Raw genomic sequence first — 56,008 nt, 5'->3', positions numbered from 1 at the left:
TGTCACAGGCGAAGTCGCCGGTGCCGTAGAAGCAGTGCTGCGGCCGCTGCGGCTGACCCGACTCAATCCGCTCGGCCTGAACAACACGGCGGCGGCGCTGTTCAGCCACGGCACCGAGGAACAGCGGCGGCGCTTCCTGCCGCCGATCGTGCGCAACGAGGAGAAGTGGTGCCAGCTGTTCAGCGAACCCGGCGCGGGATCCGATCTCGCCTCGCTCGCGACCCGCGCGGTGCGTGACGGTGACGATTGGGTGATCACCGGACAGAAGGTCTGGACCACCTGGGCAGACGAGGCCGACTTCGCGATCCTGCTCGCCCGCACCGACCCGGAGCAGCCCAAGCACAAGGGCATCACCTACTTCCTGCTCGACATGCACCAACCCGGCGTCCAGGTACGGCCCCTGCGCCAGATCACCGGTGAATCCGAATTCAACGAAGTCTTTCTCGACGGCGCCCGGGTTCCCGACGCACATCGTGTCGGCGACGTCGACGACGGCTGGCGGGTCAGCGCGGCGACGCTGTCCAGCGAACGGCAGATGGTCTCGGGCTCCGGATCCGGTGGCATGGGCCGTCTCGGTGGGTTCAGCGCCGAACGATTGATCACCCTGGCTCAGGAGACCGGCCGCTGGGACGACCCGGTGATCAGGGTCAAGGTGATGCGGCTGTGGGCCCAGGAACAGGTCCGCGGCTGGACCAATGTGCGTGTGCGCAAAGCGCTCTCGGCCGGACAATCCCCCGGCGCGGCGTCATCGATCGGCAAGGTGCATCAGGCGACCCTGAATCAGGAGATTCAAGATTTGATGGTGGACCTGCTGGGGACGTCCGCGGTCGCGTGGCCCGCCGGCGACGATCCGGACGAGTTGCCACCCGAGGTCCATGGCATGTTGCGCAGCCTGGCCAATGGGACCGAGGGCGGCACCACCGACATCAACAAGAACATCCTCGGCGAGCGGGTACTAGGCCTGCCCAGGGAACCGGATCCGTGGAAGGGTAAGCCCTGGAAAGAGATTCCGCGCTCGTGAGCACCTACGAACGCCTGATCGTAGAGAAGTCGGACGGCATCGGATGGCTCGTCTTGAACCGGCCGGACGCCGGCAACGCGTTCGACGCACTGATGCTCGACGAGCTGGAAGCCGCATGGGCCGACCTGGACACCGATCCCGAGGTGCGGGTGATCGTCAACACCGCCAACGGCCGGTCGTTCTGTACCGGGATGGACGTCGTGCAAGTCGCCCGCGACAAGCAAGCCATGCGACGGCATTCCCGGCGCACCAGGGATGCCACGCTGAGGATCTCGTCGTGGCACTGCCAGGTGTGGAAGCCAGTCATCGCGGCCGTGAACGGCGTGTGCGCGGGCGGGGGGCTGCATCTGGTGGCCGACGCCGACATCGTGATCGCCGCCGACACGGCGTCCTTCGTCGACCCGCATGTGTCGCTGGGTCAAGCGGTGGCTTATGAGGCGATCACCCTGTTACGCAAGTCGCCCATGGAAGCAATCACCCGAATGGCATTGAGCGGCAAAGGTGAACGCATCTCCGCCCAGCGCGCCTACGAGTTGGGGATGGTGTCCGAGGTGGTGCCGGTCGAGCGGTTGCGCCCCACGGCAGAGCGGCTCGCCGCGACCATCGCCACCAATTCACTGACGGCCATGCGGGCGACCAAGAGAGCGCTGTGGCGAGCGCTGGAAGTCGGTTTGACCCAGGCGCGCAGCGAAGCCGCCGACGAGATCTGGCGGCTACGCAACCATCCCGACCACGCAGAAGGTGTGCGGGCGTGGCGGGAAAGGCGCGTTGCGCAGTGGCAGCCGCTGTCGGATGTGGCGGAACTCCGATGACCTATCAGCGGCTGATCGTCGAGCGGCACGGTCCCGTCGGCTGGATCATCAACAACCGACCGGACCGTCTCAACGCATACGATGCCGTGATGCGCGCCGAATTCCCCAGAGCCTGGGCGGATTTGGATGCCGACCCGGCTGTCCGCGTCATCGTGCACACCGGCAACGGGCGGGCCTTTCAGGTGGGTGCCGACGTCGAGGACCTGGACGGTGAAGCCGTGCAGCAGTTCCAGGAAACGATGCGGACGCTCGACCTCAAACTCACCGGCTGGCACTGCAACGTCGCAAAGCCGATCATCACCGCCGTCAACGGTGTCTGCGCGGGCGGCGGACTGCACTGGGTGGCTGACGCCGACATCGCCATCGCCGCCTCTGACGCGTCGTTCGTCGACCCGCACGTGTCCATCGGTCAGGTCTCTGCGCTGGAAACCATCGCGTTGATGCGCAAAGTACCCGCCGAGGCCGTGTTACGGATGGCGTTGGTGGGCAGTCACGAACGGTTGAGCGCACAGCGCGCTTACCAGCTCGGCATGATCAGCGAAGTCGTCGATCCACCCGAAAAGCTGCGTGACGTGGCGCAGGCACTCGCGGAAAAGATCGCCAGGAATTCGCCGGCCGCGATGCGGGCCACCAAACGGGCATTGTGGGGTGCGCTCGAGTACGGTCTGACCGACGCGTGCCGGGCCGGTGCCGAGCACCTGACGTCGATGTGGGGTCATCCGGACCAGAACGAAGGACCCGCCGCATTCGCAGACAAGAGAACGCCCAACTGGCAACCACTGGAACCAGATTCATGAGCCTGGCCGTCCTGCTCGACGGATTGCCCGACGTAGCGGTGCATACGCTCGTCGGCGACGTGACTGCCGGCGAGTTGTCCGCGAGCGCCGAGGGGCTCGGCGCGCTGCTGACCGAGTCGGGGTTGACGACCGGACAGGTCGTCGCGGCGATGTTGCCCAACGACGCGGTCACCGTCGCCGCACTGTTCGGCACCTGGCGGGCGGGTGGGGTCTACACCCCACTCAACCCGCGGGCCGCCGACCCCGAACTGGCCGCCCAGTTCGAGATCCTGCGGCCAGTCGCGGTGATCACGACTCCCGATCTGCGGCAACGATTTTCCGGCTACGGGCTGACCGTCGTCACCGGCGCGCACCTGCAATGGTCGGCGGATCCCGCGGCGCGGCCCCTGACCAACCCCCGCCAGTACGACGACGATGTAGCGCTGCTGCAGTTCACCTCCGGGACCACCGGGCCGCCCAAGCCGGTGCCGTTGCGGCACGCGACCGTACTCGACCTGATCGACCGGTTGCTGGCGAAACTTCGCGGCCCGAAATCCGCTGCCGGCGCGCTGACCAGGACACCGATGCCGAATCTGGTGCCGTTGTCGTTGTCCCTGTGGGCCGGAATCTACCAGGTGCTGTTCGCGTTTCGCGCCGGCTCGGGAGTGGTTCTGATGGACCGCTTTTCGCCGGCTGACTTCGCGGCGCTGGTTCGCAGACACCAGCTGCGTTCCACGGTGTTGCCGCCGGCGGCGTTGACGATGGTGCTGCACGACGGAGCGGTGACCGATCTGTCGCCGCTGAAGATCGTCCGGTCGATCACCGCTCCCCTGTCGCCGACGCAGGCCCGCCGATTCCGGGACAAGTTCGGCGTGCTCGTGCTCAACTCCTACGGCCAGACCGAACTCGGCGGCGAAGTCGTCGGGTGGTCGGCCGCCGACGCGCGGGAATGGGGTGAAACCAAACTGGGCTCGGTGGGACGGCCGCTGCCGGGCATCGACGTGACCATCGCCGACGACGAGGTGCTGGTCCGCACGCCGACCACCGCGGCACGCGACGTCGATCCCGCCTTCCTGGACCGGTTGACCGACGACGGGTGGTTCCATACCGGCGACCTCGGCTGGTTCGACGACGACGGCTTCCTGTGGCTGGACGGCAGGGTGTCGGACATGATCAATCGCGGCGGGCTGAAGGTGTTTCCCGGCACGGTCGAGGATGCGTTGATCGGAGCGGACGGCGTGCGGGATGCGGCGGTCGTCGGAGTTCCCGACGAAAGGCTCGGCGAGGTGCCCTGGGCGTTCGTGGTCCGTGCCGATCCGTCGCTGACCGAACCCGACCTGGTGGCCTGGTGCCGTGGCCGATTGACACCGTATCGCGTCCCGGTGCGGATCGTGTTCGTGGATCAGCTGCCGCGCAACGACGTTGGCAAAGTCGTCAAACGTGAGCTCGTGGCACTCGCCGACGGGGCTCAGGCGCCTGTGCGGCACTGAGAATAGTCGATCTCATTGCCCCGCACATGGCTCCGGCGGGGTGCGAGAACCTGTGTTCTCGGATTCGGATATAGTGATCTCCGAACCTGCGGAGGAGGCGGCTATGGCGGACGGACGGGCATTCGAGGTCTGGGATGCCGACAACCATATGTACGAGACCATCGACGCCTACACCCGCTATCTGCCGGAGAAGTACTCTGAGGCACTGAAATTCGTCGACATCAACGGCCGCAAGAAGCTGCAGATCCTCGGCACCGTCACCGAGTGCATTCCGAACCCGACCTACGAAGTGATCCCCACCCCCGGCGCCTGGGCCGACTACTACCGCGGAATCAACCCGGACGGCAAAACCCTGCGCGAACTCGCCAACCCGATCCGCTGTCCCGATGAATTCCGGCGCCCCGACCTGCGCCTGGCATTGATGGACCGCCAAGGTGTCGACGGCGCGGTGATGTTCCCGACCACGGCGGGCATGCTCGAAGAACGCACCAAATCCGACACTGAACTCACGCACGCGGTGACGCACGCGTTCAACCGCTGGCTGCGCGACGACTGGACCTTCAACTACCAGAACCGCATCTTCGCGGTGCCGGCGATCTCGCTCAACGATCCCGCCAAGGGCGTCGAGGAACTCGAGTGGTGCCTGGACAACGGAGCGAAGACGGTATTGATCCGGCCGGCCCCCGTCCCGCGTTCAGATGGCACTTCTCGCTCCCCCGCATTGCCCGAATTCGACGACTTCTGGCGCCTCGTCGAGTCGTCGGGCATCTCGGTGCAGATGCACAATTCCGATGCGGGATATGACCGCTACCTGAACGACTGGGAAGGCGGCGATGAGTTCCAGGGCTTCCAGCTGACCAAGCTTCGCGGGTTCATCTACGAGGAGAGCCGGCACATCTTCGACACGCTCGCGGCATTCATCGCCCACGGCGTGTTCGAACGTTTCCCCGGTCTGCGCATCGGCGTGGTCGAGAACGGCGGGTCGTGGGCACAGCGACTGATGGAGGTCTTCGACCGGGTGTACCGCAAGAAGCCGCGGGAGTTCAGCGAGCACCCATGCGACGTCTTCCGCAGGCACGTGTGGGTCAACCCGTTTCACGAAGAGGACATGTCCCATCTCATCGACGTGCTCGGCGCCGAGCGCGTGATGTTCGGCTCGGACTACCCGCACCCCGAAGGCCTGGCCGAGCCCGCGGAGTTCGTCCGGGAGCTCTCGGATCTGCCGGAGGCGACCGCGGCCCGGGTTATGGGCGGCAACCTCAAGGAGTTGATCGGCGTCTGAGGGGGCTGGCGCGTTCGGCGTGAATCCTGGGCTTTGCGCGTGAATCCTGGGCCTTGCGCGTGAATCCTTGGCTTTGCGCGTGAATCCTTGGCTTTGCGCGTGAATCCTGGTAGGTATTTCGCCAATTTTTCCGCCGTGGCTTCACCCCGAAAGCCGTCACTTCACAACCAACGCCAGGGATTCACACCGAAGCCGTGCGAGTAGGACCTGGATACGGCCAAGCACCATTTCCCGGCGAGTCGACCGCCTCGCCAGGCCCAACGACCAGACCGGTCGGCGACGAGGACTAGCGACTCTCAGCCGGCAACAATGACGAGCCGAACAGAGGTGAACTTGCGCTTGCGGATCCGCCAGCCGTCACCGGTGCGCACCGCTTCGTCGTCGTAGTATCCGACCGCATTAACCCCAGAGCCGTCTGCGGCGAGTATCAACGCGTCGAGGTAGGTCCGCAGCGTCGCGGTGTCACCGTCGACGGCAACGACCTGGTTGCTCATCCGATGCATGGTGTTCGCGGCTCCCGCGTGGGCCAGGTCCATGAACTCGGTGACCTCAGCCGCTCCGGTCCACTGCCCGACCTCGCCGTAGTCCAGCTCGGCATCCACGGTGAAAACCGTTGAGAGCAGCTGGTATTGCCGACTGTCGATCGCAGTGGCGTAGCGAATCGTCAGATCGACAAGCTCGTCGCGGTCGGTCATTCCATGTCTCCGTTCGGGTGTACGACGACCCGGGGCGGTCCCTCGGATCTGCGCGCCTGATCCAAAGCGTCGGGCACGTCGTCTAATCCGATGATCCGGCCGATGCTGGGCAACGGATCGAGCCTGCCCTCGACCACGGCCTCGAGCACGCCGTACCAGTCCTGCGGCATAGGACCACCGCCGAACTGCAGGGTGAGCCCGTTGCGGGTGGCTTCGGTGATGTCGAGGGTGTCGCCGGTGTACCAGCCACCGGCGCAATAGATCCGGCTGTAGAACTCCGCCTCCTTGACCAGGTTCCCGATGAGTCCCGGAGCACCGACGCACTCGAACACGACCGCCGGACCGCCGAAATGGTGTTCGGCCCGCACCTCTCGGAACACGTCGAACACCGACCGTTCGCCCGGATCCACCAAGACGTGCGCACCGAAGCTCGCCGCGGCGAGTTCGCGTCGTTCCGCCTTGAAGTCGGAGACGATGATCGGTTCGATGCCACGGGCGGACAGCGCCGCGACCGCGGACAGTCCGATCGCTCCGGCGCCGATCACGATCGGCGTCTCGCCGGGCTGAATGTTGGCGGCACGCACATAGAACTCGCCGACCGCGAACGCATCCACGACCGCTATGGCATCGCTGGAAACCGATCCGTCGACCACCCTCGCCGTGGCCTCCGGCACGACCAGCAATTCGCCGAAACTGCCTGGCGCGTCAGGGTGTTGACCGATGATGCGCAGACCGCCGGTGCCGCCGTCGACCAACCGGATCGGCATCGACGTGACGCGGGAACCGATCGGAAACGCATCGCTGCAGCCGGGGCCGTGGCCGATCACCTCGCCGACGAATTCGTGCCCCATCACGATGTCGCGGTCGGGGTCGTAGAGCGAGCGGCCCGTCGGGTCATCGACTCCGAGTTCGGGGTGGTCCATGAAGTGGACGTCGGAAGCGCAGATCGCGGTGCTGAGGGTCTTCAGCAGCAGATCACCTTGACCGGGAACGGGATCGGCAGTCTCGCGGACTTCCAGCCGGCCGCCTCTCAACACCACTGCACGCAACGCGACTCACCTCCGCCGACGGTCCAACATTTCGGATATTCGAGATAGGGTTCTCAGAATCCTGGAGTGACCGTAGAAGGCGTCTCCGTGCCAGTCAAGATCGCGGACGAAGTCATGCGGCCTACGTGAACCGCGTCCGCAGTTCGTTCTTCAGCACCTTGCCGGTGAGATTGCGCGGCAGTGCCTGCACCAACTCCAGGCGTTCCGGTGATTTATGCCGGCTCAACCCCTGCGCCTGACAATGTTCGGCCAACTCGGCGAGCGTGACGTCGCTCCCGTCCTCGGCAACCACCACGGCGCAAACCCGTTCTCCGGTGCGGGGATCCGGTACACCGATGACCGCGACGTCGGCGACCGCGGGGTGTTCGGCCAGCACACCCTCGATCTCGAGCGCCGAGATGTTCTCCGCATTGCGGATGATCGCGTCCTTGATGCGGCCGGTGACGACGACGTTGCCGTCGGCGTTGATCCGCCCCCGATCACCGCTACGAAACCAGCCGTCGGCGTCGAAGGCGTCTGCGTCGAGCGAGCCGTCCACGTATCCGAGGAAGCACTGCGGTCCCTTGAGTCGAAGTTCGCCTTCCTCACCGGTGTCGACGTCGCGCTCGTTGTCATCGACGACGCGCACGGAGACTCCCGGCACGGGCCGACCGACGGTGTTATCAAGAATCGCGGGCTCTCCGTCCGGTGGGGGCGAGGTCACGACGGGAAACTCGGTCAATCCCCATGAGTTTGCAACGCCTGCTACCGAAAAGGTCTCGCGAATTTGTCGCCCCAACTCAGCGGTGATGGGCGCACCTCCCCCAACGCAACCGCGGAGATCGGGAAATAGCGGATCCGTGCCGTGCTCGCGCTGCGCGGCCATGAAGGCCACGAAGAAGGGGGTCGCCGAGCCGAGCATCGTCGGCCGATGCGCTGCGATCGCCTTTGGTGTGAGGACCGGATCGAATACGTCGAATAGAACCAGCCGCATGCCGGTGAGCAGACTTGCCGCCAGCATCGCCGCACCGCCAATGTGTGACACAGGAAAGGCAATCGGGTTGACATCACTATTCGACGCACCGAACATGCCGACCACCCCAGCGGACCCGGCGATCACCGAGCGGTCGCAGTGCCGCACGCCCTTGGGTGCTGCGGTGGTACCCGATGAGTAGTAGACCCAGCGCGGCAGGGTTGCTTCCGTCGGCGGCGCGGGCAATAACGCGGGGTCACCGGCCGGAAGCCGTAGGCCGTCGGCAATCGTAGCCGCGTGGTCAACCACCACCACGGTCATCGGCCTATCCTTAGCGAGGGCTCCGGCGAGCTTGACATGGTCAAAGCCGCGCCACACACCCGGCACAATGATCACGTTGGTTCCGAGTTGCGCTGTCACGAAGCCGACTTCGCTCTCGCGCCAGATGGGCAGGATAGGGTTCTGGACGGCGCCGAGACGCGCCAGAGCGACCATGACAACCATCGTCTCCAGCGTGGTCGGCAGCTGCCACGACACTACGGAGCCGTCGCGGACTCCGTCAGCAGCCAACGCCGCCGCCGTCTTCTCCGCTGCTTCGTGCAACTGGGAATTCGTGAGGCTGCGGCCAAAGTCATCAACGAGCACAATTCGGTCGGGGTGTGTCCGTGCTGCGGTTTCGACCAGGCCCCAATACGTTTCGGACATCAGCCGCTCGGCAACAACAGTCGACGTTTCGCGAGGATGTTACGCATTATCTCGGAGCTTCCACCGGAGATCGTATAAGCGCGCGACCACAACCAGCATTCTCGCAGACGCTGTTTGGCCCGCTGCACTTCCGTGTCGTTCGTGATGGATTCGCTTGTGGCGGCGGCGAGTTCGGCGCCGTAGGCAGAAATCCGATGGTAGGTCTCGGCGAAGCTGAGCTTGGCGATCGAGCCGTCGCCGGGCTGGTCGGCGCCGGCGATCAGCCGCTCGACATGGTCGTCGATGAACGACTTCGCCACCTCGACCTCGACGCCCAACTCGGCGACGGCCTGGCGGATGTCGTCGTGCTCCCACGCCGGCGTGCCGTCGACGTGCCCGTAGCGCGCCACCGTCACCAGGTCGTCGATCAGCAGTTCGAGCAGCACCACGTTGCCGCCGATACCGAAACGCTCGAAGTCCAGACCGGCCATGATGATCGACCAGCCCTGACCCGCTTCACCGACGAGACTGTCGGAACCGACCACCACGCCGCTCAGGAAGACCTCGTTCACCTCGATCGCGTCCCCGACGGTGCGGATGGGCCGGACCTGGACGCCGGGCGCGGTCAACGGGACGGCGAACACCGAAAGTCCGTGATGACGTGACGACGTCGGATCCGTCCGGATCAGCGCCAAACCCATGTCGGCCCAATGCCCGTCGGTGATCCACGTTTTCTGTCCGTCGATGACCCAGCTGCCGTCGTCCTGCCGCACACCGCGACTGCGGATTGCGGCGACGTCACTGCCCGCATCGGGTTCGCTGAAAAGCTGGCACCACACGTGCTCGCTGCTGCGGATCGGCGGCAACAGAGTCCGCTTCTGCTCCGGGGAGCCGAAGTGCAGCAGTACATGGGCAGCAAGATTGACCTGGTCGACCGGGCGCGGCGCCCGGGCGCGCAGGATCTCCTCGCTGACGATGCGGTCGTGTAGCGGATGATGGTCAGACCTGCCGCCGTACTCGACGGGCCAGTCCGCACCGACGAAGCCCGCCTCGAACAATCCGGCGAACCAGCTGCGCAATTGCGCTTCCTGCGCGGGGTTCTTCGGCGCCCGATGCCCTTCACGGGCTTCGATGGTAGGCGCGTGTTGCGTGATGTGTGCCCTGACCCGAGTTCTGAACGCCGCCAACTGTTCTGCGCTGGGCCTGGGCCCGAAATCGCTCACCAGCCAGCCTCCTCGGCGAACAGGGCCCGGCTCGTCCGTGCGGTGCCGATTAGCTGTCCGTTGTCGAACACCCGCCGCAATTCGTAGTGCAGCGGATACTCCCAGGTGAAGCCGATCCCGCCCGACAACTGCATGCATTCATCAACGGCGGCAGCTGCTTTCGCGGCGACGAAAGCATGAGCCGACGTCGTCAACACCGCCGCGCGGTCCTCGCCCGCCGCGAGCGCACGAGCCGCCCTCATCACGATGGCACGTGCTTTGACCACGAAGACGAACAGTTCCACCAACCGGTGCTGAACCGCCTGGAAGCTCGCGATCGGAGCCCCGAATGCGATGCGCTCCTTGAGGTAGGACGTCAGCCGCTCCAGCGTCATGGCGACAGCGCCGACCGAGTCGGCGGCGACGAGCACGCGGGCGACCGCCGACAGCCGGCGCGCCAACTCGGCCGGGCCGATCGGCACACTCGGCACGCCGACAACGTCGATGGACCAAACCGGGCGGGTGACGTCCAACAGATCACCGTCAGCTCGGCGACACTGTGGACCCGCGGCGTCGATGAGGTGAACACCGTTGTCTCGCAACGCCACAACAAGATCCACCACATCACCACGGATGACTCGCGTGCCGTCTCCCACGACGATCCCGGCCGTGACGGCACCGCGCAATAGGTCTGGCAGCCAACGCTGTCTGACTTCCTCGGGCGCCGCAGCGACCGCGGCTGCGGACACCACCGTCCCGAACCACGCCGAGCCATCCTGTGCCCGGCCGAGTTCCTCGGCGACGACGCACGACTCGACGGGGCGCCAGCCGGCACCTCCCAGGGTTTCGTCGACGAGCAGGCCGGTCCAGTCCAGCGCCGCCAGGGCGCCGATGGATTGGCTGTCTGCCCGCTCCGCCAGGAACTTGCGCGCCGACGACCGCAGCAACTCCAGGTCGACGTCGTCGTCCGGCACAGGTCCTAGCTCCGAGCGAGCAGCTGATCGGCGTTGTCGCGCATGATCCGTCGCTTGGCGCCGTCGTCGAGCGGGTCGAGCAGCTTGACGAAATCGGCCGGTTCGGCCAGTCCTTCGGCATGCGGATAGTCCGAACCCATCAGCAGGCATTCGTCGTAACCCAGCCGGTTGACTATGGTCGGGATGTCGTCCTCGGGATACGGGACCACGCCGACGTGGCGGCGGAAGATCTGCGACGGGCGCTCGGTCAGTTTGCCGCCGATCCAGGGACCGTTGCGGCCCATCCCGCGACTTTTGTCCATGTGGATGCAGAACTGCGGCACCCACTCCGCACCATGTTCGGCGACAAGGACATTCAGTCCGGGAAACCGCCCGAACAGGTTGTCGAAGATGAGTGCGGACAGGGTGTCCTCGATCGGCCGCTGCCCGTAGATGTTCATCCACTGCCAGGCAGACATGTGCCACGCGGCCGGGTCGGGACTGTGCCCCCAAGCCGGCGAGATGGCCGTGAAATACCAGTACGGCTGGATGTGGAAGACCAGGGTGCAACCGGCTTCCTGTAGCCGCGCGTAGATCGGGTCGAAGTACGGGTCGCCGGGTGAGCGCCCATAGGCAGGCCCCGTCGGTAATAGCACCAGGCGTGCGCCTTGCTCGATGATCGCCTCGGTTTCCCGGATCGACGACTCGAGGTCTCGCAGCGACAACAACGCGGTGGCATACAGCCGGTCCTGATAGTTGAATCCCCATGTCTCGTCGAACCAGCGGTTGAACGAGCGCAGATTGGCATAGAGCGCCTCGGTGTCGTCGACATAGTGCTCGGCGGCCAGGGCCATACCTGCCGGGAAGATGACCGCACGTTCCACGTTCTGTGCGGCCATCACGTTCAATCTCGGTTCCCGCTCCAGGTATTCGGGCTGCATCGGCTGGGGCTCATAGGTCTCGTCCGGGTTGCCCGAGCCCATCTGTTTGAGCATTTCCTTGAGCGAACCTGGCCGGTAGGCCAGGTCGAACCCCAGTCCGGCCTCGCTGTTGAAGGTGGCGATCCGGTGGCCGGCGAGGATGACCTCCTTGCCGTCGGCGGCGACGACCGGGGCGATGGCGCGGTCGTGAAAACGGTTGGGAAGGTAGCGAGTGAACGCGTCCCGCGTCTCGTAGCAGTGGGTGTCGCAATCGAATATCCCGTAGTCGAGCTTCGTCACCACGTGGCTCCTCCATGCGAGAATGGTTATTCTCCATTTCAGCAAAGATACTATCCTGATCCGGCTACACCTATTCGAGGGGCGGACCGGCAGTTGGAGGCAGCGCGTGCCGTCAAGTGACGTCGACGACCTCCGCAGCGTCGTACGCGACTTTCTGACGGAGAAATCGTCCAGCCACACCGTCCGCGAGCTGATGGCGACCGATACCGGTTTCGACGCGTCGTCCTGGCACCAGCTGGCCGCGGAGTTGGGCCTGACCGGTGTCGCCGTACCCGAGGAGTGGGGCGGGGCCGGCGCGGGGCTCGCCGAACTGGCGGTGGTGTTGGAGGAGATGGGTGCGGCGTTGCTGGTCTCCCCCTTCTTCGCCACGGTCGCGCTGGCCACCCCGGCGATTCTGGCCAGCGCCGACCGCACCGCCATCGAGAGGTACGTCCCGGCGTTGGTCGACGGTACGAGCACCGCGACGCTGATCCTCAACGGCCGACTCGGGGCGTGGGAACCAGACGCTGTGACGTTGCGCGCGCAGCGCGACGGCAGCGTCCACCGGATTCATGGCACGGCACCGCTCGTGCTCGACGGGCATACCGCAGATGTCGTTCTGGCAGCGGCAAATACCGAAGCGGGCGTCTCTCTGTTCGCGGTGGATGCCGGAGCGGAAGGTCTACATCGCACGCGGCTGGCCGGACTCGACCGTACCCGCAAGGTCGCCCGTGTGGACTTCGACGGCGTCGCGGCGGAGTTGATCGGGACCGACGGTGCTGCCGCGCCCGGACTGGCGCGCACCTCGGATGTCGCCATCGTCGCACTGGCCGCCGAACAGGTCGGCGCGGCGCAACGCTGCCTCGACATGGCCGTCGGCTACGCCAAGGACCGCATCCAGTTCGGACGGCCGATCGGCAGCTTCCAGGCTGTCAAGCATCGATGCGCGGACATGTTGGTGCTGGTCGAGGGGGCGCGTTCGGCGGCGTCACACGCGGCCGACGTGGCCCAGACCGATCAGCTGGCCACCGTGGCCGCGGTCGCGAAACTGGTCTGTTCGGAAGCTTTTCTCCGGGTTGCGCTGGACAACATGCGCATCCATGGTGGTATCGGATTCACCTGGGAGCACGACGCCCACCTCTACGTCCGCCGCGCCAAAGCCACCCAACTGATGTTCGGGACTCCCGACTATCACGCGCAGCGCCTGGCAGTACTTGTCTCCGCAGTGAAAGGACTCACGTGAGCGTCTCGTTCTCCCTAGAATTGCCCACCCAGCGAGTCGAGAAGGTAGCCGAGTTCGTCTCGGCCGACGCCATTGCCGACATCGCAAAGGCAGCCGAGACAAGCGGTTTCGCCGCAGTGCACGTCACCGATCATCCGGCACCCGACGCCAAGTGGCTCGACCACGGTGGTCACCACGCCCTGGACCCGTTCGTCGCACTGTCATTCGCCGCCGCCGCGACGACCGACGTCAAGTTGCTGACCAACGTCTATATCGCGGCCTACCGCAATCCCTTTCTGGGCGCCAAGTCGATTCAGAGCCTTGCTGTGCTGTCCAATGGACGGCTCATCCTGGGCACCGCTGCCGGCTATCTGAAGCCTGAATTCAGCGCGCTGGGAATCGATTTCGACAACCGCGGCGCGCTGCTCGATGAAGCGCTGGACGTATTGGGCAAGGTGATGACCGGTGAGGACATCGCCTATCACGGCACGTCGTTCGCATCCCGGGGGGTCCGGTTGCGCCCGTTGCCCGAGACCCTGCCGCCGGTGTGGATTGGCGGCAACAGCAAGCCGGCCATCCGCCGGGCGGTCTCGCGCGCCCAAGGGTGGGCGCCGTTCAACACGTTCGGCTACGCGACCGCGTCACGGACGGCGGAGATCGCTACGCTCGACGACTTGGAAGCCGCCATCGACTGGACCAAACGGTACGCGGTCGAGATCGGCCGGACCGAGCCGCTGGACATCTGCTTCTCGGCGGGAAATCTGTTGGACGACAACAGATCGGCAGACGAGCGCCACGCCACCATCGACCGGCTCGAGAAGGCCGGCGTCACGTGGCTCACCATCGCTCCACCCGGTGCGGACCGGGCCGAGGTGATCGAGCATGCCCGGGCCTTCGCCGAGGAGTTCATCGCGGCGCGATAACGTCTATTCTCATGCCGCAACCAAGCCTTCAGGAACTGCTCGATCCCCTCACCACCGCGCTGGTGACGCAGGAATGCCAGGGGGGTGTGATCGGTCCGCAGGCCGGCCTGCCGTTGCTTGCCGAGGAGGCTCGCCGCGAGGCGATCCCGAACATCGCCAAACTGCTCGACGCCGCACGGGCGGCGGGTGTTGCCGTCGTGCACTGTCTGGTTCAGCGCCGTCCCGACGGCCGCGGATCCAACACCAATGCCCGACTGTTCGCGGCAGGCAAGTCCTTCTCCGCCGAACTGACACCGGGCAGCGCGGGCGCCTCGGTGCTACCGGAACTGGGACCGGTGGACACCGATCTGGTCCTTACCCGCACGCATGGCGTCGGACCGATGTGCGGTACCGATCTTGATTCGGTGCTGCGCAACCTGGGCATCAAGACGATTGTCGGCGTGGGTGTTTCGGTCAACATCGCGATCCCGAACTTCGTCATGGACGCGGTGAACCGTAGCTACCAGTTCGTGTTGCCGCGCGACGCAGTGAGTGGCTATCCGCGTGAATACGCGGAGACGGTCATCGACAACAGTTTGGCGCTGCTGGCCACGGTGACCACGACGGAGGCGGTGGTCGACGCCTGGACCGGCAGGTGATAACGTCATTCTCAGTGAGCGTAAATGATCATATTCGCTGCTCAGGAGGAATCTGACATGCCTGCCCGCGCTTTGCCGTACCCGGTTTTCGATATCGACAACCACATGTACGAGACGACGGATGCGCTCACCAAATACCTCCCGAAACAGCACCGCGGCAAGGTCGGTTATGTCGAGGTCAACGGCCGGCCCAAACTCGTCGTCAAAGACCACATCAGCCACATGATCCCCAACCCGACGTTCGCGCGGGTAGCCAGGCCGGGCAGCGCCGAAGATTACTTTCTCGGCAACAATCCCGAAGGGCTGACGTTCCGTGAATTCGTCGGCGAGGCAATGGATGTCATACCCGCCTACCAGTCTCCCGGCCCCCGGCTCGAGCTGATGGACGACCTCGGCATAGACCGCTGCGTGATGTATCCCACCCTGGCGAGCCTGATCGAGGAACGGACCACCGACGACGTGGTCCTCACCCATGCCATCATCCACGCGCTCAACGAATGGATGCGCGAACACTGGACATTCGACTACCAGGACCGCATTTTCGCGACCCCGGTGATCTGCCTGCCCCTCGTGGAGGAGGCCATCAGGGAGTTCCACTGGGGTCTTGAACGGGGTATGAAGACCTTCCTGGTCCGCCCGGCTCCGGTGCCTAGCCGTTTCGGCGGGTCGCGTTCCATGGGCCTGCCCGAGTTCGACCCGTTCTGGGAAGAGGTGGTGAAGGTCGGGATGCCGGTCACCATGCACGCCTCAGACAGCGGTTACCAGAAGCACCTCATGGAGTGGGAGGGCGGTGACGAGTACCTGTCGTTCAAGCCCAGCGCGCTTCGCGAGGTGGTGATGGGTCACCGGGCGATCGAGGACACCTTGGCGGCGATGATCTGTCATGGCGCGCTGTCACGCTTCCCCGACCTGAAGATCCTGTGCGTGGAGAACGGCAGCGGCTGGGTCAGGAACCTCCTGGAGCAACTGAACACCGCCTACCGGATCATGCCGAAGGAGTTCGACGAGCATCCGGTCGAGGTGTTCAAGCGCAACATCTACATTCACCCGTTCCTGGAAGACGACCTCAAGGGAATCGTCGACATCATGGGCGAAGACCACGTCATGTTCGGCTCAGATTTTCCGCACCCGGAGGGCATCGGTGACCCGTTGAGTTTCGTCGACAGGCTCGAGGGATTTTCTGAGTCGGCGAGGGCAAAGATCATGGGCGGCAACGCGATGGAGCAGTTGGGAATCAAAGTTCCCGCCTGAATCGCCGGTTCAGTCCCGCCTGCGCACGGGTACGTTCGACCAGCCGCAGACATTGGACATCGCCACCCGGCGCAACCCGCGGCGGTCAACCTCGTACTCGGGGACGAGGTCCAGTAGAGCGTCCAGTGCAATGCGGCTTTCCATTCGCGCCAGCGCCGCCCCCAGACAGCTGTGCACGCCGTAGCCGAACGCGAGATTGAAGCCCATCTTGCGCTCCCGGTCGATATCCAGCCGGTCCGGATCGGGGAACATCCGCTCGTCGCGGGTCGCTGAACCGGTCACCAGCAGAACGGCGGCGCCTTCGGGGATCGTCGTGCCGTGCAACGTCACATCGCGTGTGGCGGTGCGGATCTGGTACTGGGACGGCGCCTCGTAGCGCAGCAACTCTTCGATCGCCGCGGGGATCTTGCTGCGGTCCGCACGCAACTTCTGCCACTGGTCGGGAAAGTCGGCAAACGCAACCATCGCGTTGCCGATGAGCTTGGTCACCGTCTCGGCGCCGGCTCCACCGAGCATGGTGGCGAATCCGGTGATGTCCACATCGGTGAGCTTCTCGATCTGGCCGTCGCGTTCGATCTCGGTCTCGATGAGGCGGCTGATCATGTCGTCCTGCGGTTCGGCGCGGCGCTGCTGAACGAGGTTGTAGTAGTAGACACCCGTCTTGACTGAGGCCTCGTAACCCGTTCTGGTGGTGGCGATGTCGCCGGGATGGCGTTCCAGCAACAGGTCGAGCCAGACCCGGATCTGGTCGCGGTCCTGTTTGGGCACCCCCAGCATGGTCGTGATGACCTCGTTCGGAAACAGTGCCGAGAAATCCGCCACCGCGTCGAAGGACGTGGGGTCGAGAGCTTCGATGCGTTCGTAGACCTTTTCGCGCACCATGTCTTCCAGCGCCGCGATGGCACGCGGGGTGAACACGTTGCTCACCAGCCTGCGCATCTTCTGATGCTCTGGCGGATCCATCGAGATGATCACCTTGGGCACCGGAATCGCGTTGTCATGGGCCTTCACCATGTCCAGCGTCGCGCCCTTGGCCGACGAGTAGGTTTCGTGATCCTTGGTGGCGGGAGCGACGTCGTGGTAGCGGCTCAGGGCCCAGAAGTCCCATTTGGCGTTGTGGTACACCGGCGCTTCGTCACGAAGACGTCGGTAGGTGTCGAACGCCCCGTTGAAGAAGTCCTCCGAGAACGGGTCAAAGTCCAGGGAATCACCGGAGACGGCCTGTGGTGACGGCACGCTCATAAGATCGCCCCGTCGCGTGGTTCCACTTTGATGACCTCCGCGCCCCACTCGGCCAGCACTGCCCCGGCCGACGGTACGAAAGTCCAGGCGGCAACCTCCAATACGCGGACTCCGCTGAGTACCTCGTCGACGGGAATGTTGCCCTCCGATGGTTGCGTGGCATCAAAAACATACGTCTGCATGTTCTGAGAATGGCAGTTCTACCCTGATCGTAACCAATGTGAGGACGCGTGCTTCACGGACTGGCCGACAGCCGCTCGCCGTGACCGCGTACTATCCGCTCGCGAGAACCGATGTTCTCGGATTTCGCGAAACCTACTATCCTGCGTATGTGCCGTTTCCGAATATCTCGCCCACCATTCCGGAGCTGGTGAGATCCGGTACGGCACGTTTCGGCGACAAGCCTTTCCTGATCGCCTGCGACCAGGAATTGACCTACACCGCGCTGGATCAGCGCTCCGCCGCCCTGGCGAGCGCGCTGATGGCCGAAGGGATCGGCAAGGGCGACCACGTCGGGATCCTGCTGCCCAACTGTGTCGACTGGGCACTTGCCTGGTTTGCCACCACGCGCATCGGCGCGGTCGCCGTCCCGCTGAACACCTTCCAGAAGTCATCCGAGTTGGCATGGGCCATTCGCCACGCCGATCTCAAAGCCATTCTGACGTGGCCGAGTTTCCGCAACAACGACTTCCTGGCGAGGCTGGAGGAAGCGCTGCCGGGACTGTCCGAACAACGCAACCCCGGTCGGATCGCGGTTCGCACTGCGCCTTTCCTGCGCACTGTCGCCGTGTTCGGGTCAATGGCGCGGGGCTGGACCACAATGCTCAAAACTGAAGGCACGCTGTCGGCTACCGAGGCCGACTTTCTGGTCGACGTGGAATCCTGCGTCACGCCCGCCGATGAGGTGTCGATCGTCTACACCTCCGGCAGCACCGGTGACCCGAAAGGTCCCGTCCACACACAGGGCGCTCTGGTTCGCCATACCTACAACCTCACTTTCACCTACGGCGTCACACACGACGACGTGCTGTTCACCGCCATGCCGTTCTTCTGGGTGGGTGGATTGATCACCGGCCTGCACGCGGTGATCCACCACGGCGCGACGCTGGTGACCCAGCCGGCGTTCGACGCGGCAGAAGCATTGGAACTCATCGAGCGCTACCAAGCGACGATCACCCTGGGTTGGCCGCAACAGGGTAAGTCTCTGGCCGAGCACCCCGAATTCCCCCGCCACAACCTGAAATCCGTGCAGCGCACCAGCATGCCCGCGATGGTGCCGCCGCAACGTCGTCCGGCGGGACCCAACGCGTTGGGTATGACCGAATTGTGCGGCAATCACATCGGAGTCGATCCCTACGTACCGCAGCCGCCCGACCGGTCGGGAACCGGCGGAGTTTCGATCGAGGGACTCACTCACCTCTTGGTCGATCCCGCCACCGGGCAACCGGTGCCCCGCGGCACGCCAGGCGAAATCTGGGTTCGCGGTTATTCGCTGATGCAGCGCTTGCACAAATGTGAACGTGAGGAGGTGTTCACAGCTGATGGCTACTATCGCACCGGCGACTGCGGCGTCGCGTACGACGACGGCTGGATCACTTTCACCGGCCGGTTGGGCGAGTTGATCAAGACCGGCGGCGGTACCAACGTCACCCCCGCCGAAGTCGAACTCGCGCTTGCCGATTGCGAAGGCGTGCTGGAGGCATACGTGGTGGGGGCCGAGGACCCCGGCCGCGGAACAGTCGTTGCCGCGGCAGTGGTACCGCGCGGGGCGTCGCTATTGGACGGTGAAGCCTTGCGCGAGCAATTGCGCAGCCGGTTGTCCGCCTACAAAGTGCCGAAATTCATCTGGGTCGCCGCCAAGCACGAGTTGCCGTTCACCGCGACCGGCAAGGTCAAGAAGTCCGCGTTGGCACAGCGACTCAGCGAGATGCTGCGAACGCTTGGGCATCACTCTGCGCGGCAACGCGACTAAAGCTACAAGGGTCCCGGCTTGCTCGCCGGAGAGTCCTGCGACGCGCAGAGCCGGCGGCGCGGCGAATGACACCAGTCCCGAGCCCGCTCGCGCCGGTACCCGCCGATCGGCGATTGCGGATTCTGGGTCAACGGCATTCGTCTCGACCACCAGCCGGAAAGATGCGTTGGCACGAAGCGCAAACAAGGTCGCTATGTTGGCAGGGACTCGATTGATCGGAGGATTCATGGACTTGGGTTTCCAGGGCGCGACGGCCGTCGTCGCGGGAGGCAGCAAGGGAATGGGACTGGCGATCGCCGAAACCCTGGGCGCCGAAGGCGCTTCGGTGGCGATCATGGCGCGCGGGCAATCCGCGCTCGAGTCCGCGGCCGGACGCATCAGCGCTGCCGGGGCGCCGCGGGTGCTGCCGATCAGGGTCGACATGGCCGATGCGCAATCTATCGAGTCCGGTTTCGCCTCGGTGCGCGATGCGTGGGGCAGTCTGAATGTGCTGGTGCACACCGTCGGTCCGAGCGCAGGTGCGTTCGATGACCTCGACGACGACGACTGGCACGCCGCCTTCGATCTGGGCACCATGTCGGCGGTACGTTCGGTTCGGGCTGCGCTGCCGGTGCTCCGATCCGCCGACTGGGCGCGCATCGTCACCCTGTCCGCGCACTCGATTCAACGTCAGAGCGCACGCCTGGTCGCCTATACGGCCGCGAAGTCGGCGCTGTCCAGCTTTACCAAGAATCTGTCGAAGAGCCTTGGAGCTGAGGGGATTCTGGTCAACTGTGTCTGTCCGGGAACGATCGTGACGGCCAGTTTCACCGAGATCCTCAAGGATGTGCTGGCCGCCGACGGTCTCGATTCTTCGAATCCGCACGACGTGATGACGTGGGTCGAGAACACGTACGGTCACCCGTGCGACATCGGCCGTGCCGGGCTGCCCGAGGAGATCGCGTCGGTCACCACTTACCTGGCATCCCGCCGCAACGGCTACGTGACAGGCGCGACCGTCAACGTCGACGGAGGTTCGGACTTCATCTAGCTCCGACAGCGCTTGTCACCGCCGTCACGTGAATCCCATGTGGCACACGGGACTACCCGTCAGGGCAAGGGGGATTCCCGCCTCCGGCAGCCCATACAGCGTGCCGGCGTTGACCCCCGCTTTTTCTGTGTCGTACACCCGAACGCCCACCAGTTCCAGGTCCGGGTGGGTCAGCACGTTCCGCAGCGACATCATGCCGGTGATGCCGGTCCATTGGATGACGCGGGTCATCCCCACACCACGTCGAGTCGGGGCGGTGAGCGGAACATGGTGCCGGTCACATATGGCCGAGCCGCACCGGGATCGAGTCTCAGGCCCGGCAATTCGTCGAACAGGGCGTTGAAGATCTTGATGCTTTCCAACCTCGCCAGGTGCATGCCCAGACACACGTGCGCACCGTGACCGAACCCGATGTGCGGCTTACGTTCTCGAAAGATGTCGAAAGATTCGGCGTTTTCCCAGCGGGTTTCGTCGTGGTTGGCGCAACCGAGATTCAGCATCATCGTTGCGCCCTTGGGGATGTTCACCCCGAAGAACTCGACGTCAAGCGTCACTTCGCGCATGAAGTTCAACAGCGGGGTCTCCCACCTGATGCCCTCTTCGATGGCCTGCGGCAACAGGTTTCGGTCGTCGCGAACCGCGTCAAGCTGATCGGGGTGAGTCAGTAACGCCATCGCCAGACTGGCCGTCGACCGCGACGTGGTTTCCGCACCCGCCGGCAACAGATTGCGCATGAACCCATAGATCTGCTCGTCGGACATCTTGACGCCGTCGATCCTGGCCTGCGACAGGATGGTCACCATATCGTCCTTCGGCGACTTGCGCCGGTCGGCCAACACGCCGGTGAAATACTCTTTCATCTCCGCGGAGGCCTTCATTGCGGTTGCCATGTCGCCGCGGAAGCCCAGTAGGTCGATCGCGAGTCGATGGAATTCGCCGATTTCGGACTCGGGCAACCCGAGTAGGGCCGCGATCACCCGCACCGGAATGGGCATGAACACCGTGTCCACCAGATCGGCCCGTCCGTCGTCACGGATCTTTGCGATGGTGCGATCGACCAACGGGCCCACAAGTTCGGCGTCCCAACGTTTCATGGATGAACGCGCGAACGCGAACTCGTGCAACCTGCGATAGATCGCGTGCTCAGGCTCCTGCATCTCCAGGATCGTCGGCCCCTGCAACGGCCGCACCACGTCTTCGTAGCACCGTGTGCTGAAGGTGATGTTGTCGGTGAAGACGCTTTTGACGGCGTCAAACGAGTATGCGGTGTACGTTTTGCGCCCGTTCCCCATGTCTTCGGGTACGCCCATCTCCGGCCACCCCGGGTGCACCGCACCTCTGGCACGCAGCTCACGCAACAGCGGATACGGGGTGGCGTCACCGTCGGCACCCATCCCGGCGTTGAACTTCGCCTGCGCTTCGCGGATGCGCTGATCGATGCCGTCGGTGACCGCCCGTTCCGTCATGCACCCTCCTGCCGCGCATCAACCTACAGCCCGTCGGTTGCAAACCTACATGATGTATGTTGAACCAACCAGCGGCGGGCGAAACCCCAAAAAGCAACCTGGAGCATTCGATTGGCCATTCGAGTCGTGCAATGGGCCACCGGCGCGGTAGGCCGCGCCGCGTTACAGGAGCTCATCGAGAATCCTGATTATCAACTGGTCGGGGTGCTGGTGTACGACCCTGCCAAGGCCGGCCTGGACGCCGGGGAATTGTGCGGGCTACCGCCTACCACCGGAGTGGCGGCCACCACGGACAAGAACGAAATCGTCGCGCTGAAAGCGGATGTCGTCGTGCACGCCGCCAGCAAAGCGCACACCGTCGAGACCAACGCCGAAGACATCTGCCGACTGTTGGCGGCCGGCAGCAACGTCATCACGACTACCTCCTACAACCACCTGCCCACCTACGGCGCCGACACCGAGGCCGCGTTCGTGGCGGCCTGCCGGACGGGCGGGTCGCGGTTCCACGCCGCGGGTGAGAACCCGGGATTCATGTTCGAGCGACTCGTCGCGACTGTGACCGGGCTGAGCAAGACCATCGACCGCATCGATCTCTACGAAGCCACCGACGTGTCGGCCGTCCCCAGCCGTCCGATGCTGGTCGACCTGATGGGCATGGGCCGCCCTCCCGAGGACGCCACCGTCGACTCCCCCATCATCAAGAAGCTCGACATGGCCTACCGGCAGGCGCTCAACGCCACCGCCGACGTCCTGGGAATCGCCCTGTCGCACATCGACGTGTCGGTCGACGCCACCACGCTGCCCCACGACATCGAGGTGCTCGCCGGCACGATCGAGGCCGGAACTGTTGTGGGACAGCGGTTCTCCTGGGTAGGCCACTGGTCGGGCCGACCGCTGCTGGCCATCCACGAAGAATGGGTGCTGACGCGCGAGCTACCGCAGTGGGGCATGGCACCGCTGGCGCCGGGCGAGAAGGCGCCGTTGATTCGCGCGGTCATCAAGGGCGTCCCCAGCTTCGAACTGCAACTCGACGTCGGCTGGGACGGACAGTTGCCCACCGGCCAGCACGCCATGCCAGGTCACCTGATGATCGCCATGGGAGCGGTGCGCGCCATTCCGTATGTGCTGGATCAACCGTCCGGAATTGTGACGGCCACGGTGTTCGGTGCGATCCAGCTAGCCGAACGTGACCCCGACCGCGCGTGAAATGTGCTCACTCGGCGCGGCATGAAAGACGTGTGCCGAACCGTCCGGCAGCACGCGCCGGGCCACCAGATAGTCCGACCCCAACCAACCTTGCCGGATGTAGCGGCCGAACCGCAGAAATGTCCCGGGCGCCCCACTCGCCGACGGTATGAGCTTCACCTGTTCGATTCCATGCTTGACGCCTTCGCCGGTCAGCGGGCGAGCCGCCGCCAGCCCGCGCACGATGACGGTCGCCGCGTCGTAGGACAGACCCGGCATGGAATGTCCCGGCCGCCGACCGTAGCGCTTCTCGAACCGGTCCAGGAAAGCCTGGCCGACCGCATTGCGCTCGTCGTAGCTGTCCAAACCGACCCAGCCCGAGAGGTGACGCATCCATTCGGCGTTGATGTGAGCCATTTCGAACGCGGTCGTGGTGTACCGGGCGGGATCCCAGCCCGCGGCCAGCAGTGCGTCGCTGAATCCCCACAACCCGTGCCCGAACCCGACGTGGACCACGGCATCGGGCTCGGCGGCACGCAGCGCAGCCACCGCCTCGGTCTTGTCAGCCTCTACCTGTGGGATGGCAACCGTGGTGACGACCTTCAAACCCGCCGCAGCATAGGCTTTTTCCGCAAACGACAGATACTCCTTGCCGATCAGCGACGCCTCGTAGGCGATGGCGATCCGCGAATGACCGTCACCGATCAGTACCGCGGCCAGCATCACCGGCTCCTCGGCCATCGACCCGTTGTTCAATGCGAAGCACCACTCGCCCAGCGCGTTTTCCGATCCCGACAAGGTCAGGATCGGCACCTTCGCCGTCGCATCGACGTGCGACCGCAGCGGCACCACATTGTCGGAGACCCAGGGTCCGAAAATGGCCAGGCACCCTTCGGCCACCAATTCGTCGAAGCCGCGTTCCACGGCGTGATAGGTGCCGTTGGGAAGTCCGACGACGTTGCGCTGAATCAGCTCGACCGGTCGGTCGATCAGTCTGGATTCCAGCGCTTCGTCCAGCGCCAGTCGCAGCGCGGCCACGGTGTTGTTGTCGGTGTCGCCGCTCGTCGGATAGTCGTTGAGCAACCCGACCTTCAATGGTGCGACCGACCCGTATGCGCGAACCCCACCGTCTGCCATACTCGGCAACATACATCACGAATGTTGCGTCGAACGGCGCCGCGGCGCATTCGGCCGGAGCTCAACATACAAGCTGAATGTTGTTACGATCATCGGCATGGCGCAGCGGGGCGGTTCCCACGACGATCGCCGTGCGCGCGGCGACCGGACCCGGCGCGACCTCGTCGCCGCCGGCCGGGAATTGTTTGTGGCGCAGGGATATTTCAAGACGAGCATCGGCGACCTGGTGACCAGGTCGGGCGTCGGCACGCGCGGCGCCTTCTACCACCATTTCAAGGACAAGGCCGAACTGTTCCGCGCCGTGTTCGAGGAAGTGGAGAACGACCTCACCTTGCGTTCCATCGCCGCTCCGCCGCCCGGTGCGGACCCCTGGGAACGGCTCACCCGCGGATTACACGGATTCCTGGACGCGGCACTGGAACCCGAAGTTCAGCGGGTGATGCTCGTCGACGGGCCGGTGGTGCTGGGCTGGCAGACCCTGCGCAGCATTCAGGAAAGCAACAGCATCGCTCTTATCAACGAAATGGTCCGCGCGGCGATCGCCGACGGGATCATCGACGATCAGCCGATCGAGGAGCTCACCCACATGATCGTCGCCGCGCTCGAAGAAGCCTCCAGACTCGTCGCGCATGCCGCACATCCCAACCGGGCTCGTCGCAGAGCCGCCCAGATCCTCGACCGTCTCCTGCTCAGTTTTGCGGTCCAACCCCGAAAAGTCCTGCGGCGGTGATTCATTGGCTCAAGTCTTGCAACCGACTCGGATGTGCGGAAATGTTTGCTTCCGAAAACCAGATACCGCCCCTCCGGGCGCTGATACGTTCGCTTCCACCCACTGCATAAGGAGACTCGTGCAGCCTCGACCCATGATCCACGGCCCGACCGGCACGAACAGGGCGAACCACCATGTCTAGCGGTCGGGATCGGCCGTTGCGGGTTGCGGTGGTCGGGGCTTCGGCAGGTCTGGGCCGGTGCATCGGCACCGGGCTTGCCCAGCGCGGCAACCAGGTGGCACTGCTGGCCCGTCGGTACGACAGGTTGGTCGACGCCGCGAAGGAAGCGGGCAACGGCGCGGTGGCCGTTGCGTGTGATGTCACCGTTGCCGAAATCTGCCGCGAGGCAATCACTGAGGTCGTCGACGCCCTGGGCGGTCTGGATGCCCTGGTGTACACGACGGGGATGGGCGTTCTGGCGCCGTTGCAAGAGGTGACGGCAGAACAATGGGCATTGTTGTTCGCCACCAACGTCACCGGAGCGTCCCTGGTCACCGCCGCCGCCGCGCCCCACTTGGCCGCGACGGGCGGTTCGGCCGTCTACCTTTCCTCGCTGAGCGCGTCCTACACCACGCCATGGCCGATGCTCGGGTCCTATGCCGTCACCAAGGGGGCGCTCGACAAGCTGGTCGAGGCGTGGCGCATCGAACACCCGGAGATCGGCTTCACCCGCCTGGCCGTGGGCGACAGCCTCGGCGGCGCCGGCGACTCGATGACCGAGTTCAACAAGAACTGGGATCCCGACGTCCTGGAGAAATCCATCCGATTTTGGATGGAAAACAAATACATGCTGGGCGGACTCATCGACGCCGAGCATCTGACCGACGTCGTGGACAACATAATCCGTTGCGGTAACAGCGGTTTCATTCCCTATCTGACACTCGCTCCGCGCGCTTCCAGCGCAGTCAAGGAACTCCGCAAATGGTGACGACCCGAGGGAGACGGCGATGAAGTCCAAAGCAGCGGTGCTGCGCGGAGTCGGATTCGACTGGGACGTAACAGAAATCGAACTCGACCCGCCGCATGCCGGTGAAGTCCTGGTCAAGATGTCCTACGCAGGCATCTGTCACTCCGACGAGCACTTTTACACCGGTGACAGTGTGCCCACCCCGGAGATGGAGGAGATGATGCGGGCAGCCGGCCGTCCGGTGCCCGAATGGTTCCCCCTGCTCGGTGGCCACGAGGGATCCGGCGTCGTCGAAGCGGTTGGGCCCGAGGTCGGGACCTTGAAACCCGGTGATCACGTTGCTGTCTCGTTTCTTCCCGCCTGCGGCAACTGCCGGTGGTGTACCACGGGCCGCACCTATTTGTGCGACGTCGGTGCCGACATCCACAGCAAGGCCATGACCACCGACGGCACTCACCGGCGCCACCTCGACGGCGAAGACCTGATGGCGATGATGCAGGTCGGAACCTTCTCCGAATACGTGGTGGCCTCCGAGCGATCACTGGTCAAGGTGCACGACTGGATCCCCCTGGATGCCGACTGCCTGGTTTCCTGCGGTGTCACAACGGGATTCGGGTCGGGCTCGGTGGCCGCGGGTACCGAAGCCGGCGACACCGTCGTGGTGATCGGCGTCGGCGGAGTCGGCATGAACGCGGTCCAAGGGGCGAAGGTCGCCGGCGCCAAGCACATTGTGGCGGTCGACCCGAACGAGTTCAAACGGCAGATGGCACCGGCCTTCGGGGCCACCCACACCGCCGTCGACACCGGCGCCGCACTGGAACTGGTCGGCGAGATCACCTGGGGCGTGATGGCCGACCGGGTCATTCTCACGCCGAACGTCGTCCCCGCGGACATGGTGCTGATCGCCATGATGTTGGTACGCAAAGGGGGCACCTGTGTACTGACCGGGGTGCCCAAGCTCACCGAGTTGATGGTGCCGATGGTCCTGACCGACATGATCTACTCCTGCAAGACGTTCAAGGGCGCTCTCTACGGCGAGATGAATCCGCGCGAAGCCATGCCCCGTCTGCTGTCGATGTACGAGGCGGGCCTGATCAAGCTGGACGAGCTCATCACCCAGAAGTACAAACTCGACGACATCAACGAAGCGATGAAGGACCTTCGGGCGGGCAAGAACATTCGCGGCGTGATCGCATTCGAGTGACTGGGGTGGGGCCTCATGACTTGCCGAAGGTGCGTTCCTCCCACCACACGGCCAGCCGCGGGTAGTGGCGCGGCAGCAGCCGCACCAACAGGTCGACACCCCGGGCGTCGTTGCCGATGAGCACTCGGCCCCGATTGGCTTCCACGGCTTTCACGATGCCCTCGGCCGCCTTCTCCGGTGACATCTTCAACAGTTTCTCGTTGTAGGCCTCGGCCCGCTTGAGCTGCTCGGGACTGAGCTCCTTGCCGGCCCGTTTGGCCTCGTCGAGTGCCGCGGTGGCGATGTTGGTGCGGATACCGCCGGGATGGACGACCATGACCTGAACCGGATGGCCGGCCGCCAGCATCTCCGCCCGCAGCGACTCGGTGAAGCCACGCACCGCGAATTTGCTTGTGCAGTAAGCACTCATCGAGGCCTGCGCCATCAGCCCGTTGAGACTGGACACATTGACGACGTGCCCGTCCCCCGACGCGATCAGGTGCGGCAGGAACGCTTTCGTCCCGTTGATCACGCCCCACAGGTTGATCCCGATGATCCGCTCGTAGGTCTCGTAGTCGCAGTCGACGACCGGCGCCGCACCGCCCGCGACACCCGCGTTGTTGTAGAGCTGGTGGACCACTCCATAGTGATCCACGATCGACGCGGCGTAATCGTGGACCGCCTCGCGATCGCTGACGTCGAGAACGTCTTCGTGCGTGTCAGCTCCGAGATCTCTGGTCTGCCCGGCGGTTTCGGCCAGACCTTCCTTGTTGACGTCGGAAAGCGCCAACCGGGCGCCGCGCCGTGCCAAGCCGACGGCCAGAGCCCGGCCGATACCCGAGCCGGCGCCGGTGACAACTGCAACCTTGCCTTTGACCGATCCCATCGGTGGCCGCTACCGGGCTTGACCGTTGAGGGCCAGACTTGGTTGGACATCAGCCTTCGACGACGTTTGATAGGCGTCGGTGTCGAAGCGCTTGAGTCGTTGCCGGAAGCGGAAGGTGAAGTCCGGCCACAAGGTCGTGTTGTTGCCCTGAGCGTCCAGGTACCAACTGGCGCATCCCCCGGTCATCCAGACCGATCCGGCGAGCTTGCGTTGCAGTTGTTCGTTGTAGCTGTCCTGGATGTCGGGTCGCACCTCGAGACGGGTGATCCCTTCGCGGGTCATGGTGTCGACGGCGTCGACGACATAGTTCAGCTGGGATTCGATCATGTAGACCATCGACGTGTGCCCGAGGCCCGTGTTGGGACCGACCAGCACGAACAGATTTGGGAAACCGGAGATCGCGCAGCCCTTGTAGGCACGCATTCCCTCCTCGGCGAAGACTTTGCTCAGGCTGCGCCCGTCGCTGCCGCAGATGGTGTCGAACATCGGTGAATCGGTGACATGGAACCCGGTCGCCACCACCAGTGCGTCGACTTCGCGTGCGGAGCCGTCCTTGGTGACGATCTTGTTCCCGTCGATCTCGCGGATGCCGTCGGTCACCAAATCGACATGGTCACGGTCCAGGGCCCGGTACCAGTCGTTGGCGATCAGCATTCGTTTGCAACCGATCCGGAAGTTCGGTGTCACCTTGCGCCGCAGCTCGGGATCTTTGATTTCCAGCCGGATCTTGGCGCGTGAGATCAGCTCGAAGGGCTTCATCATCTTCGGGTACTTGGCCAATCCGACGACCTGGGTTTCACGCGCCGTGTAGATGCCGGCACGGGCCAGCCGGAGCAAGCCGGGGATCTTGCGGAATGCCCATCGTTCCGGCCGCGTGAACGGCCGGTCGAATCGGGGCAGCAGCCACGGCGCGGTGCGCTGATAGACGTCGATGTGGGCGACCTTGTCGACGATGGCCGGGACCAACTGAATCGCCGAGGCGCCCGTGCCGATCACCGCGACACGTTTCCCGGTCAAGTCGGCGTCGTGGTTCCACTGCGCCGAGTGGAACAACGTGCCGGCGAAGTCGTCGATACCGGGGATGTCAGGCAGTGACGGCTCGGCCAGTGCGCCGAAGCCACCGATCAGCACATCGGCTGTCAGGTCGCCCTTCGTGGTCGACAGCTCCCACACGTTGTTCTGTTCGTTCCATGCCGCCCGTTTCACATGGCAGCCGAAGACGTGGCGATCCAGCACTCCGGACTTCTCCGCGACACCGCGAATGTAGTCCTGGATCTCCGGTTGAGTGGAGAAGGAACGCGTCCAATTCGGGTTCAGGGCAAACGAATACGAGTACAGGTGCGACGGCACGTCACAGGCCGCGCCCGGATAGGTGTTGTCGCGCCAGGTGCCGCCGACATCGTCACCGCGTTCGAGCACGACGAAGTCCTGGTGACCGGCCTCGCTGAGTTTGACTGCCGCCCCCAGACCGGAAAAACCGCTGCCCACGATCGCGATCCGGCTGTGGCGGGGCAACTCGGATCGCGCCGCCTGTGCGCTGGGACTCGCCGTCACTGTGAACCTCCCGAAGCCCGTACCCGACCCTTCGGTAGGTACCCAACGAGAGACCTCGTTAAAAGGAGTTCACAGCAAACCCGAAAATTCGCTGGTTAGCGCACCACGCCGCGCAGTGTGACCAGTCCGAGTTCCTTGTGGGTGAGGAACCCCGGCGGTGCGTCGCAGACCGCCGGGATCGCATTGACGGGTCCCATCGCCGTCCAGGTGTAGCCGGGGTTTCCGTGGTCACCGTGTTCGTCGGCGGCACCACGCAGAATCAACTCGGTGGACACGTCGCCCTCCACCACCAGGCGGTAGTGGTAGTAGCCGTCCCAGTCGGGACGGGGGTCGATGGCGTCGTGCTCGATGAACGCGTATCTCTCGTGCAGCGTGATGAAGGGCCGGCCGTCCACCCACGCCGTCCATTCGTGTTGCTGGGCGGCCACCGTGCCCTTCTTGATGACTCCCTTCAATCCGGGCATGTCCATTTCTTCGGTTCCCTCATAAGGAATGTCGCGGGTGGCCACTCCCACCTTGGTCTCCGTCGTGAACTTCTCGACAGTCTTGCCCACGCCGTCCACCACCATGGACAGCGACTGCGCGAACAGGGGCCAGGCGGCTCCGAACAGATTCCCCGCTTCGAACTCGGCGGGATCTTTTCCGAACCCCATTTCGTCGAGATATTTGAGCGTGTCCTTGTTGAAGTTCACCACTTCATAGATATGGATGCGGTCGATCCGGCTCGCGATCCGGCACAGCGTCAGCACCAGCAGGTCCGCGGCAAACCCGGGATGGATCCCGCCGCCGTGAAATGACGTGCCGCCCTCCCGGCAGGCCGCTTCTATCTTGTCGACGTCGGCGGCGTTCGTCTCGGTTCGGTACCACCAGGCGCCACCGGAGGCGACGACATTCTTGCCGCCACGAAGGAGGCGGCAGATTTCGTCGATGTCGGACCACAACGGCGCGTAGAACACACAGTCCGCATCCAGCGCTTCCAGAGCTGCCTTGTCGGTTGTCGCGAGCACACCGAACGGAGCGACTCCCACGAGTTCACCGGCGTCCTTGCCGACCTTCTCGGGGCGGCTACAGAGCACACCGACGACCTCGTAGACGGGGTTGTCGGCGAAATGGCGCAACGCCAGCGTTCCCACATTGCCGATGCCCCACTGGATGACCCGATACTTCTTGTCCGCGGTCTGCGTCATCGCTACTCCTTCCACATGAGACCGCGGAGTGCCTCCGCCGGTGGAATCTCGTCCGCGGCAATCAATCCCGCCGGGGCACGACAAACCCAGTCGATGACGTTCACCGCCCGGGCGGCGGTGGAGATGCAGCCGGCGTCTGTCGTATCGAGTACCGGATGCGAGACATGTGTGTTGATCTCTATCCGAGGTTCTCCCTCGGCGACGACGCGGTGTACCCCGGGTTGGCCGTCGGGCGGGTAGGGCCAGTCGGGTGCCGCGGCGCTGGTGAGTCTCGTGATGTGCTCGAGGGTGATCACCGGCTGCCCGTCGACGACGCCTTCGGCGGCGAACCGGACCGCGGCCATTCCGCCCGGCTCCACTTTCATCATGATGCAGTCGATGGGGTCCGGAGTGAACCAGCGTTCATCGCGTTGCCGCACCTCGTCGAGGGTGATTCCGAGATGGTCTGCCAGATTCCGGATCGCGCCGCCGAACATGGACACCACGACACCAGGCAGGAACAGCATGGGCGGATCGTCATCCGGCTTCAGGCCGAAACCCATTGAAGTGCCGGTGAATTCGTAGTCGTCGTAATTCGCGTAGTCGAAGATCTCCTGGACGATGATCGAGGAGACGCGGGTCGTGAGGCTGCACGCTGAGTACACCAGGGTGTCCCCGGAGAACCCTGGGTCGATGCCGTTCACATACAGCGACGCGTTGCCGGCGTCGCACGCCCGCTGCAGCGGCTCCCGCAGCCACTCATCGGCCTGCCGTGGATTCGCAAGCCAAACCAACGACGTGCCAACGACATTGATGCCTGCCGCCAGAAACTTGGTCAGCTGGTCGATGACTTCCATCGGCCGTGTCTCGCCGAGCGCCGTATAGACCACGCAGTCGGCCCCGAGGGCCACCAGGGCATCGACGTCGTCGGTGGCCGTGACGCCGGTTGGTTCGTTCAACCCGCACAATTCGGCGGCGTCTCTACCGACTTTCGCGGGACCCGAGGCGTGAACTCCGACCAGCTCGAGGTCCGGCCGTCCGATGATGGCCCGCAACGAATGTCGACCGACGTTCCCGGTGGAGAACTGGATCACTCTGCGCATCGGCAGCCTTCCTTTAGTAGTCAGGGATCGGCAAGGGCGAGTTGTTCGACTCGATTCCGCCGTCCACGTGGAAGATCGCATTGGTGGCGTAGCAGTCACGCGTGCTCAGGTACACGCACAGACGCCCCAGGTCCTCGACATTGCCCAGCCGGTGCAGCGGCGTGGCCTCCTGCATCTTCTCCAGCGACCCCGGCATCAAATCCAGGCTCGACTGCAGCCCGTCGGTGGCGAACGAACCGAGCGCGATGGCATTGACCCGGATCTTCGGGGCCAGTTCTTGGGCCATGGCGCGGGTCAAGGCTTCCAGGGCTCCCTTGGCGGTGCAGTACGCGGCCAGTGCGCGGATGCCGAAACGTGCTGAGCCCGAGGAGATATTGACGATGTTGCCGTGTCCGGCTTCGAGCATGTGCGGTGCGACGAGCTGGCTCATGATGAACGTAGACGTCACGCACCAGTCGAAAGCGAGCTGGAAGTCTTCGTCGGTGATATCGAGAAACCTTGCGTACGTTGCCCCGCCGACGTTGTTGATCAGGATGTCGATGTGACCGAATTTCTCCATGGCGGTCGAGACGACGCGTTCTCCGTCGGGACGACTCATCGCGTCGGCGACCAGCGCCAACCCCTTTCCGCCGGCCGCCTCGATGCCGTCGATGGTGGCCACGATGTCGGACTCCGTACGCGCGGTACCCACTACGGTCGCACCCGCCTCGGCCAGGACCCTGGCGATGCCCTGTCCGACACCCTTCCCGGCGCCGGTGACGATGGCGACCTGTCCGTCCAAGTTGAACTGCTCCAGTGCCATCCCTGCTCCTCGGCCCGCGGTGACGTCGACATCATCTAACGACTCAAACTGACTTAAGTCAACGATGAAATACAGCAGCGCGTCAGGCTGCTGGCTGGCTTGGACAACGCCGGCGCGCTACTGTTTGCAGTCGGGTTTGACGAGGAATCAGATCGGATAATGACGGCCAGCAACAAGATCTCGGCGCGCGAGACCAAGCGTCTGCAGACGCGGGAGCGGCTACTCGGTGCCGCGGTCGCGGAATTCAAGCGATCAGGTATGGCCGAAGCGGATGTCGCGGCGATCGTGACGGCGGCCGGTGTCGCGCACGGCACCTTCTTCTTCCACTTTCCCACCAAGGAACACGTGTTGCTCGAACTCGAGCACCGGGAGGAACAACGCATCGCGAACCAGTTCGCCCGGTTTCTGGACACCGAGCATGATCTGGAGGGCGCCCTTCGCGAAGCCGTCCGGCTGGTCTCCGGACTGGAACGTCGGCTTGGTGAAGAGTTGTTCAAAGACTTTCTGGCGTTGCACTTCTCGCAGACCCGTCCGCCGGCGGAGGATGGCAGGGACCACCCGGTGATCATGGCGGTGGCCCGGGAGATCGAGCAGGCACAGCAACGCGGCGGCGTAGCTGTCGATGTCATCCCGATGAACAGCGCGGTGTTCTTCCTGCTCGGCTTATACGCGTTGCTGATCACCACGAACACGTGGCCGACCCGCGACGCGATGCTGGACGACTACGTAGCCCGAACGATGCAGAGTATGACAACCTGCTGAACCCCGCTGTTGACCTCAGTCAGTTTGTGGACTAGAACAAGCGGGGTTGAGGGAGGCAAATTGAATCTGCCCACATTGAGCTTTCGCCGCTCCAACGGGGACAACGGAACCACCGCCGGTGGCCGCGACGGGGTGTCCTTCGACGAGCACATGGAGGAATCGCAGCTCGCGCAGCGCCAGGCGGACAAGTGGCTGATCTCGGGCTCCCTGTTGATCGGCACGGCCGCGCTCGGGATCTTCGGCCTCCCCCTGTTCCTGCGGGGAGTCTGGTTGCTCCGGCGGGCGCAGCGGGCGGGATTGTCCGTGCGGCCCATGCTTGTCACCCTGCTCGGTTACCTCGTGATCATCGATGCCGCCATCAACACCGTGGGCTGGGCGCTGGACATGGTGGGCAACCACACCCTGCTGGGCCGAGTGTTGTTGGTGGGCTGGGGCAATATGTTCGATGCCGGCTACTTCTGGCATTTCAACGAACTCTGGATAGGCGGTGCGGCCGGCCCAGGTGAAAAGGGGTGGGAAGTCGGTCTGATCCTGACCGTCTTCACCATGCGGATCGCCGCCGGGATCGGCTTCCTGCAGATGAAGCGGTGGGGGCACCAGTGGATGGTCGTCACCTGCTGGATGGGTGTGGTGATCTGGATCGGCTACGTGTTCAACATGACCATGTACGCCGACGTGCGCTTCGCCGGTGTCATACTCCCCGTCGTCGGTTGGTGGCTCTACGACATCTTCTACATCACGCCGTTTCTGGCGATCCCCTACCTGCACACGGTCAACCGAGAGATCTTCTCCGACTGACTCGTTGACTGATGTCATGAAATTCGACAACAGTGCAACGACAGCGTGCGCCCAAAACCTGGCTTATGCAGGCCGATTTCGTCCATCCGACCACCCCCGGCCGCTTCGCAATCTATTGACTTGGGTCAGTAAAAGGTCTACAAAGAGCACACGATGACGGCACAGATCAGAACGTCCGTACGCGAAGCACAGCGGCTGCAGACCCGCCAGCGCGTGCTGGGCGCCGCGCTCGCCGAGTTCCAGCGTTGCGGAATGGCCGCCGCCGAGATCAGTGCGATCATCAGTGCCGCCGGGGTCGCACACGGCACGTTCTTCTTTCACTTCCCCACCAAGGAACACGTCCTGTTGGAGCTCGAGAATCGCGAAGAGGTCCGCCTCGCCGGCGAATTGGCACGCTTTCTCGACGAAACCCACGACCTCGCCGCGGTCTTGTCGGAGGTGGCGCGATTGGTGGTCGGCCTCGAACAGCGGCTCGGCGGGCCCCTGTTCAAAGACTTCCTGGGCATTCACTTCTCGCCGACGCGTCCCAACCGCGACGAGGAGTGGACGGATCACCCGGTAATCGTGTTGCTGGTCAGGGAGATTCAGCGCGCACGGGACCGCGGTCAAGTACATGCGGAGGTAAACCCGTTCTGTAGTGCGGTCTTGTTCCTGCTCGGCATCTACGGCGCGCTGAGCACCACATCGTCCGGGACCGCTCGCGACACCATGCTGGCCGAGCTGATCGCGACCGCGATCCGCAGCTTGGAGCCCCGGAAGTAACCGATAAGGAGACACCACCCATGGACATGGTTTGGGAGCTGTTGCGGTACGTCGCCGCATGGGGCGGAACCGGTTTGATCATCTGGTTCTGGTACTGGATGTTTTCCAACATCGGGACGTTCTGACCACGTGGCCGAGACCACCGACTCGTCGGCGATGGCGATAGAGCGCAGCTGCGCGTTGACCGCGGTGGCGCTCAGTGAGCAGCGTCGTGGTGGCGCCCGCCTCATGACGGGAGCCAGGCGCGGCTTCGGCTTGAGCATGGCGCTGGACCTCGTCCACGTCCCCTACCCGGCGCTGGCCCGCGACTGGACGCGCCGGACGCTGACTTGCGGGGTAGCGCTGCAATGTTCGCCGTCCAAAGACCGCTTGGCGCACTACCGGCTGAACGACCTGTCGCCGCGCGAGCACCGTGCGCTGGCGCTTGTCGAGGCCGGTGTGGCCCTGGGTTGGGTCGCCGCTCGATGGCCCGGCCTGATGCCCGAGGTCGAACGGGTACTGCCCGATGTGCCCGTCGGCGATCCGGATCTGGATGCGCCGGCGATGTTCGACCTCGCGATCGACCTGGCGCGGTCCGGACAGCAGATCGTCGAGCACCCGCTGCTCGGCATGCTGCCGCGCACGCAGACGAGCGCACGCGGACTGGCCAGTGCGATCAAACGATTCGGCAGAATGCCGTGGACGACGACCCAGCAGCGACATCCCCGTCCCTATTCGGTGCCGGTGGGCGGCGACGGTGGTGTGCGCAACCCCAATCTGCCGCCGCCGAGTCGCCCCGAGGACAACGACCTGGACGTCAATCCCGAACGCAGGCAGGGCATTCCGTATCCGGAATGGAACGCGTGGACGAAGACCTTTCTCGCCGATCACGTCGCGGTGCTGGAACTTCCGCCCGCCGCTCGCACTGGCCATCCGGCACCGATAGCCGAGAACCTGCGGAAATGGTTCGAGGAACACACACATCGCGCGATGACGAACCGGCTCGAAGACGGATCCGACCTCGACGTCGACCAGTACGTCCGCCACTACATCGACATGATGACCAGTCAAGCCAGCGAGCCCCGGATCTTTCGGGAACTGCTACCCAGCAGCCGGGATGTCACCACCGCGCTGCTGCTCGACGGAAGCTCATCGCTCGGCGTGCACGGCGGCCGGATATTCCGCCTGGAACTGGAATGCGCCGACGCGCTGTCTCGCGCGATGACGCTGGCCCGCGAACGGCACGGCATCTTCGTGTTCACCGGAAACACCCGCCATCGCGTGGAAGTGCGCTGCCTCAAGGACTTTCGGGACGGCCGCTTCGTGGCGCCGGGCAGCGTCGGGCTGATGACCGGCGGCTACACCCGGCTCGGCGCACCGATCCGCCACCTGACATCCCGGCTGCTGGCTCAGCCCTCCGAACGCCGTCTGCTCATCGTGATCGGCGACGGGTTGATGTCCGACGAGGGCTACGAGGGCCGCTATGCCTGGGCCGACGTGGCGCACGCGGTCGAGGAAGCCAACGACGCCGGCGTCTCCGTCTATTACGTGGGCGTGGGACCCACCCGAGTCGACCCGCTGCCAGAAGTGTTCGGGTCCCGCCGATCGAGACGGATCAGGCGAGTCGAGGAACTGCCGCGCGTGCTCGCGCACGTCCACCGAGAGTTGGTCGCCGTATGAGAGACACCTACATTGCCAACGGCAACGAAGTGGAACTGTTCGAACAGGCTTACCGCGAACACATTCCGGTCATGCTCACCGGACCGACCGGATGCGGCAAGACACGCTTTGTCGAGCACATGGGGGTACTGCTCAGCCAACCCGTCGTCACCATCAGCTGTCATGACGACCTGACCAGTTCCGACCTCGTCGGCCGGTTCATGGTCACCGGCGGTGACGTGTCGTGGACCGATGGTCCACTGACCAGAGCCGTCAAAGCCGGCGCCATCTGCTACCTCGACGAGGTGGTGGAAGCCCGGCACGACTCGCTGGCGATCCTGCACTCGCTGACCGACCACCGTCGCGCGCTGTACCTGGATCGCGCAGACGAAGTCGTCCGGGCGCCGGACTCTTTCATGCTCGTCTGCTCCTACAATCCCGCCTACCGCAGCTCACTCAAAGAGCTCAAGCCGTCCTTCCGTCAGCGCTTCGCGACCCTGCCGATGAGATATCTGCCTGCGCACCACGAGGCGAAGGTGATCGTGGCGGAGGCCGGCGTGGATCTCACGACCGCGACACGACTTGTGCAGTGCGCCAACGCCATCCGCAACGCTGACGAAGTGTTCCACTTCGAACCGCCGTCGACCAGGGTGCTGGTCACCACGGCCAAGCTGATCGCCGCCGGCGCGTCCGAGATGAGCGCCGCCGAAGCTTGCATCCTCGCACCTCTCAGTACCGACGGGGCGATCAACGACGGCCTGCGTGAAGTCGCCGCGGCGACCCTGCTTGCAGGCGAAACCTCGAACTCCGGAAACCGCTAGGAAGGGCAACGGCATGGTGGATCAGCAAGAGCGCAAACGCAAGAAGGCACTCATCGTCTTCCAGATCTTCATCTACGGCTACCTGCTGGTGATGTTCGGCATCCAGCTGTACATGTCGTTCGCCCGAGGCTGGTGGGATCTGTGACCGCGGTCGTCTCGTCCGGCGACTCCGTCAGCCTCACCGAGCACGACGACGAATCGCGGATCGCGCAACGCCGCGCCGACAAGTGGATGATCGTCGGCGCCGGGTTAATGGGCTGCTGGGCGCCCGGCCTGATCGGGTTTCCCATCTTCATGCGCGGAGTCTGGCTGCAGCGTCAGGCTTTACGCGCGGGCCTGTCGGTGCGGCCGATGATCGTCACCCTGATCGGCTACCTGGTGCTGATCGACGGGATGCTGAACAGCCTTGGCTGGGCGCTGGATCTGGTCGCCAACCACACCCTGATCAACCGGGTGCTGATGATCGGCTGGGGCAACATGTTCGACGCCGGCTACTTCTGGCACTACAACGAACTGTGGGTCGGCGGCGCGGCGGGACCGGGCGAAAAGGCCTATGTGGCGGGGCTGATCCTCACCGTGTTCTCGATGCGGGTCGCCGCGGCGATCGGGTTCCTGCAGATGAAACGCTGGGGACATCAATGGATGATCGTCACCTGCTGGATGGGCACCGTCATCTGGTGCGCCTACGTGTTCAACATGACCATGTACGCCGACGTCCGCTACGCCGGCGTGGTGTTCCCAGTGATCGGCTGGTGGCTGTACGACATCTTCTACATCACCCCGTTCCTCGCGATCCCGTACCTGCACACCGTCAACCGCGAAATCTTCTCCGACTGAGCGCCCGAGGAGCACACTCATGACCACGAAAACACCTGCCACAGAAGACAAAGACGCGGTCGAAGACCTGCCGCCGGGCACCACGCCCTACTACGCGCGGATGCACAAATGGATCAAGCGCGCCGTTCTGGTGTGCCTGATCGCCCTGGTAGTCGAGGGCGCGTTCACGCTGCCATTCATGGCCGTCTACTACGGCTATCCGACGTTGAGTCTCACCGAGATCTGCAGTGAGTTGCTCAAGGTCCGCTACTCCGACGACGCGCTGGAGTGCAAGTACCCCTACCCGCCGCTGGGGCCGCCCGAGGGCGCCGAAGGCAAGGACACCGCCCGCGACGTCTGGGGTATCCAGCCGACACCGAAATACCATCGGCTGGGCTTCCGCGAGTTGGTGCGCATCCACGACGAAAGACTGGCCCGTCAGGCCGCCCAGCAGCAGCAGGCCGGCGCGAAACCGTGACAGGCAAGCTGCGCGTCGTCCAGTGGACCACCGGCAACGTCGGCCGGAAGTCCGTCCACGCGATCGCAGCCAATTCACTGCTGGAACTGGTGGGTTGCTACGCCTGGTCTCCGGACAAGGTGGGCCGCGACGTCGGCGAACTGTGCGGCATCGAAACACTGGGGGTGCGGGCCACCGACGACGTCGACGCGCTGCTGGCGCTGCAGCCCGACTGCGTGGTTTACAACCCGATGTTCGCCGATGTCGACGAGGTGACACGCATTCTGCGGGCGGGGATCAACGTCGTCACCACATCCGAGTTCATCACCGGCCATCAATTGGGCCCGGACCGGGACCGCATCGTCGAAGCCTGTGCGACAGGCGAATCCACGATATTCGGCAGCGGCATCAATCCGGGATTCATCCAGTTGCTCGCGGTCGTCACGGCCGGTATCGCCGACCGGGTGGACCGGATCTGCGTCGTCGAATCCTTCGACACCACCATCTACAACTCCCCGGCCACCGAGATACCGATGGGCTTCGGCTGTCCGATAGACCAGCCGGATCTTCCCGCCGTCACCGAGAAGGGGTCCGGCATCTTCCGCGAGGCGGTGCAGTTGGTCGCCGACGCCCTCGGCGCCGAAATCGACGAATACCGTTGCGAAGTCGACTATGCCCAGACCACCGAGGATCTGCTGCTGCCCGGCGACTGGACGATCAAGAAGGGGTGCGTGGCGGGTATCGACCTGCGGTGGAAGGGAATTGCCGCGGGGCGCGAGATCGCCGAGATGCGCGCGGTGTGGACCAAGGGCCAAACCCTGGATCCGGCGTGGTCGACCACCTTCGGCTATACCGTGACCGTCGAAGGCCGCCCGACCATCAAGAGCACGTTGAGTTTCGAACCACCGCCGGACTTCCACGCCGAGTCTCTCGACGACTACATCATGCTCGGCCTGACCATCACCGCCATGCCGCCCATCACGGCGATACCCGCCGTCGTCGCCGCGCCGCCCGGCATCGCCACCTACACCGATCTGCCGCTGCTGCTGCCACGTGGAGTGCTGGCACGCAACTGAGAGGACGTGAGTTCGATGCCGGATAGAAAATATCGCGTCATTCAATGGATGACCGGGGATGTGGGGCAGGTCGCGCTTCGGCATTTCGCCGACAACCCGGTGTTCGACCTCGTCGCCGTCCTGGTGCACACTCCCGAGAAGGTCGGCAAGGACGCGGGCGACATCGTCGGCATCCCGGCGACCGGTGTCACCACCACCGACGACGTCGAGTCCGTCATCGCCACCGACGCTGACTGCGTGTTCTACACGCCGATCATCATGGACGTCGACACCGTCTGCCGACTGCTGCGGTCCGGCAAGAACGTCGTCACCACCAGCGGATTCTTCCATCCGTCGAAGTATTTCCAGGACGAGGCGGCGCGCATCGAAGCCGCTTGCCGCGACGGCGGGACGAGCTTCCACGGCGGCGGCATCCACCCCGGCTACGCCGGAGATCTGTTGCCGCTCACCCTGGCACGGGTCACCAGCCGGATCGACAAGATCGAGGTCTACGAAGTGGTGAATGTGCTCACCGACGCGCCGCTGGACCATATCGACTGGATGGGCTTCGGCAAGCCGAAAGACGAATTCCTCTCGACGCCAACGGTGCTGGGCATGGCCGTGCCCTTCTTCGGCCAGTCGATGTACATGATCGCCGACGGACTCGGCGTCGAGATCGACGACATCACCTCGGATTTGAGCGTCGCCACCGCAACCACGGACATACCGCACGAGCTGGGCGTGATCCCCCGCGGCACCGTCGCCGCGCAACACCACACCTGGACCGCCCACGTCGAGGGGCGGCCGTTAATCGTTTTCCACGCCATCTACCTGACCGGCGGCCCATCCGATATCGAACCCGCCTGGGATTGGGGAAAGACGCGGTACCGCATCGTGATCGACGGAGACCCGCCGAGCGCGCTGACGCTGGAAGGTGTCGACCCGCCCGGCGGGACGATGACGCATCCCGGCTACAACTGGACCGCGATGGGTGCTGTCAATGCCATTCCCGACGTCTGTGACGCCGCGCCGGGCTGGCTGACCCACTTCGATCTCGGCGTGATCCGGCCGCGCGGGCTGGTGCACAAATGACCGTCACGTCCCGTGCCCCAAGCGTTTTCGATGCCGGGCTGCCGACGCTCGAGTACGACGTCAACGAACCACCGCACGAGGTCTGCGAACGGATCCGGGCGGCGCAGCGACTGGCGCCGATCGCCATCGGACCCTTCGGTCCCGAAGTGATCTCGTACGAACTTGCCCGGGGCATCCTGCGCGACACCCGGTTCGTGATTCCGCCTGGTCTTCATCTGGCCGCCCAGGGCGTGACCTCAGGCCCGTTGTGGGACAGGGTCGTCGGGAGCATCATCTGCGCGGAGGGCGCCGAACACCATCGGCTGCGCAGCCTCGTCTCGAGAGCCTTTACGCCGCGGGCAATCACGCGTCTGCACGACACGATCGACGAAGTGCTCAACGATCTGATCGACGGCGTCGCTGACGCAGGACGCTGCGACATCGTCACCGATATCGCCCGGCACTACCCGATCCCGATCATCTGCGCGTTACTCGGTGCGCCACGCGCAGATTGGGCACAGTTCGAACGCTGGGCCGAAGCAATCTTCAAGATGGTGAACTTCTCGGTCAACCTGATCGACGAGATGCCTGCCGTGCTGCGCGGCTGGGCCGAACTGGATGCCTATGTCGACGACATGGTCGCCGAACGACGGAATCATCTGACCGAGGACCTGCTTTCCGACCTCATCCGCGCCGAGGATGACGGTGATCGCCTCAGTGCCGACGAATTGCGGATGACGGTGGCCGGGTTGCTTCTTGCCGGGACCGATACCACGCGCAACCAGTTCGCCGCCTCCCTGCAGGTGCTGTTGGATCACCCGCAGCAGTGGGCGATGCTGCGCGAGCATCCCGAGCTGGCCATGTCGGCGGTCGAGGAAAGCATTCGTCATTCGCCGGCCGTCTGCAACACCGTCCGCACCGTCCATGACGACGTTGAGTTCGGCGGTTACACCTTCCCCGCCGCAGCATTCATTTTCGTCAATTCCTTTGCGGCCAATCGTGATCCGCAGATCTATCCGGATCCCGACCGATTTGACATCAGCCGCGAGTCGGCACCGGCGGTGCTGACCTTCGGTGGCGGCGTGCACTACTGCCTCGGTGCGAATCTGGCCAGGATGGAACTGGCCGAGGGACTCAAGATCCTGGCGCGCCGGATGCCCGATGCTCGCCGTGTCGGGCCGGCGCCGTGGAAGCCGATGCTCGGCATGAGCGGACCGACAACGTTGCCAATCGAGTTCGGAATGCCCCGATGAGTTCGCGGTTGCATCATGTCGTCTTCGCGGTGGCACGCGAACGGCACGACACCATGGGGCAACTGTTCACCGAATTGGGATTCACCTTCAACGAGATCAGCCTGGACGAACTCGGGATCCGCGTTCTCCTGGACTGGGAGCGCGGCATCGAACTCATCAGCCCGAATCCGGGATCGGCGGCCGAAGTCGCCACGTCCGTAACCGAATTCCTGGCTGCGCACGGTGATGGCATCTTCACGGTCGTGCTGCAGGTACCGAACGCGTCCGGCGCAGAGGACATCGCCAAAGGCTATGGCTCGATCACCCGATTCAGACAGGGATTCGAAGGCGACGGCAACTATCTCGAAGAAATCGACTTGTCCGTGCTCGGCCTGCCGCTGACCTTCCTGTCGACCAACCTGCCGTGAGCACGAACGCCGCCACCGGACTGCAATCGATGCCGCAGTGAAGATCTGAAACAGTGCCGGGGCCGGTCGGTCGCGCTGCCAAGGCACCATACTGAAGCACTGATGGTGAAGATCGGCGTCCAGATGCACCCACAGAACGCGACCATGGCCGCATTACGTGCAGGCTGGGAAGGCGTCGACGACCTCGGCGTCGACAGCCTGTGGACCTGGGACCACTTCTTCGCGCCGCTCTACGGCGCCGCCGACGAACCCCACTTCGAAGGCTGGCAGATCCTGGCGGCGATGGCGGTGACGACGTCCAGAATCTCGCAGCTCGGCATGCTGGTGACCGGATGCGGTTACCGCAACCCGGACCTGCTGGCCGACATGGCCCGCACGCTGGACCACCTGTCCGGCGGACGCGCGGTGCTGGGCATCGGATCGGGCTGGATGGAAAGGGACGAGGTCGAATACGGCTACCCCGTCCGGACCCCCGCACAACGGCTCGATGTCCTCGCCGAGGCGTTGCCCCGCATTCGCCGCCGTATCGGCTTGCTCCGGCCCGGGCCGATCGGCCGGTTGCCCATCTTGCTCGGGGGCAACGGCGAACGGCGCACGCTGCGCCTGGTGGCGCAGCACGCGGACATGTGGAACGGCTACGGAGACGCCGAGACGATCCGCAGGAAAAACCGCGTCATCGACCGGTGGTGCGACGAGGTGGGACGTGATCCCGGCGAGATAGAACGCACCGTGTGGATCGAACGGGCCGATCCGGCCGTGATGGGCTCGCTCGTCGAGGCGGGGGCCGATCATCTGATTCTCGGCCTGCGGGCACCGTACGACTTGCGCGAGGTGGAACGCCTGGTGGCCGGCCGGCAGGCGTTTTAGCCTCCACTGGCCCGGGTATGCGGCCCGTAGCGGCGCACAGCCCCCCGCCCGCGTTCCCAGAACTTCACCTATGGATTCACCTGTGGAGGTGCATCGGCGTGGCCGAGATGATTGTTGAAACACCCGAGGAAGTCGTGGCGTTCCTCAAAGCCCAGCATGACCTGATCGAGGACATGTTCGACCAGGTTCTGCTCGCTTCGGATCCGGAAGCGCGCGAGAAGCCGTTCGTCGAGTTGCGTCAACTGCTTGCCGTTCACGAGACGGCAGAGGAGATGTTGGTGCACCCGCGGGTACGGCGCGAGTTCGACGCCGGTGACGACATCGTGGACAAGCTGCTGCAGGAAGAGCATGACGCCAAAGAACAGCTGTCGAGAATCGAGAGTTTGGACATCACCTCGCAGGAGTTCATCGACGAGTTGACCAAGCTGCGCGACGCCGTCCTTGCCCATGCCGAGCACGAAGAGATCGAGGAATTCGCGAAATTGCAGCGCAACCTCGACACCGAAGAACTCAAGCGGTTGGGCACCGCCGTCAAGCTCGCAGAAGCCATCGCGCCCACCCGGCCGCATGCCGGCGTCGAGTCGGCGAAGCTGAATTTCGTTGTCGGGCCGTTTGCTTCGATGCTCGACCGCGCCCGCGACATGATTCGTCAAGCGATCAGTTAGGAGCCTCGATGAGCACTCCCGAACCGCAGGACGCCACCGGACAGCCGGCTTCCGAGGAAGAAAAAGATGACAGCGCCGTATCACCGCCGGCGTATCCCGCCTACTCCACTCCGCCGCCAGAAGGTCTCGCCGGCAACGAAGACGGTTGACGGCGGCCCGTAGGCTGAACCAAGTGGCTGTTGCACCGGATACGACCATCGCCCTTCAGGACGGCTTTTTTCGGGAGCTTCCTGAACTGGCGGTCCCCTGGCATGCCCAGGTGCCGCCCGAAGCCCGATTGTTGGTGCTCAACGAGCCATTAGCCGCCGAGTTGGGGCTGGACGCAACGTGGTTGCGCAGCGCAGCGGGTATGCGCTTTCTGGCCGGAAACTCGGTTCCCAAGGGCGCCACCCCGGTCGCTCAGGCCTATGCCGGGCACCAGTTCGGCGGCTACGTGCCCCGCCTCGGCGACGGGCGCGCGCTGCTGCTCGGCGAACTCGTCGACAACGACGGGCGACTGCGCGACATCCACCTGAAGGGGTCGGGCCGCACGCCGTTCGCCCGCGGCGGTGACGGCCTGGCCGCGGTGGGCCCGATGTTGCGCGAATACATCATCAGCGAAGCCATGCACGCGCTGGGTATCCCGACCACCCGATCCCTGGCAGTGCTGGCCACCGGGCAGCCGGTCGCGCGCGAGACGATGCTGCCGGGGGCGCTGCTCGTCCGTGTCGCCAGCAGCCACCTGCGGGTCGGTAGCTTCCAATATGCCTCTGCCAGTGGGGATCTCGGTTTGTTACGACGGCTGGCCGACTATGCCATCTCCCGTCACCATCCGGCGGCGGCGCAGGCCGAGAACCCGTACCTGGCGTTGTTCGAAGCAGTGGTCGCAGTGCAGGCATCGCTGGTGGCGCGGTGGATGCTGGTCGGGTTCATCCACGGGGTGATGAACACCGACAACGTGACGATCTCGGGCGAGACGATCGACTACGGACCGTGCGCCTTCATGGAGGCCTACGACCCCGACACCGTATTCAGTTCGATCGATGCCTGGGGACGTTATGCCTACGGGAACCAGCCGACGATCGCCGCCTGGAATCTCGCCCGTTTCGCCGAGGCACTGCTGCCGTTGATCGCCGACGATGTCAACGAGGCAGTCCCGTTGGTGGAGGAGGCATTTGACGGCTTCCATCAACACCACAGCGCGTGGCTCTCGGGTATGAGCGCCAAGCTGGGCTTAGCCGCCGGCGTCGAAGCCGCCCGGCCACTGATCGATGAGTTGCTGCCCCTGTTGCAGGAAAGCCACGTCGACTTCACGTCGTTCTTCCGTCACCTGAGCGCAGCAGGCGACGACCACATGCCGGCACGCGACCTGTTCGTCGACCCCGCCCAGTTCGACGCGTGGGCGTCGCGATGGCGAGCGCTGGGACCGGATTTCGAGTTGATGAACCGGGTCAACCCGATCTACATCCCGCGTAACCACCTCGTCGAGGAGGCGCTGACCGCGGCGACATCAGGTGACCTCGATCCGCTGAACGGGCTCCTCGACGCCGTCAGCGCCCCTTACACGCCGCGGCCGGGGCTGGATCGCTACGCCTCACCGGCCCCGGTCGATTTCGGGGTCTACCGGACCTTCTGCGGTACCTGAGTCTATTTGCGTTCGGGCAACTTGTGATTGTCCCAACTGATCAACCGGTCGGGCTCGAAGACGACCCATCGTGCCGAACGCCCGACAGCGGTCTGCGGATACCGGATTCGCTCTTCGTTCTGCGGCTCGCCGTGTCCGCCAGCGTATTTCGAACCCATCTGCCAGCGGACCTCTTCCAGATGGGGGTCGGCGTCTTCGGCTTCGGCATCTTCCAATACCGTTGCCGTGCCCTGGAACATCGCGCCGACGAGCTCGGGGAAGCGCTCGTTGCGATCGACCAGAACGGTGCAGATCGGGCTGCGCCGCAGATTGGCGATCTTTTGGCCGCGGCCGAAGAAGTACACCCGACCGGCGGCCCAGGCGAACCACAGCGGCGTGACGTTGATCCGTTGCCCCGGCCCCACCGTGGCGATCCGCATGTTCCATGAAGTCGTCATCAGCTCGTCCAGTTCCTCGGCCGTCAGGCCGAGTGCAGCGGGGATCCGCGCCATCGAGGGCCTCCTTCGATCGGTGTTCTCTGCAAGCAGGATCTCAGCCTGCTCCGAGCATCGCGCAAGATGGTGGCCATGACCGCCGTGTACCGCGCGCCGATGCGATCTCGCTGCGACGACATCGACGTGAGCGCAACCATCGAACGCGCCCGTCGGCTCGGTGTCTGCGGGTTCGGCCGGCTGGTGCGCGGTGCAGGTGAGGAGGAACGGCTGGCCCGGCGGATCGCGAGGTTCGCCGAGGTGCCCGACGGCTCATTCGTATGGACCCGCGACACCGACGGGTTGTTCTGGCTGGGACGGCTCTGCGGCCCCTACTTCGTCGACTCCGACGACGCAGCCGCCGCGGTCGACCTGGTGCATGTGCGGCCCTGCGAGTGGTCGAGCCGCCCACTGACGGAACCGCAGGTGCCCGCCGCGGTGATCGAGACATACCGTCGCGGCGGACGCAACTTTCAGCAGACTCATCACCCGTCGGTTGATGTTGCGACACAACGCATTTGGGACAGTACTAGCCGCTGACCACTACTTGGTGATCAGGACCTCGCCTTCCAGTCCGTCGGGGTCGCGGAAGAACAGGCTGCGCACGGAACCGAAGTCGTTGACGTTGCCGTCGCTGGCGCCGCGCTCCATCAGCCGCCGGCGGATCGCTTCGAAGGCTTCCGGCGACGCCGCCTGCAGGCCGAAGTGGTCGAGCCGGCCACGACCCCACATCGGTGTCTGACGGTCAGCCTCCGAATTGCCTTCGATCGTCACCACATTGAGTTCGGTGTGCGGACCGATGCGGATCATGGTCATCGTCTCGTCGCCCTTTTCGCCGTGCGGCTTGGTGGGTCCGACCTCGGCTTCGAATACCTCGATGTAGAACTCGCGCAGTCGGCCGATATCGCGGGAGATCAGCGCGATGTGGTTGATCCCGTCCAGCAGCACGGGCGCTCCTCCGGTTACGACGGCCGGCGCCGCCGGGCGAATTTGAAAAGGTGCACCACGACCACCACCACTGCACCGACGGCAATCCCGAGTACCGCCGACGCTGCGGTGTTGGTCAGCCACGCGAGCACGCCGCCGACGGACTCGACGAGGTGATGGACCTTGTCCTCGAGATGGTGCACGAAACCGTACGGCGCCTCCCAGCCGAGATTGTGGCTACCCAGCAGGAGAATGTGGCCGCCTACCCACAGCATCGCGACGGTACCCACCGTGGAGAGCACGGAGAGCAACCTCGGCATACCGGCAACCAGACCCAGGCCGATCCGGCGTCCGACCCGCGACCGGGTTTGAGTGAGGCGCAGACCGATGTCGTCCATCTTGACGATCACGGCGACGACACCGTACACCGCGGCGGTGATCACCAGCGCAACGACGATCAGGATGACCAGGCGCGGTACGAACCCCTGTCTGGCCACCTCGTTCAGCGCGATCACCATGATTTCGGCGGACAGGATGAAGTCGGTCCGGATCGCCGAGGACACCATCTCGTCTTCGCTCTGCGGCGCTTGGGACTGCCCCTGGTGACCCTGGAGCGCACCCCAAACCTTTTCGGCGCCTTCGTAACACAGGTAGGTAGCGCCCAGCATCAGGATCGGGAACACCAGCCACGGCACGAACTGACTCAATAGCAACGCGCCGGGCAGGATGAACAACAGCTTGTTGCGCAGCGAACCGAGGGCGATGCGCTTGATGATCGGCAGTTCGCGCTCGGCGGCGATGCCGTGCACATATTGCGGTGTCACCGCGGTGTCGTCGATGACGACTCCGGCAGCTTTGGCGGTCGCACGGCCGGCGGCGGCACTGATGTCGTCGACCGAGGCGGCGGCCAGGCGCGCCAAAGCCGCGACATCGTCCAGCAGGCCGAACAGCCCCGCGCTCATCGCGTCTCCGCCATCCCGATTGAGGTTACCGTCTCAGCAAGCACGAATGGACTTCTCAGGCCGGTCGACTGCCGATCTCCAGACCCGCCAGCTCCGAAGTGCCCTCGAAGATGGTCCGACCCCAATCTCGGACCGTGCAGCGCAGCGTGCCGGCGAGGTATTCGTAGTCGGTGTCGATATTTCGGCGCTCGGCCGGCAACGGCACCGGCAGCACGTGCGGGCCATCTCCGACGCCCCGACCGTCGAGTTCGACATGATAGCGGGCGGTCCGCGCCTCGATCTGCCACCGCAGGTCGGTGCCGGAGTAGGACACCAATGCCGGTGGCGTGATGCGTAGCACTCGATCCCCAAGTCGCACAACGACTCCGGTGACGTCGCGCTTGAACGGGCCCAGCTCCAGCAGGCCTCCGGAGAACGCCACGCACACGTCGGCGTCGCCGAAGTCGTGCGCCTGACCCCACCACCAACGCAGCGGGAAGCCCGCTCCCCAATTGCGCTCGCAGTACAGATTGGCGTCGGTGAATGTCCATTGCTCGTCGCCACTGGTCACCGTGCCCGACGCCTTGCCGCCCAGCCGGTAGGGGTGCCAGTACTGGTTGAGGAAGGGGACGGACGAGAACACTCCGCCGCCGCCGAAAGGTTTGGGCCAACGGAATTCGTCGTCGAATTTCATGTCGACCTGGCTGTCGCCGATCACCATCCGGAGCCGATCGCGGCTCGCGTCGACCAGGTCGCCGCCGTCCTCTGCCTTCACCGAGAACTCGGTGCGGTCGGCGCGGACTCCGTCGATCGCGGCCGAGCGCACCACACCGCCGGGGTGCAGCGCTATCGCAGCGGTGGACCATTCACCCTCGGGATGCCGGTTTTCGCTACACAGCGCGACCACCACTCGACCCTCCGCCGGATCGGAGATCCGCCAGAACCAACCCTCCATCTCGGTGCCGTGCGAGGGCAGCGGATCCCCGAAGGGCACGTCAGCCCCGGTGCGGCGATAGGTCGAGACGAGTTGCCGGCCAGCGTTCAACACAGTTCCCACGACGTCCATTCAGTTTTGGTACCCACCGGTTATCGGGATGAACCTGTCCGGGGGGCCGGATTGATCACATTGCGGGTGGCGGTGTGGCGGTCACGCTGGCGTGACGCTCGGCGTGCTGGGCCACGCTGGCGTGACGCTCGGCGCGCTGGGCCACGCTGGCGTGACGCTCGGCGCGCTGGGCTGGCGTCGAGTGTGCGGCTGCGCACACACTCGCGAGGTGCTCGCTCGTCGGTGTGGTGGTCACGCTAGCGTGACGCTCGGCGTGCTGGGCCACGCTGGCGTGACGCTCGGCGTGCTGGGCCACGCTGGCGTGACGCTCGGCGCGCTGGGCTGGCGTCGAGTGTGCGGCTGCGCGCACACTCGCGAGGTGCTGGCTCGTCCGTGTGGTGGTCACGCTAGCGTGACGCTCGGCGTTCGCCGCCACGCTGGCGTGACGCTCGGCGTGCTCGAGCGAGTTGAGGCAGTTAACGCACACACCTTTTGCCACGGCCGTCCTGCAAAACCCGACCCCGCGGCATGAACAGGTATCCGAGGCTTTCGACTGTGAAGTCAGGGATTTCAGAGTGAACTCAGGGCTTTCAGAGTGAACTCAGGGTGCGATCTGGTCCATTTTCCCGCCCACGCTTCACGCGCAACGCCCACGCTTCACGCGCAACGCCCAGCATTCACGCGCAACGCCCAGCATTCACGCGCAACGCCAACGCCTAAGACCCAGTTCACGTCCGGGCGGATTCGCCGAGGTAGGCGACGATGGCATTGGTGAGTCCGCGGCGTGCCTCGTCGAGATCGGCGTAGCTGCCGAGCTGGCGTTCCGAGGCCAGGCCGCGCATCGCCCCCGGGATCAGCGTGGCGATCTCGCGCACCCGTTGCGGATCGACCCGCAAATCGGCGAACGCCTTCTGACAGGTGGCGTGCCAACTTCGGCCCCAGGAACGCAGTTCGGCCGCGGTGCGCGGATACAGCCGATCCAGCTCACTGGGTTCCCGCGGCAACGCCGCACGCAGGTTTTCGATGGCCCGGGAGTCGGGTGCGGTCAGCCCGTCGTAGAGGGTGTCGATGATCTCCGACACCCGCGCCTGCAGCGAAGCCCCCGTGTCGGGATTGGCGAACAGGCTGGCGCGGCGCTGCGCGGTGTGATGCAGCACCGCCGCCCAGAACCCGTCGGCGTCGCCGAACTGGTACTGCACGGTGCCCCAGGTCACCCCGATCTGCTTGGCGATGCGGTTGGCCGAGACAGCTCCCGGATCGCCCGACGCCAGGGCGGTCAGCGCCGCCTGCAGCATCGCTTCGCGGGTGGCCAGACCGCGCCTGTTGGATCTGCGACCCGCACTGTCCGCCACCGCCATTTGCGCATCTTAACGCCGAAATACGGGTTTCGTTGACTCCTTTATGAATCTTCCATAGAGTACTTCAGGACCGGATCGAGAGGACCCCGCGCATGGCGAAGCCGCCGCTGTCGATGAAGCCGACCGGATGGTTCCAGGTTGCGTGGACCGACGAGATCGGCGTCGGGGATGTCTACTCGATGAAGTACTTCGACCAGGAGATGGTCGCCTGGCGCGCCGAATCGGGTCAGCTGACCGTGATGAACGCTTATTGCGAGCATCTCGGGGCGCACCTCGGTTACGGCGGCACGGTGGTGGGCGAGGTGTTGCAGTGCCCGTTCCACGGCTGGCAGTGGAGCCAGGAGGGACGCAACGTCTGCATCCCCTATCAGGACCGACCCAACCGGGGCCGGCGGGTGCGCACCTATCCGGTGGTCGAGCGCAACGAGTCGGTGTACATCTGGCACGACATCGAAGGTCGCGCACCGTTTTTCGACGCACCCGACGTCTTCGCCAGCTTCGAGGACGACAGCAGTCCCGACGACTATTACCCGCAGCAACGACTATTCCGCCAGAATCTCGAGTTGCATCCGCAGTACGTACTGGAGAACGGGGTCGACTTCGCCCACTTCAAATACGTGCACAGCACCCCGATCGTGCCGATCTTCACCCGCCACGACTTCGACGACCCGGTGTCCTACGTCGACTTCACCATCACGTTCGAAGGTGACGACCAGCAGCGCATCGAGGACGTGAAGAGCGGAGTGGAGGCGATCAACGGCGGGCTGGGCATCGCGGTGACCAAGAGTTGGGGAATGGTTGACAATCGCACCATCTCCGCCGTCACTCCCGTCGATGAACGGACCTCCGACGTGCGGTTCATGGTCTACATCGGCCGCGTTCCGGGGCGGACGGGACTCGACGCCGAGCGTGCCGAGCGCAAGGCCCTCGGGTTCGGTGAAGAAGTGATTCGCCAATTCACCCAAGACGTGCATATCTGGTCACACCAGCGCTATTCCGATCCGCCCGCGCTGGCAACGGCGGAATACGAAGGGTTCACCGCAATCCGCAAGTGGGCCAAGAAGTTCTATCCCGACGGCAAGGGCGGCAGTGCCGCCGAGCTGGCCGCGTCGAAACCGAGGTCCGGAGAGGTAAGGCTATGACTGTCAAGGTGTTCCAGGTCGCGACCGGCAACGTCGGATCGGAGATGATCAAGCGCATCGCCACCCAGCCTGACCTCGAACTCATTGGCGTGCACTGCTATTCGCCGGAGAAGGTCGGCAAGGACGTCGGGGAACTGGTCGGCTTGCCCGCCAACGGAGTCAAAGCGACCGGCAGCGTCGACGAGATCATCGCCGCCAGACCCGATGTGCTGACCTTCCATGGGGTGTTTCCGGACGAGGACCTCTACGTCAAAGTCCTCGAGGCCGGGATCGACATCGTCACCACCGCCGACTGGATCACCGGTTGGCACCGCGACCGTAACCACCCGCACCACTCCGGCAAGCCGGTCACCCAACTGCTGACCGAAGCGTGCGAGAAGGGCGGGTCGACGTTCTACGGGACGGGCATGAACCCCGGCGTCAACCAGATCCTGGGCGTGGTGTGCTCGGCCGATGTCGCCGAGATCGAGAACGTCACCACCATCGAGTCCGTCGACGTGTCCTGCCATCACTCCAAGGACACCTGGATCGAGGTGGGATACGGCCTGCCCGTGGATGATCCGTCGATCCCGTCCAAGCTGGAGAAGTACACCCGCGTGTTCGCCGACAGCGTGCTGATGATGGCCGACTGCTTCGACATCACGCTCGACGAGGTGAAGTTCGATTACGAACTGGGCGCCTGCACCAAGGACGTCGACCTCGGTTGGTACACCCTGCCGAAGGGCTCGCTGGGCGGCAACTACATCAAGTACCAGGGGATGGTGGACGGCGTGCCGCGGGTGGAAACGCACCTGGAGTGGCAGATGACGCCGCACACCGACCCGAGCTGGGATATCAAGGGCTGCTACATCACTCAGATCAAGGGCGACCCGTGCATCTACAACAAGCACATGATCTTCCCGAAGCCCGGCGTGGATCTGTCCAACCCGGACAATTTCGCCTCCATCGGCATGACGGTTACCGGTCTGCCCGCGCTGAACTCGATCAAGTCGGTCGTGGCCGCTCCCCCGGGCCTGATCACCAGCGCCGACCTGCCGCTGCGCGCGTTCGCCGGACGCTTCAAGATCTAGCGTGGGCCCGCACCGCGGGCGCCACCCACTCGCGCAGATAGCGTCGTAGCGCGGCCCCGGTCCGCCTCGGCCGGCCGGGGTCGAGGATCAGCGACTGCAGGATCCGCAACATGAACTCGACCAGTTCGTCGAGCTTGCGATCGGCGAATCCGGCTGTCGCCCAGTCGATGTCGAATCGCTGCAGAATCGATCGACCGAACCCGATCGCGACGTCGGAAGTCACGCCCGTCGCGAACGCGCCGGGTTTGCCGGGCTGCATGACCAAGCTGAGATACCGGTCATGCGGCAGTTGTTCGAAGGTGTAGGCGATGCCCTCCACCACTGCGTCCGTCGGGTCGTTGACGTCGCGCAGGTCCTCGGCAAGCCGATCGAGGAAACTTTCGACCGCCGACATCGCGGTGGCCGTCAGCAGCGCCTCCTGGGTCGGGAAGTACCGGTACACCGTCTGGCGGGTGACGCCGAGCGCCTGGGAGACCGCCGAGACGTTGACCCCACCCGACTGCTCGATCGCGGTCCTGGCCGCTGCGACGATGCGGCGCACCGCATCCTCGTCGTCGACCGGCATGTCACCCGACCAGCCGTGCCTGCGCATCCGTCGATGATTCCACAGTTCGAGCTTGACAATACAAACAAATCACCCTGTATGGTCAAGTGCGCAGCCCCTTCCAGGAGATCCCGATGACAGCCACCTTGAACGTGCCGGTCGGCAGCCACGACGAAGCCCTGACCCTGCGTGCCCTGCGACACGCGCTCGACAAGACCACCGACATGGCCGAGCGTGAACTCCGCGTGCCGCTGCACTACTACCGCGACCCGAAGCTCACCGAACTCGAGGAGTCACAGATCCTGCGCCGGGTACCCCTGGCGATCGTGCCCTCGGCGCAACTGCCGCAACGCAACGACTTCGTGGTCCGCTCGGTGCTGGGCGATTCGCTGCTGGTGACCCGTGACCGCACCGGGACGAGTCACGTCTTCCTCAACTACTGCCGCCATCGCGGGGCCAAACCAGCCTGCGGTTCCGGAAACGCCTCACGGTTCGTGTGTCCGTATCACGCGTGGACCTACAAGAACACCGGCGAGCTGTTCATGGTGCCGGGCAGGACCGGATTCGACTCGATGAACTTCGCCGACTACGGTCTGGTCGAATTGCCCTCCGAGGAGCGCCACGGTTTCGTTTGGGCGGTACTCACAGCCGGCGAAAACATTGATGTCGCAGCCCATCTGGGATCGCTGGGCGGCGAACTGGAGTCGATGAACTACTCTTCGTTCGGGTACCACACCGAGCGTGAATTCGTCTCCGAGGTGTCCTGGAAAGGTGCGTTGGAGGCCTTCGCCGAGGGATATCACTTCCCGTTCGTGCACGGCGAGAGCCTGATCGGGCAGAACACCCTGGCCAACACCTCGGTCTACGACGAGTTCGGCAGGCACCACCGGATCGGTTTCCCGTTCACCTGGATCACCAACGTGCACAACGACGCTGCCGCCGCCCGCGACCCGCTGTCGAACATGGGCGTGATTTTCTGGGTGTATCCGAATCTGATCCTGGCCAACAGCCCGGTGGGCGTCGAGATCATCGACATCCTGCCGGCCGGCGACCCCACCCGGTGCACGGTGCGGCACAGCTGGATGGGACGCGTCCCGGCGACCAACGACGAGATGCGGACCAACTACGACGCGATCTACGAGGCCGTCCACGCCGCAGTCCGTGACGAGGACTTCGCGATGCTGCCCCAGTGTGGTGAAGGCGTGCGCCATGCCCAGCACGACCATATGATCATCGGCCGCAACGAGATTGGCGTACAGCACATGATCCGCGTCTTCGCCGACGAACTCGGGGTTGCGCTGCAGTAGTTGCGTCACGTCGGTCAACGCCGGGACCGCGATGCGGGTCCTGACTGCGCTCGCGGGCCGTGTGCGACCTGCCACCGGTCACGAGCTACGGTTGTTCGCGGCGACGCTCGGCACCGTGCAGCCCACGCACCAGCTCGGCGAGGTCGTCGTCGGTGGGCGCATAACCCGGAAAATAACAGCAGACGTCGGAAGCCATTGCACCAAAACGATTCTCGATCTCGGCAACACACTGTTCCGGGCTGCCGACGATGCCGATGGTACGCACCATCTCCTCGGTGATCAGCGCCCGCATGGCGGGGTAGTCACCCGTCTTGGACAAGGCATTCAGGCGTGGTTGCAGATCTTCCCAGCCCTCGACCTCGAGCACCGGGCGGTAGTTGGGCGTCGACCCGTAGAACGCGATCAGCGTCGACACCCCTTGGATTGCGGCGGCCAGTTGCGCTTCGTTGCTGCCGACGGCGACCATGGCCTGCGCGATCACCTGCAGGTCGGCTCGCGAGCGCCCGGATGCGCTGAGACCGTCGGCGAGTGCGGGCTCGGTCCGCTGCGCCAGGTGGCGCGCACTGTTGAACGGCATCACCAGCAGTCCGTCGGCCACTTCGGCGGCCTTGCGGGTCATCACCGGTCCGAGGGCGCCCATCAGCACCGGCGGGGGGCCGTACGGGTTGGGGCCGGGGTTGAAGTTGGGCGGCATCAACGTGTGGGTGTAGAACTCGCCCCGAAACTTCAACGGCGCCTGACCTTCCCAGGCCGCGAAGATCGCTTTGAGCGCGGCCACCTGCTCGGCCATCCGGCTTGCCGGTCTGCCCCATTGCGCACCGTAGCGCTTCTCGATGTGCACCCTGATCTGCGAGCCCAGTCCGAGCCGAAAGCGGCCGCGGCTGTAGACCTGCAGATCGTAGGCGGAGTGCGCGAGATGCATCGGGCTGCGCGGCCCGCCGATCGCCACGTTGGTCATCAGTTCCAGGTCGCTCTCGCCCGCTGCGACGACCAGCGGGAAGAACACGTCGTGGGGTCCCTCGAAGGTGAACAGGCCGTCGGCTCCCAGTTCGGCGATTTGCCGCACGCTGTCCCGCACCTTGTCCGGTGCGCCTTCGACTTGCAGATGTACTTTCACCTGATACCGCACTCCTTGCGATCGAGACCGTCGCAAGTATGGCTGCCCGCGGTGCCGTCAGCGCGTCGGGCAGGCGTTCGCCAGCTGAATCGAGGCCGGCCAGAACAGGGTCACCACCCCGAAGGCCACGATGTTGGCGTCGACCGGCAGCACCGTGGCCAGCCGTGTCTCGATTCGCTCGACCTGGCTCTCGTGCAGGAATGCCCACACCAGGCCGATGCACAGATAGGGAAGCGCCAGCCACACCGCGACTTCGATCAGCGCCGCGATGCTGACCCGGCGCTCCAGGAGTCGCCGCAGCCCGTTCAGACCGCGCTCGACTCGGTCGATACCGCCGTTGGGTTCCGTCATCGGTGTCCTCAGATCAACGGGCGCCCGCGCCGAACGCGGTGGCGTACGTCGGCGAGCAGCACGTGACTGCCACCCTGCCGGATGAACGGCGGCAGAAAGCGGTTGACGAAAGCCACCAGCAGGAACAGCATTTCGAAGCGGCGCTGCTTGGCCTCACTCCACGACACCCCGAGGGCCTCACGGAAGAC

Annotated in this window: 60 protein-coding genes and 1 pseudogene (2 of these 61 only partly in view); 35 read left to right on the top strand and 26 right to left on the bottom strand. The window is 64.7% G+C overall.

Annotated elements, in window-relative coordinates; translation table 11 throughout:
• From AC5Y47_RS15515 to AC5Y47_RS15495, 5 genes are all read left to right on the top strand, one after another.
• Positions 1-1,021, top strand: partial view of an acyl-CoA dehydrogenase family protein gene (locus AC5Y47_RS15515; protein WP_499944910.1) — the 3' portion only. 227 nt of this gene lie to the left of the window's left edge; the window shows 1,021 of its 1,248 coding nt (coding positions 228-1,248); the start codon falls outside the window, past its left edge; the stop codon is at positions 1,019-1,021.
• Positions 1,018-1,833 (top strand): enoyl-CoA hydratase/isomerase family protein, encoded by an 816-nt coding sequence (locus tag AC5Y47_RS15510; RefSeq protein ID WP_499944908.1) that lies wholly within the window; start codon positions 1,018-1,020, stop codon positions 1,831-1,833. Before AC5Y47_RS15515 ends, AC5Y47_RS15510 begins: the two co-directional genes overlap by 4 nt.
• The gene (locus AC5Y47_RS15505; RefSeq protein ID WP_499944905.1) at positions 1,830-2,630 is read left to right on the top strand and encodes an enoyl-CoA hydratase/isomerase family protein; all 801 of its coding nucleotides are present in this window, start codon (positions 1,830-1,832) and stop codon (positions 2,628-2,630) included. The genes AC5Y47_RS15510 and AC5Y47_RS15505 overlap by 4 nt, the downstream gene beginning before the upstream one ends.
• Entirely contained in the window at positions 2,627-4,099 is a 1,473-nt protein-coding gene (locus AC5Y47_RS15500) for a class I adenylate-forming enzyme family protein (RefSeq protein ID WP_499944903.1), read from the top strand. Before AC5Y47_RS15505 ends, AC5Y47_RS15500 begins: the two co-directional genes overlap by 4 nt.
• A gap of 103 nt (positions 4,100-4,202) precedes the next feature.
• On the top strand, positions 4,203-5,381 hold the full coding sequence (locus AC5Y47_RS15495) for an amidohydrolase family protein (protein ID WP_499944901.1): 1,179 nt from the start codon (positions 4,203-4,205) through the stop codon (positions 5,379-5,381).
• Positions 5,382-5,677: 296 nt separating this feature from the next.
• Here AC5Y47_RS15495 and AC5Y47_RS15490 read toward each other — a convergent pair whose 3' ends face one another.
• The 6 genes from AC5Y47_RS15490 to AC5Y47_RS15465 form a co-directional block, all read right to left on the bottom strand.
• The gene (locus tag AC5Y47_RS15490; protein WP_499944899.1) at positions 5,678-6,076 is read right to left on the bottom strand and encodes a nuclear transport factor 2 family protein; all 399 of its coding nucleotides are present in this window, start codon (positions 6,074-6,076) and stop codon (positions 5,678-5,680) included.
• Positions 6,073-7,116 carry a zinc-binding dehydrogenase gene (locus AC5Y47_RS15485; RefSeq protein WP_499944986.1) on the bottom strand — a complete coding sequence of 348 codons (1,044 nt, stop codon included), beginning with the start codon at positions 7,114-7,116 and terminating at the stop codon, positions 6,073-6,075. Before AC5Y47_RS15485 ends, AC5Y47_RS15490 begins: the two co-directional genes overlap by 4 nt.
• 130 nt (positions 7,117-7,246) lie before the next feature.
• Entirely contained in the window at positions 7,247-8,782 is a 1,536-nt protein-coding gene (locus AC5Y47_RS15480; protein WP_499944898.1) for a class I adenylate-forming enzyme family protein, read from the bottom strand.
• Positions 8,782-9,984 (bottom strand): acyl-CoA dehydrogenase family protein, encoded by a 1,203-nt coding sequence (locus tag AC5Y47_RS15475; protein WP_499944896.1) that lies wholly within the window; start codon positions 9,982-9,984, stop codon positions 8,782-8,784. Before AC5Y47_RS15475 ends, AC5Y47_RS15480 begins: the two co-directional genes overlap by 1 nt.
• On the bottom strand, positions 9,981-10,937 hold the full coding sequence (locus AC5Y47_RS15470) for an acyl-CoA dehydrogenase family protein (RefSeq protein ID WP_499944895.1): 957 nt from the start codon (positions 10,935-10,937) through the stop codon (positions 9,981-9,983). Before AC5Y47_RS15470 ends, AC5Y47_RS15475 begins: the two co-directional genes overlap by 4 nt.
• A gap of 5 nt (positions 10,938-10,942) precedes the next feature.
• A complete protein-coding gene (locus AC5Y47_RS15465) occupies positions 10,943-12,139 on the bottom strand; it encodes an amidohydrolase family protein (RefSeq protein WP_499944894.1) in 1,197 nt (398 codons plus the stop codon).
• Between the two features lie 103 nt (positions 12,140-12,242).
• Between AC5Y47_RS15465 and AC5Y47_RS15460 the strand changes: the two genes are divergently transcribed.
• Genes AC5Y47_RS15460 through AC5Y47_RS15445 form a run of 4 tightly spaced genes read left to right on the top strand, consistent with a single transcriptional unit; the run spans position 12,243 to position 16,149 of the window.
• Positions 12,243-13,358, top strand: a complete 1,116-nt coding sequence (locus AC5Y47_RS15460; RefSeq protein WP_499944892.1) for an acyl-CoA dehydrogenase family protein — start codon at positions 12,243-12,245, stop codon at positions 13,356-13,358.
• The gene (locus tag AC5Y47_RS15455; protein WP_499944891.1) at positions 13,355-14,260 is read left to right on the top strand and encodes a TIGR03619 family F420-dependent LLM class oxidoreductase; all 906 of its coding nucleotides are present in this window, start codon (positions 13,355-13,357) and stop codon (positions 14,258-14,260) included. Before AC5Y47_RS15460 ends, AC5Y47_RS15455 begins: the two co-directional genes overlap by 4 nt.
• 11 nt (positions 14,261-14,271) lie before the next feature.
• Positions 14,272-14,898: a cysteine hydrolase family protein gene (locus tag AC5Y47_RS15450; protein WP_499944890.1), complete on the top strand. Its 627-nt coding sequence runs from the start codon at positions 14,272-14,274 to the stop codon at positions 14,896-14,898.
• 57 nt (positions 14,899-14,955) lie between these two features.
• On the top strand, positions 14,956-16,149 hold the full coding sequence (locus AC5Y47_RS15445; RefSeq protein ID WP_499944888.1) for an amidohydrolase family protein: 1,194 nt from the start codon (positions 14,956-14,958) through the stop codon (positions 16,147-16,149).
• A 9-nt stretch (positions 16,150-16,158) separates the two neighbouring features.
• On the opposite strand, the gene AC5Y47_RS15440 is transcribed toward AC5Y47_RS15445, so the two are convergent.
• On the bottom strand, positions 16,159-17,385 hold the full coding sequence (locus tag AC5Y47_RS15440) for a cytochrome P450 (protein ID WP_499944886.1): 1,227 nt from the start codon (positions 17,383-17,385) through the stop codon (positions 16,159-16,161).
• A gap of 14 nt (positions 17,386-17,399) precedes the next feature.
• Positions 17,400-17,573: pseudogene (locus tag AC5Y47_RS15435) on the bottom strand (CoA transferase); the annotation flags it as partial.
• A 149-nt stretch (positions 17,574-17,722) separates the two neighbouring features.
• Between AC5Y47_RS15435 and AC5Y47_RS15430 the strand changes: the two are divergent.
• Entirely contained in the window at positions 17,723-19,363 is a 1,641-nt protein-coding gene (locus tag AC5Y47_RS15430) for a class I adenylate-forming enzyme family protein (RefSeq protein WP_499944885.1), read from the top strand.
• A gap of 226 nt (positions 19,364-19,589) precedes the next feature.
• Positions 19,590-20,393: an SDR family NAD(P)-dependent oxidoreductase gene (locus tag AC5Y47_RS15425; RefSeq protein ID WP_499944884.1), complete on the top strand. Its 804-nt coding sequence runs from the start codon at positions 19,590-19,592 to the stop codon at positions 20,391-20,393.
• A gap of 24 nt (positions 20,394-20,417) precedes the next feature.
• Here the strand turns inward: AC5Y47_RS15425 and AC5Y47_RS15420 are convergent, their stop codons facing one another.
• Both AC5Y47_RS15420 and AC5Y47_RS15415 read right to left on the bottom strand, forming a co-directional pair.
• Positions 20,418-20,624, bottom strand: coding sequence for a hypothetical protein (locus AC5Y47_RS15420; protein ID WP_499944883.1), 207 nt, complete (start codon positions 20,622-20,624; stop codon positions 20,418-20,420).
• A complete protein-coding gene (locus tag AC5Y47_RS15415; protein WP_499944881.1) occupies positions 20,621-21,859 on the bottom strand; it encodes a cytochrome P450 in 1,239 nt (412 codons plus the stop codon). The genes AC5Y47_RS15420 and AC5Y47_RS15415 overlap by 4 nt, the downstream gene beginning before the upstream one ends.
• A gap of 126 nt (positions 21,860-21,985) precedes the next feature.
• Between AC5Y47_RS15415 and AC5Y47_RS15410 the strand changes: the two genes are divergently transcribed.
• Complete coding sequence (locus AC5Y47_RS15410; RefSeq protein WP_499944984.1) at positions 21,986-23,065, top strand: NAD(P)H-dependent amine dehydrogenase family protein; 1,080 nt, start codon at positions 21,986-21,988, stop codon at positions 23,063-23,065.
• On the opposite strand, the gene AC5Y47_RS15405 is transcribed toward AC5Y47_RS15410, so the two are convergent.
• Entirely contained in the window at positions 23,036-24,181 is a 1,146-nt protein-coding gene (locus AC5Y47_RS15405; protein ID WP_499944880.1) for an ABC transporter substrate-binding protein, read from the bottom strand. The two genes, AC5Y47_RS15410 and AC5Y47_RS15405, sit on opposite strands and share 30 nt — an antisense overlap.
• Positions 24,182-24,278: 97 nt before the next feature.
• Between AC5Y47_RS15405 and AC5Y47_RS15400 the strand changes: the two genes are divergently transcribed.
• From AC5Y47_RS15400 to AC5Y47_RS15390, 3 genes are all read left to right on the top strand, one after another.
• Positions 24,279-24,911, top strand: a complete 633-nt coding sequence (locus AC5Y47_RS15400; RefSeq protein WP_499944879.1) for a TetR/AcrR family transcriptional regulator — start codon at positions 24,279-24,281, stop codon at positions 24,909-24,911.
• Positions 24,912-25,084: 173 nt separating this feature from the next.
• The gene (locus AC5Y47_RS15395) at positions 25,085-25,879 is read left to right on the top strand and encodes an SDR family oxidoreductase (RefSeq protein ID WP_499944877.1); all 795 of its coding nucleotides are present in this window, start codon (positions 25,085-25,087) and stop codon (positions 25,877-25,879) included.
• Between the two features lie 19 nt (positions 25,880-25,898).
• Entirely contained in the window at positions 25,899-27,062 is a 1,164-nt protein-coding gene (locus AC5Y47_RS15390; RefSeq protein ID WP_499944876.1) for an NDMA-dependent alcohol dehydrogenase, read from the top strand.
• 13 nt (positions 27,063-27,075) lie between these two features.
• Here AC5Y47_RS15390 and AC5Y47_RS15385 read toward each other — a convergent pair whose 3' ends face one another.
• The 5 genes from AC5Y47_RS15385 to AC5Y47_RS15365 form a co-directional block, all read right to left on the bottom strand.
• Positions 27,076-27,927, bottom strand: coding sequence for an SDR family NAD(P)-dependent oxidoreductase (locus tag AC5Y47_RS15385; RefSeq protein ID WP_499944875.1), 852 nt, complete (start codon positions 27,925-27,927; stop codon positions 27,076-27,078).
• 9 nt (positions 27,928-27,936) lie between these two features.
• Positions 27,937-29,481, bottom strand: coding sequence for a flavin-containing monooxygenase (locus tag AC5Y47_RS15380; protein ID WP_499944873.1), 1,545 nt, complete (start codon positions 29,479-29,481; stop codon positions 27,937-27,939).
• Between the two features lie 95 nt (positions 29,482-29,576).
• Positions 29,577-30,668, bottom strand: a complete 1,092-nt coding sequence (locus tag AC5Y47_RS15375; RefSeq protein ID WP_499944872.1) for an NAD(P)H-dependent amine dehydrogenase family protein — start codon at positions 30,666-30,668, stop codon at positions 29,577-29,579.
• A 2-nt stretch (positions 30,669-30,670) separates the two neighbouring features.
• Entirely contained in the window at positions 30,671-31,750 is a 1,080-nt protein-coding gene (locus AC5Y47_RS15370) for an NAD(P)H-dependent amine dehydrogenase family protein (RefSeq protein WP_499944870.1), read from the bottom strand.
• A 13-nt stretch (positions 31,751-31,763) separates the two neighbouring features.
• Positions 31,764-32,552, bottom strand: coding sequence for an SDR family NAD(P)-dependent oxidoreductase (locus tag AC5Y47_RS15365; RefSeq protein WP_499944868.1), 789 nt, complete (start codon positions 32,550-32,552; stop codon positions 31,764-31,766).
• A gap of 159 nt (positions 32,553-32,711) precedes the next feature.
• Between AC5Y47_RS15365 and AC5Y47_RS15360 the strand changes: the two genes are divergently transcribed.
• From AC5Y47_RS15360 to AC5Y47_RS15285, 16 genes are all read left to right on the top strand, one after another.
• Positions 32,712-33,314 (top strand): TetR/AcrR family transcriptional regulator, encoded by a 603-nt coding sequence (locus tag AC5Y47_RS15360; RefSeq protein ID WP_499944866.1) that lies wholly within the window; start codon positions 32,712-32,714, stop codon positions 33,312-33,314.
• Positions 33,315-33,374: 60 nt separating this feature from the next.
• A complete protein-coding gene (locus tag AC5Y47_RS15355) occupies positions 33,375-34,112 on the top strand; it encodes a hypothetical protein (protein ID WP_499944862.1) in 738 nt (245 codons plus the stop codon).
• Between the two features lie 153 nt (positions 34,113-34,265).
• On the top strand, positions 34,266-34,874 hold the full coding sequence (locus AC5Y47_RS15350; protein WP_499944860.1) for a TetR family transcriptional regulator: 609 nt from the start codon (positions 34,266-34,268) through the stop codon (positions 34,872-34,874).
• 156 nt (positions 34,875-35,030) lie between these two features.
• Positions 35,031-36,533 carry a nitric oxide reductase activation protein NorD gene (locus tag AC5Y47_RS15345; protein WP_499944982.1) on the top strand — a complete coding sequence of 501 codons (1,503 nt, stop codon included), beginning with the start codon at positions 35,031-35,033 and terminating at the stop codon, positions 36,531-36,533.
• Positions 36,530-37,333, top strand: a complete 804-nt coding sequence (locus AC5Y47_RS15340; RefSeq protein ID WP_499944858.1) for a CbbQ/NirQ/NorQ/GpvN family protein — start codon at positions 36,530-36,532, stop codon at positions 37,331-37,333. The genes AC5Y47_RS15345 and AC5Y47_RS15340 overlap by 4 nt, the downstream gene beginning before the upstream one ends.
• 13 nt (positions 37,334-37,346) lie before the next feature.
• On the top strand, positions 37,347-37,478 hold the full coding sequence (locus AC5Y47_RS15335) for a hypothetical protein (RefSeq protein WP_499944857.1): 132 nt from the start codon (positions 37,347-37,349) through the stop codon (positions 37,476-37,478).
• An 86-nt stretch (positions 37,479-37,564) separates the two neighbouring features.
• Entirely contained in the window at positions 37,565-38,170 is a 606-nt protein-coding gene (locus tag AC5Y47_RS15330; protein ID WP_390176192.1) for a hypothetical protein, read from the top strand.
• 19 nt (positions 38,171-38,189) lie between these two features.
• Positions 38,190-38,627, top strand: a complete 438-nt coding sequence (locus tag AC5Y47_RS15325; RefSeq protein ID WP_499944855.1) for a hypothetical protein — start codon at positions 38,190-38,192, stop codon at positions 38,625-38,627.
• Positions 38,624-39,682, top strand: coding sequence for an NAD(P)H-dependent amine dehydrogenase family protein (locus AC5Y47_RS15320; RefSeq protein ID WP_499944854.1), 1,059 nt, complete (start codon positions 38,624-38,626; stop codon positions 39,680-39,682). Before AC5Y47_RS15325 ends, AC5Y47_RS15320 begins: the two co-directional genes overlap by 4 nt.
• A gap of 15 nt (positions 39,683-39,697) precedes the next feature.
• The gene (locus tag AC5Y47_RS15315) at positions 39,698-40,753 is read left to right on the top strand and encodes an NAD(P)H-dependent amine dehydrogenase family protein (protein ID WP_499944853.1); all 1,056 of its coding nucleotides are present in this window, start codon (positions 39,698-39,700) and stop codon (positions 40,751-40,753) included.
• The gene (locus AC5Y47_RS15310; RefSeq protein WP_499944852.1) at positions 40,750-41,985 is read left to right on the top strand and encodes a cytochrome P450; all 1,236 of its coding nucleotides are present in this window, start codon (positions 40,750-40,752) and stop codon (positions 41,983-41,985) included. The genes AC5Y47_RS15315 and AC5Y47_RS15310 overlap by 4 nt, the downstream gene beginning before the upstream one ends.
• On the top strand, positions 41,982-42,392 hold the full coding sequence (locus AC5Y47_RS15305; protein ID WP_499944851.1) for a hypothetical protein: 411 nt from the start codon (positions 41,982-41,984) through the stop codon (positions 42,390-42,392). Before AC5Y47_RS15310 ends, AC5Y47_RS15305 begins: the two co-directional genes overlap by 4 nt.
• Positions 42,393-42,494: 102 nt before the next feature.
• Positions 42,495-43,259 (top strand): LLM class F420-dependent oxidoreductase, encoded by a 765-nt coding sequence (locus AC5Y47_RS15300; RefSeq protein ID WP_499944850.1) that lies wholly within the window; start codon positions 42,495-42,497, stop codon positions 43,257-43,259.
• 98 nt (positions 43,260-43,357) lie between these two features.
• Complete coding sequence (locus tag AC5Y47_RS15295; protein WP_499944849.1) at positions 43,358-43,924, top strand: hemerythrin domain-containing protein; 567 nt, start codon at positions 43,358-43,360, stop codon at positions 43,922-43,924.
• Between the two features lie 8 nt (positions 43,925-43,932).
• Positions 43,933-44,073, top strand: a complete 141-nt coding sequence (locus tag AC5Y47_RS15290; protein ID WP_499944848.1) for a hypothetical protein — start codon at positions 43,933-43,935, stop codon at positions 44,071-44,073.
• A 23-nt stretch (positions 44,074-44,096) separates the two neighbouring features.
• Positions 44,097-45,548, top strand: coding sequence for a protein adenylyltransferase SelO (locus tag AC5Y47_RS15285; RefSeq protein ID WP_499944847.1), 1,452 nt, complete (start codon positions 44,097-44,099; stop codon positions 45,546-45,548).
• Positions 45,549-45,550: 2 nt separating this feature from the next.
• Here AC5Y47_RS15285 and AC5Y47_RS15280 read toward each other — a convergent pair whose 3' ends face one another.
• Positions 45,551-46,039 (bottom strand): pyridoxamine 5'-phosphate oxidase family protein, encoded by a 489-nt coding sequence (locus tag AC5Y47_RS15280; RefSeq protein ID WP_499944846.1) that lies wholly within the window; start codon positions 46,037-46,039, stop codon positions 45,551-45,553.
• A gap of 75 nt (positions 46,040-46,114) precedes the next feature.
• On the opposite strand from AC5Y47_RS15280, the gene AC5Y47_RS15275 reads away from it, so the two are divergent.
• On the top strand, positions 46,115-46,558 hold the full coding sequence (locus AC5Y47_RS15275; protein ID WP_499944845.1) for a GAF domain-containing protein: 444 nt from the start codon (positions 46,115-46,117) through the stop codon (positions 46,556-46,558).
• Positions 46,559-46,561: 3 nt separating this feature from the next.
• Here AC5Y47_RS15275 and AC5Y47_RS15270 read toward each other — a convergent pair whose 3' ends face one another.
• From AC5Y47_RS15270 to AC5Y47_RS15250, 5 genes are all read right to left on the bottom strand, one after another.
• On the bottom strand, positions 46,562-46,966 hold the full coding sequence (locus AC5Y47_RS15270; protein ID WP_499944844.1) for a VOC family protein: 405 nt from the start codon (positions 46,964-46,966) through the stop codon (positions 46,562-46,564).
• Positions 46,967-46,980: 14 nt separating this feature from the next.
• A complete protein-coding gene (locus AC5Y47_RS15265; RefSeq protein WP_499944843.1) occupies positions 46,981-47,907 on the bottom strand; it encodes a DUF808 domain-containing protein in 927 nt (308 codons plus the stop codon).
• 55 nt (positions 47,908-47,962) lie between these two features.
• Positions 47,963-48,952, bottom strand: coding sequence for a tocopherol cyclase family protein (locus AC5Y47_RS15260; protein WP_499944842.1), 990 nt, complete (start codon positions 48,950-48,952; stop codon positions 47,963-47,965).
• 55 nt (positions 48,953-49,007) lie between these two features.
• Positions 49,008-49,337 (bottom strand): hypothetical protein, encoded by a 330-nt coding sequence (locus AC5Y47_RS15255; protein ID WP_499944841.1) that lies wholly within the window; start codon positions 49,335-49,337, stop codon positions 49,008-49,010.
• A gap of 322 nt (positions 49,338-49,659) precedes the next feature.
• Positions 49,660-50,289, bottom strand: a complete 630-nt coding sequence (locus tag AC5Y47_RS15250) for a TetR/AcrR family transcriptional regulator (RefSeq protein WP_499944840.1) — start codon at positions 50,287-50,289, stop codon at positions 49,660-49,662.
• Between the two features lie 92 nt (positions 50,290-50,381).
• Between AC5Y47_RS15250 and AC5Y47_RS15245 the strand changes: the two genes are divergently transcribed.
• On the top strand, positions 50,382-51,431 hold the full coding sequence (locus tag AC5Y47_RS15245; protein ID WP_499944839.1) for an aromatic ring-hydroxylating dioxygenase subunit alpha: 1,050 nt from the start codon (positions 50,382-50,384) through the stop codon (positions 51,429-51,431).
• On the top strand, positions 51,428-52,501 hold the full coding sequence (locus tag AC5Y47_RS15240; RefSeq protein WP_499944837.1) for an NAD(P)H-dependent amine dehydrogenase family protein: 1,074 nt from the start codon (positions 51,428-51,430) through the stop codon (positions 52,499-52,501). Before AC5Y47_RS15245 ends, AC5Y47_RS15240 begins: the two co-directional genes overlap by 4 nt.
• On the opposite strand, the gene AC5Y47_RS15235 is transcribed toward AC5Y47_RS15240, so the two are convergent.
• A complete protein-coding gene (locus tag AC5Y47_RS15235) occupies positions 52,491-53,093 on the bottom strand; it encodes a TetR/AcrR family transcriptional regulator (protein WP_499944836.1) in 603 nt (200 codons plus the stop codon). The genes AC5Y47_RS15240 and AC5Y47_RS15235 overlap by 11 nt on opposite strands.
• An 86-nt stretch (positions 53,094-53,179) precedes the next feature.
• Between AC5Y47_RS15235 and AC5Y47_RS15230 the strand changes: the two genes are divergently transcribed.
• Positions 53,180-54,352: an aromatic ring-hydroxylating oxygenase subunit alpha gene (locus tag AC5Y47_RS15230; RefSeq protein ID WP_499944835.1), complete on the top strand. Its 1,173-nt coding sequence runs from the start codon at positions 53,180-53,182 to the stop codon at positions 54,350-54,352.
• A gap of 85 nt (positions 54,353-54,437) precedes the next feature.
• Here AC5Y47_RS15230 and AC5Y47_RS15225 read toward each other — a convergent pair whose 3' ends face one another.
• The 3 genes in view from AC5Y47_RS15225 to AC5Y47_RS15215 are tightly spaced (at most 57 nt apart) and all read right to left on the bottom strand, a layout consistent with a single transcriptional unit that may run on beyond the window.
• Complete coding sequence (locus AC5Y47_RS15225) at positions 54,438-55,469, bottom strand: TIGR03617 family F420-dependent LLM class oxidoreductase (RefSeq protein ID WP_499944834.1); 1,032 nt, start codon at positions 55,467-55,469, stop codon at positions 54,438-54,440.
• 57 nt (positions 55,470-55,526) lie between these two features.
• Positions 55,527-55,820 carry a hypothetical protein gene (locus tag AC5Y47_RS15220; protein ID WP_499944833.1) on the bottom strand — a complete coding sequence of 98 codons (294 nt, stop codon included), beginning with the start codon at positions 55,818-55,820 and terminating at the stop codon, positions 55,527-55,529.
• An 8-nt stretch (positions 55,821-55,828) separates the two neighbouring features.
• Positions 55,829-56,008, bottom strand: partial view of an oxygenase MpaB family protein gene (locus tag AC5Y47_RS15215; protein ID WP_499944832.1) — the end only. It continues 723 nt past the right edge of the window; the window shows 180 of its 903 coding nt (coding positions 724-903); its start codon lies off the right edge, out of view — the gene reads right to left on this strand; it ends in the stop codon at positions 55,829-55,831.

Source organism: Mycobacterium sp. NGS22 (assembly GCF_059813095.1).
The sequence above is the reverse complement of the archived record's forward strand: the minus strand, read 5'-3'. Positions and strand labels throughout refer to the sequence as shown.

Bases quoted from the DNA above. Each gene is read 5' to 3' on its own strand.
- AC5Y47_RS15370 (WP_499944870.1), bottom strand. From the start codon at position 31,750: ATGCGCAGAGTGATCCAGTTCTCCACCGGGAACGTCGGTCGACATTCG.
- AC5Y47_RS15275 (WP_499944845.1), top strand. From the start codon at position 46,115: ATGACCGCCGTGTACCGCGCGCCGATGCGATCTCGCTGCGACGACATC.
- AC5Y47_RS15450 (WP_499944890.1), top strand. From the start codon at position 14,272: ATGCCGCAACCAAGCCTTCAGGAACTGCTCGATCCCCTCACCACCGCG.
- AC5Y47_RS15445 (WP_499944888.1), top strand. From the start codon at position 14,956: ATGCCTGCCCGCGCTTTGCCGTACCCGGTTTTCGATATCGACAACCAC.
- AC5Y47_RS15305 (WP_499944851.1), top strand. From the start codon at position 41,982: ATGAGTTCGCGGTTGCATCATGTCGTCTTCGCGGTGGCACGCGAACGG.
- AC5Y47_RS15365 (WP_499944868.1), bottom strand. From the start codon at position 32,552: ATGGCACTGGAGCAGTTCAACTTGGACGGACAGGTCGCCATCGTCACC.
- AC5Y47_RS15230 (WP_499944835.1), top strand. From the start codon at position 53,180: ATGACAGCCACCTTGAACGTGCCGGTCGGCAGCCACGACGAAGCCCTG.
- AC5Y47_RS15415 (WP_499944881.1), bottom strand. From the start codon at position 21,859: ATGACGGAACGGGCGGTCACCGACGGCATCGATCAGCGCATCCGCGAA.
- AC5Y47_RS15235 (WP_499944836.1), bottom strand. From the start codon at position 53,093: ATGCGCAGGCACGGCTGGTCGGGTGACATGCCGGTCGACGACGAGGAT.
- AC5Y47_RS15290 (WP_499944848.1), top strand. From the start codon at position 43,933: ATGAGCACTCCCGAACCGCAGGACGCCACCGGACAGCCGGCTTCCGAG.
- AC5Y47_RS15385 (WP_499944875.1), bottom strand. From the start codon at position 27,927: ATGGGATCGGTCAAAGGCAAGGTTGCAGTTGTCACCGGCGCCGGCTCG.
- AC5Y47_RS15420 (WP_499944883.1), bottom strand. From the start codon at position 20,624: ATGACCCGCGTCATCCAATGGACCGGCATCACCGGCATGATGTCGCTG.
- AC5Y47_RS15500 (WP_499944903.1), top strand. From the start codon at position 2,627: ATGAGCCTGGCCGTCCTGCTCGACGGATTGCCCGACGTAGCGGTGCAT.
- AC5Y47_RS15250 (WP_499944840.1), bottom strand. From the start codon at position 50,289: ATGGCGGTGGCGGACAGTGCGGGTCGCAGATCCAACAGGCGCGGTCTG.
- AC5Y47_RS15375 (WP_499944872.1), bottom strand. From the start codon at position 30,668: ATGACGCAGACCGCGGACAAGAAGTATCGGGTCATCCAGTGGGGCATC.
- AC5Y47_RS15340 (WP_499944858.1), top strand. From the start codon at position 36,530: ATGAGAGACACCTACATTGCCAACGGCAACGAAGTGGAACTGTTCGAA.
- AC5Y47_RS15260 (WP_499944842.1), bottom strand. From the start codon at position 48,952: ATGGACGTCGTGGGAACTGTGTTGAACGCTGGCCGGCAACTCGTCTCG.
- AC5Y47_RS15505 (WP_499944905.1), top strand. From the start codon at position 1,830: ATGACCTATCAGCGGCTGATCGTCGAGCGGCACGGTCCCGTCGGCTGG.
- AC5Y47_RS15360 (WP_499944866.1), top strand. From the start codon at position 32,712: ATGACGGCCAGCAACAAGATCTCGGCGCGCGAGACCAAGCGTCTGCAG.
- AC5Y47_RS15350 (WP_499944860.1), top strand. From the start codon at position 34,266: ATGACGGCACAGATCAGAACGTCCGTACGCGAAGCACAGCGGCTGCAG.
- AC5Y47_RS15335 (WP_499944857.1), top strand. From the start codon at position 37,347: ATGGTGGATCAGCAAGAGCGCAAACGCAAGAAGGCACTCATCGTCTTC.
- AC5Y47_RS15400 (WP_499944879.1), top strand. From the start codon at position 24,279: ATGGCGCAGCGGGGCGGTTCCCACGACGATCGCCGTGCGCGCGGCGAC.
- AC5Y47_RS15315 (WP_499944853.1), top strand. From the start codon at position 39,698: ATGCCGGATAGAAAATATCGCGTCATTCAATGGATGACCGGGGATGTG.
- AC5Y47_RS15330 (WP_390176192.1), top strand. From the start codon at position 37,565: ATGATCGTCGGCGCCGGGTTAATGGGCTGCTGGGCGCCCGGCCTGATC.
- AC5Y47_RS15495 (WP_499944901.1), top strand. From the start codon at position 4,203: ATGGCGGACGGACGGGCATTCGAGGTCTGGGATGCCGACAACCATATG.
- AC5Y47_RS15240 (WP_499944837.1), top strand. From the start codon at position 51,428: ATGACTGTCAAGGTGTTCCAGGTCGCGACCGGCAACGTCGGATCGGAG.
- AC5Y47_RS15390 (WP_499944876.1), top strand. From the start codon at position 25,899: ATGAAGTCCAAAGCAGCGGTGCTGCGCGGAGTCGGATTCGACTGGGAC.
- AC5Y47_RS15480 (WP_499944898.1), bottom strand. From the start codon at position 8,782: ATGTCCGAAACGTATTGGGGCCTGGTCGAAACCGCAGCACGGACACAC.
- AC5Y47_RS15280 (WP_499944846.1), bottom strand. From the start codon at position 46,039: ATGGCGCGGATCCCCGCTGCACTCGGCCTGACGGCCGAGGAACTGGAC.
- AC5Y47_RS15310 (WP_499944852.1), top strand. From the start codon at position 40,750: ATGACCGTCACGTCCCGTGCCCCAAGCGTTTTCGATGCCGGGCTGCCG.
- AC5Y47_RS15325 (WP_499944855.1), top strand. From the start codon at position 38,190: ATGACCACGAAAACACCTGCCACAGAAGACAAAGACGCGGTCGAAGAC.
- AC5Y47_RS15345 (WP_499944982.1), top strand. From the start codon at position 35,031: ATGGCGATAGAGCGCAGCTGCGCGTTGACCGCGGTGGCGCTCAGTGAG.
- AC5Y47_RS15405 (WP_499944880.1), bottom strand. From the start codon at position 24,181: ATGGCAGACGGTGGGGTTCGCGCATACGGGTCGGTCGCACCATTGAAG.
- AC5Y47_RS15220 (WP_499944833.1), bottom strand. From the start codon at position 55,820: ATGACGGAACCCAACGGCGGTATCGACCGAGTCGAGCGCGGTCTGAAC.
- AC5Y47_RS15265 (WP_499944843.1), bottom strand. From the start codon at position 47,907: ATGAGCGCGGGGCTGTTCGGCCTGCTGGACGATGTCGCGGCTTTGGCG.
- AC5Y47_RS15245 (WP_499944839.1), top strand. From the start codon at position 50,382: ATGGCGAAGCCGCCGCTGTCGATGAAGCCGACCGGATGGTTCCAGGTT.
- AC5Y47_RS15300 (WP_499944850.1), top strand. From the start codon at position 42,495: ATGGTGAAGATCGGCGTCCAGATGCACCCACAGAACGCGACCATGGCC.
- AC5Y47_RS15425 (WP_499944884.1), top strand. From the start codon at position 19,590: ATGGACTTGGGTTTCCAGGGCGCGACGGCCGTCGTCGCGGGAGGCAGC.
- AC5Y47_RS15490 (WP_499944899.1), bottom strand. From the start codon at position 6,076: ATGACCGACCGCGACGAGCTTGTCGATCTGACGATTCGCTACGCCACT.
- AC5Y47_RS15395 (WP_499944877.1), top strand. From the start codon at position 25,085: ATGTCTAGCGGTCGGGATCGGCCGTTGCGGGTTGCGGTGGTCGGGGCT.